A 57671-nucleotide genomic window follows, 5' to 3' on the forward strand; every position below is an offset into this window, starting at 1 on the left:
ACGGAGCCGGTACTGCATCGCCGCAGACGGGAGTTTAAAGCGTTGAACTCTTGATGCCGGGCTCGATGGTGAAAACCTGGGCCCATTGGTCCACCAGAATTTTTGATATTGCATCGGTTGCTGGTAATACTGGGCTTCAGCTGTAATAGCGTGCAGCTTGCAGTGAAATCGGTGCTGGACAAAACCAGTCGACTCATGCGCCCTATAAACTGGGCAACTCCTGCAGCGCGTGTGGCTCCAGCGGTAGTTTGTTCCGTGAAACCGGGGACATAAACAATACCAGTGTCAGCGAGCATTTTTTGTGCTGACCATCCACATTGTACCGGCGATGTAGCCCGCATCAGTCAGGTGAATAAACCCAAAGATTTGGACAATGGCGGTAGCCCGTACTGATGCGGCTGCAGAATGGTCGGTGCTTTTGCCACTTTTGGCAGCCAGCTGTGCACCAATGTTGCCAGTACCCTTGGCAAGTGCTGGCAAGGTGGAAATCCTTCCGATCTCTCCCTCTCCTAAGCTAAAATGATCTACAAAGACCTACGGCATGTCGCTGGCCCTTCCTTTGCTTTTTGTAAATTTGCGAATAGCAGTGGCAAAGTCTGCGATGGGTGGTTTTCTTAGCATGTGTGAGTGTAGATAGATAAATCGGGGAAACTTTGTATTAAATGGCCTGGGGATGAGTGCAAAAACCGGAATAACTGGTGGCGCATTTATGGAGGTCCAAGCCCAATACCTGTTGTATGGATAAGAGGGAGCCGTTTATACCTATTTGCGGCACAAGCACACTGACCTAACATGTGAAGATGATAGGCCATTAGCAAAATGCAATCCAAGTTCATCACTTGGGCATTGCGCTTCCCTGAAGTGCAATGGTTTATGCCAGCGTTTACTTAAATGGAGAGTTTGTTGTGCTGAAAGATGCCAGTTTTGACCATGAAGAAAATCAGGGAAATAGTTTGTTTATATCATTTTTTTTAGGCACTTTTGACATTATAGGGCTGGATGTGTCTGGCATAAGTAATCGACCTGTATTTCATGATGGGTTATTGACTGCATTTTAATTAGGGAATGAAAAGGCAAGAGTGGCACAGTAATGAAAATGGTCATTTGCCTGAGGCGCTTACTACTAGGTTTGATATACCACTCGTATAGGGGGGATTCCTGTGCTTGGGTCAGCTTAGGGTAATTTGTTTCTCTACAGTCAGTGTAAAATGGAGAAAGAACCGAGAAGGCGTCCAATTTATCAAACTGCGTGTGACTTGTTTGTTGATTTGCACTTAAAACTGACCCGGGATTTGCACTTAATATTGACCCATCTCGATTGCCAGATTATGGCGTAGTTTTTTATAGTTTTCTGTTCTTTCTGCCCTCCCGATTGATCGTTGATTGTTTTAATCGATAGCTGTCATTACCCGTCTCCAGGATATGGCAGTGATGGGTTAAGCGATCTAGCAATGCCGTCGTCATTTTTTCGTCGACAAACACCGAGGACCACAGCCTCAACCGTCATCTTTACGAGCTTCTGGGTGAGGGTGTTGAGGTCAGCCTCGGACTTGATGCCCTTGGCCAGTTCGGTGGCATGCGCTTGCAGCTGCTGTTCGAAATCCTGATTATTCATGGTTTTGCTCATGGTATTCTCCGGTTCAGAGTACGGAGGCATGAGCAGTTACACAATTTAATTTACACTCTCCCACAATCGTTGACCGCACCAATGATCACTTTGACATCCTTTCAGCCATAGCTTTCTTGCATTCCCAGTATTTCCTGTCTTCAGGAGTATCAACTATTTTGCCGTGATGTAGAAAAAATAGTGCGGTGTGGTTGTGACCAGTTGCGATAAAGAATTTTGTTAGTCTGGCTTCCTCTTGATCCCTTGATTCATTAAAGGGCGCTTTTTATGTACTTGTGGCGCCTGGGTGGACATTTGTAGTTGTTAAATCCAAAGAGGCACTTTTAACCTGTATAACGATTATATCATTGTCTAGATATGCAAAAAACCTGACCAAATATGCTTTATTTAGAGCTAAGCATTTTTTGCCTATAGATATTGTATTGTCATCTAGGTCATTTTGATGGAAATCACCAGTTACAGGCATGGTCACCTATATTAGTGGATCCTCGATAGTTTTTGATTTTTGTGGTTTGATTTATGTGCCAAAACTATTATGAACAGGTCATGGATAAAATATTCAAAATTCAGTTTTCAGTACTTTGATTGGTGATTGAATTATTGGAATAATCAGGAAGCTATTCGATTTTGTTGAGATGGATGGCGTGTATTGGTATGAAAGCGGATGGTTCTTTAGTAAGGGGGGTATATATCGAAAATATAAATGATTGTATTTAGCATCTTTGGCCCTGGCTATTCATTATTTTAATAATGCCAGTGAAAAATAAGTTTATTGAGTGAAAATTTTTCATTATTTTTTAGTGGCAAGGTCAGATTTCAATTCTAATTAATACAAAAGGAAGTGTTATGAAAAACAAATCTACTCACGTGAAATTTAAGCACTCTTTAGCCGCAGCGGCTGTAAGTGCCTGCTTAATAGCATCGACGGTATCTTTTGCGGCTAGCAATACCTCCGGTTCTATTTTTGGTAGAGCGGAAGCGGGGACTGAAATCACATACTTGAATAAAGGCACAGGGGTGAGCCGTACCATTACAGTACCGGCGGGAGGTAGATTCAACATCAGCAGTGTACCTGCTGGTACCTATGTTGTTATGGATTCTGCGGGCAATGAACAGGAAGTTCAAGTTACTATTGGCAGGGGCAGCAATGTTTCTTTTGACACTATTGAAGTTGTGGAAGTTATCGGGAGTCGTATCAAGGCAATCGACACCTCTTCAGTAGAATCTACCGAAGTGTTTACAGCGGATACCGTTCAGCGTCTACCACTGCCGAGAGACTCGGTGGCTGTTGCACTGTTAACACCAGGGGCAATACAGGGTGGTGCCAATTTTGACCGTAACCTACCGTCTTTTGGCGGCGCATCTATTGGTGAGAATGGTTATTATATCGATGGGATGGATGTAACCAACTTACGTACACTGCTTTCGTTTGCGAACCTTCCACAAGACGCTATTGAGCAGACACAGATTAAATCCGGGGGTTATGGTGTTGAATATGGGCGAGCGCTTGGCGGCATTATCAATGTCGTGACTAAGTCTGGTTCAAATGACTGGGCGTTTGGTGGTTCGCTTTATTCTGTCCATGACGCGCTAAGATCAAGTGAGAAAAACACCATCAATAGAAAACTGGATGGCAGCTCTGAAATCCTGACCTATAACTCTGCCGATACTGAGTCTCGCCTGGAATATAATATATATGCCAGTGGCCCACTGATTGAAAACAAGCTGTTTTTTTTCGTGAACCTGGAGGGCCAGGATGACGACATCGATAATTACTCAAGAAATGACAGTTACAATATCAAAACGGATACACCTAATTACCTGGCCAAATTGGATTGGTATATTACCGACGAACATCTGCTGCGTTTTACCCATATTAACAACCAGACGGAGTATGATCGCACAGAGTATCACAACCTCAATGGAGAAGAGTGGGCTGGAAAGCATGGAGAGCAGACAAATTCATACACTTACCAGGAAGGTGGTGATATGAGTATCCTGAGTTATACCGGCCATCTCTCCGACAACCTTACGCTTAACTTAATGGCGGGGAAACTTAAGCACCAGTACCTCAAGGTGCCCAGCCTGGAAGGTGGTGACTGCGCTTACGCCTGGGATACCACTAACGGCGTTGGCTGGCCTGGTCGTAAAGCGATTGGATGCTGGAATGCGCCAACTCAAGATGAAGTCACGGATGATATCGATGATATTGACAAGAGAGACAGCTATAGAGCGGATATTGACTGGGTGTTAGGGGATCACAGGCTGCGGTTTGGTTATAATGCTGAGAGTTATGATTCAACTTCTCCTGGCAGTAGTTATTCCGGTGGTATCTACTACCGCTACCAAACTGCCCATGAAAATAACGATTGCACGATCAATGGTGTTTTGTTGGATTGCGGTACTGAAACGGTTCGAATTCGAACAAACGAAATTGTGTCGGCTACCTTTTCTGTAGAAAATACCGCTTGGTATATTGAAGATTCCTGGCAGTTAAGTGACAACATACTGGTTTATGGGGGGTTGCGCGGCGAAACTTTTACAAACAACGATGGCCAGGGGCGTACTTTTCTGGAATCTGACCATCTTATTGCTCCGAGATTTGGCTTTTCTTGGGATATTGATGGAGACTCAAGCAAGAAATTTTATGGCACTTTAGGGCGCTATTATATCCCTGTGGCATCCAATACAAATATTCGGGCGACGCGGGAGGAGCACTTTAGGGAAAATCACTATATTGTCACAGGAGGTTGGAATGCTGATGGCAGCCCGGTATCTCTTGGCCAGGAGTTTGGCAGGAGTGTTGTAGATGACCAAATAGCCAATCCGGCTGTGATTGCAGATGCTAATCTTGAACCCATGTATCAGGATGAACTTATCCTGGGCTATGAACAGCGGGTTACAGATGACTGGACCTTGGGTGCGAAATTTATGGGTCGCACTGTAGGCAGCGGCATGGACGATTTCTGTGGAAAAGATGGCTTTGTACGCTGGGCAGATGACAATGGCTATGATAATTTCGATCCCCATTCATTAGCCGGTTGTATTATTATTAATCCAGGCGAAGATATCACCATCGCAATGGATTTAAATAATGATGGAACACTCACCAACGTTACAACACCGGCTTCTTATCATGGTCTTCCGGAATATAAGCGCCATTATCTGGGCCTTCAATTAACCGCTGAAAAAGCACTGTCTGATAACTGGCTACTTAACCTGTCTTATGTACTGTCTCGCACCTTTGGCAATGTCGAAGGCTATGTGAACTCCTCTTTGGCCCAGGAAGATCCAGGGGCAACACAGGATTTCGACCATGCGAATTTCATGCACGGCGCCTATGGAAATTTGCCTACAGACAGAACGCATCAATTTAAGGCCTTTGGTATTTACGATTTCACCGAGGAGCTATCAGTATCGATGAATCTAAGCCTGATTTCAGGTATTCCTCTGAGCTGCCAAGGATTTGTAAGCACAGAAGGGATGCTGGAGGGTGATGGCACAACAGCCTATGACCTGGGTAACTTTAACCGTTATTCAGCCTCCAGCTTTTATTGTAATGACGGCAGTGGTAACCAAGTCTTAACCAAGCGTGGTGACGAAGGCAGGTCAAACTGGTTGTACACTGCCGATCTGGGTATTGCCTACGCCCCGGCATGGTATGAGGGATTGGTTTTAAAAGCCACCGTGTACAACCTGTTTGATTGGCAGCGTCCAGATGCTTATGACCAGGAAAAGGATTTGGATCGTGGGAACCCAGCAGTTAACCACAATTTCCTGAAGGCAACCAGTTTCCAGCCACCCCGCTATGTGCAGTTGACAGCGCGGTATAGTTTCTAAACAACCATTGGATAAAGAGAGATACGGTCTTCTGTCATTCATTTATGACAGGAGGCCGGCATCTTTAACGATATTCTGAAAGCCACAGGTGTTGTTGAGAGGACCGCGGGAGTTCAAAACTCCGATGCCGAGCAAAAGCCGGGTGCAGGATGCGGCGTTCTCAGCAGTCAGTCTCTGCCCGATCTTGCAGTAATCTTGTCTACTTTGCCATCCTTGCAGCTGGGGAAACCTGCAGTCCAATCTGTATCGCGCTATTGCTAATGTGCTGTGTAGCCTGCACTTTTTTGCAGTAACTTTCGGGCACATCAGTTTACCTAATTACCATCGAGCTTAAGCCTGCGCTGCAAGGGTGTACGATTTCACCCCGAAAAATAAGAGTTTTAACGAAGCAGGAGGCTCCACCTCCTTCCGTAGCTCTAGATTTCGCAGATTAGAGAGAATAGCCGACACTTGCCATCTCCTTATATTTAGGGTTATGCAGGGTATGCAGCCACTAACTCATAAAGGTTGCTTAGCTTGGATGGTAATTAGGTCAGTTTATGCGATTGCTTCTGTTGCGCCAGCGAACTTTTATAGTGTGTGAACCCGTATAGTTTGAAAAGTTGTGATTGGTTAACACTTTTCAGCCCAGCCGTATTCATCATGTATTGACCTCAGTATGTTTATTAACCTTTCCACTCCAAATACATGGTGTGAGTGAGAGACGCATGATTATCCGGATTACGATTTCAGAAGTAAGCAGAATTGTAGGGAAATGACCATGGCCGAAACGGAAACTATACTAAAACAGGTTTTTCAGTGAGGTCCGCGGGATGCTGCTGGCGACAATCCGTTTTTATTGTGCCAACTTTGTGCGCTTTTTTTTGCCGCAGCAACGGGAAATTCCAGTCTGCAAGGGCACTGAGAGCCATAACCGTCGCTACACGGTCCAATACCGGCAAAAGCGGGGGCGAGTGAGGAGTCTGTGGATTGCAGTCTCACTGGTGATGCTGTGCTTTCCGCTACTGCCTTTACTGCTGGGTCTCGGGTTCTTTAGCGCATTTCTCTCGTTTGCTATTCTTGACGAAACGGTGTGACCCCCCCTCTGTGCGAGGAGGCAGGGCAGGTTGAGTGACAGTTATTTGAGCGTAAGCTGGTAGCGGACTGTCTGTTCCTTCAGGGGGCTGGGATTTCCCTCTACCCAATCGCGGTGTCCATTGGCGAAAAAAGGGGACAGAGGGTGGGCACTCTGTCCGGTGGCCATATGAAAGATGCCGTCGTGCTCACGCCCGGGTGAGACAACCATGCGCTCTGAGGCGCCGTGATTCGGGGATTGGACACGGGGCATATGGGTATCACCGGGCAGGGGGTCCGCAGGCATGGAGCTAAACCAGCCCAGGGCGGGGATGGCACGGACAAGGGGGTGAACGATAGCGGCTGTATTTTGTGTGCCCCAGGTCTGCTGCTGCAGAGGCTGGCCGTCTATTTCCATTTTCTCCAGCACCCGGTCCAGTGCTGCCAATTTGAGTATCGTCCAGGATTCGAAATCCGGATTGAGCAGGTGCTGCGGCTCCCGTTGTGCCAATGTCCAGACGGGATACTCAAATTGCCGTTTCAGTGGGCCAAAAGTGAAGTGTGGCTGGAACTGGCGCATATAGGTGAGAATCGGCGCAGTGCTCAGCGCCATAAACTGCAGGCGAAAGTTGCGTACAATACGGTATCCAACTGAGTCAGTGCTGGCGCGACCGCCCCAGTTTTGCACCTGACAGTAGACCTCGCTATAGCCCCTGCGGTCTTTCAGAAGCCCGAGCAAGAGCTGCTGCCAGCGCTCCAGAAATACCGCGCGGTTGTCCAGTTGGATCGCCAGCAGTGCCCGCTCGTCAAATTGGGATTGATTGAGGAGCTTGTCGCGAATCTGCTGCTGGCGGGCCCCCAGAGCGTACCCCTGGTCGCCCATTATTTTCAGCCAGTCTCCGCTCACCATGCGGGCATTGGCGCTCCATATGCGATGGGAGGCGGGATTGTAGAGCTGCGGCCGCTCTTTCGCGGAGAGATAGCCGTCCCAATAGGCATCGCCGTTGGCCCAGCTCTGTGTGCGACTCCCATCAAAACCCACTCGCCGGGGCATGGCCCCGGCCACGGTCCAGCCGATATTGCCATCCCTGTCGCCGACCACAAAATTCTGATGGGGGATGCCCAGCTCCGGACCCAGCGCCAGTGCCTGCAAGGCGGTGGCGGCGGATTCAATACGCAGCAGGTTCATATTAGCGCCGGCAATATCGTGTGCCACCCAGCGATAGGCGAGCGGAATCCCCCGGTGGTTTTTACCAATGACTGGGCCCCAGAGTGTTTTGCGAACCTCCACAATTTCGTCCCCGGCGTTTTTCACCAAAATGGTTTCCTGTTCTACTGTGAAGTGGCGCCAACCCTCCGGTGTTTTGTATTTCGTACCCGCTTCATTCAGCTCCAGGGCAACCAGATCGCTCCAGTCCCCGCCGGTGTTGGTGAAGCCCCAGGCCACGGCGCCGTTGCTGCCGACCACCATGGTCGGGCCGCCGGGCAGGGTGGCGCCGCGGATATGCCTATTGGTGCCGGGAATATTCCAGCCGGCACGGTACCAGATGTTGGGTACACTAAGGCCCAGGTGCATGTCATTGGCGAGGATGGCGCCGCCGTGTCCGGTGAGGGCTCCGCCTACTACCCAGTTGTTACTGCCATTCACCCTGTCGTCACTCCCCATCGTCTGGTAGGCAAGGGTGTCCGTATCGGTTAATAGTGTGGAAATGGGTGTCTCTGGAATGGTGACAGTGGCTTTCGCGCCGCCCATCAGGGGTGCATCCCAACTGCCACCGGCGGGAAAGAAGAAAGCGTAGAGGTCCCCAGGTAGCAGTTCAGCCAGGGCGGTATCGCGCCTTTCAAACCGGCCTTCCGTGCTTTGCAGGGTCATATACATACTGAAGACCGTCAGCAGGCTGTCCGCAGCAGACCAGGGCCTGGGTTTCTGGTTGAGCAGGACATACTCCCAGGGTTTCGCTCCCAGCTGTTGCAGCCCGAAATTGACCCCCTGCACATAGCTGTCGAGCAGTTTCCGCTGTGGAGCGGGCATGACGGCAATATTTCGCTCCGCGCGCTTGCGGAACTGGTGTGGGCGCACAGTTTTATCCGCCTTTAATGCGGGCACACCGAATAGCTCGGAGAGCTCACCGGCAGCGTTGCGGCGCAGCAGATCCATCTGGAAAAAGCGCTCCTGGGCATGCAGAAAGCCCAGTGCGAAAGCCGAACTGGCGCGGTCTTTGGAGGAGATCATGGCAATACCCTGGGCATCGCGCTGGATAACCGCCGGTGTGGAAAGAATTCCCGTATCGATTGTGCCTGCCAGTAGAGGTAGGCTCTGGCGCCACCAGAGCCAGCCTGAGACAGCGACCAGCACAAGAATGGTGGCGGTGGTGAGCAGTGATCGCGATATTCGGCTGTTTATTAGATAGAACGGGCGTGCCATAGTATTTCGTATTTCCTGCTGGAGGTTATTGTAATGGGTGTTGCTTGCCTGGTGACTATCCAGCTGGCTGGTAAATAGGTTACCGGAGGCCACATCCTAGTAACTTTTTGTGACAAGGGTTGATACTGAATTTTTAGATTAACCTGACTTAGTGGAAAAAACGCCATAAAACTGACTAGTCACAAGATAAAAGTCATATCGGGGTTTTAAATTCCAAGCCGCGCACGTAAAATGGCGTGGAATAACAAAAATAATATCTCAAGAACATCACGCCGTATAACAAAAAACGCGAGGTCGCGATGATGCACGATGCTGATAGAGCTCGAAACAACCGTCAATTCAATCTGTCTATCCTCTCCGGAGCCATTGCCTTTCTTACTGCCATCAGTGGTCATGTACAAGGGGCGGAAATCGAAGAGGTGGTAGTAACTGCGCAGAAGAGGGCGGAGAACCTCCAGGATGTGCCAATCGCGATTACCGCCTTTACTGGTGACAATATCAAAGAAAGTGGTGTCAAGAATCTGACCGATCTGGGCAAATATACGCCGGGTGTCGAAATGCACAACGACGTAGCGCTCCAGCCCATTTACAGTATTCGCGGAATACAGACAAACGACTGGACTGCGGGCTCAGACCCTGCGGTTGCCGTGTATGTGGACGGGGTTTATACGGGCCGCGGTGCTGGAGCAGAGATACCATTGACCGATATCGAACGGGTCGAGGTTTTAAAAGGTCCCCAGGGTACACTGTTCGGGCGAAACGCCACGGGTGGTGCGATTCATATTATTACGATCAAGCCGCAGGCGGAAAATTCAACAGAGCTGAATTATACTCTGGGGAACTTCGGACGACAGTCGTCCGATCTGGTGTTGAACCGCCAGTTGACTGACGGCCTCTACGGACGCTTCTCTGCCTCTACTAATCGCAGAGATGCCTTTGCAGACAACCTGGCTGGCGGCTTTTCCGTAGGGGATCAGGATACCCAGACATACCGGGCTTCAGTATTGTGGGAGCCGACAACGGATACAGAGTTGTTGTGGCGTGCCGACTACGGGATAATGGACCAGGGCAGTGCCCTGGCTACGACGATAGTGCCCAGCCTCAAAGGCGAAACCGATCTATTCGGTGACTATGCCCTGGATACTCCCACTATTGAGGACCGCGACGCATTCGGTACCTCGCTGACCATTACCAGTGACTTCGATGCCTTTACCCTGACTTCAATCACGGCTTACCGGAAGTTTGATGCTTATCTGCAGGAGGACGAGGACGGTACCGCCAATCCGGACTATTTTTTTGGTTCAATCAACCTCGACAAGCAAGAGCAGTTTTCCCAGGAGTTCAGGCTCAATGGTGCTAGCGGGGATATCAAATGGACTCTCGGCGCCTCTTATTTACAGGAAAAGCTGGAACATACAACCCACGCGAATTTTACCTCCGGCTCACTGGAGTCCTTTGCGGTCTACGAACTGGCAAAGCTGGAAAATCCAGACCTGACCCAGACCGAACAGGAAGACTTGGCGGTCTTGATGCGCCAGAATTTTAAAGAGTTGGGGTTCGAGGGGATTGCCAGTGCCTCCTTTGTGTATGACCTGATGTTGCAAAGTGGCCAGGTGGATCAACTCCTGAGTATCCTCAATCCGGCGGGTGGCGTAACAGGCAATATGCTGTACGCCCCGGCTGTCGCTGCGCAGATGCTGGCGAGCTTCAAGCCCTGGATCGAATCCGATATCCCCTGGAATGAGAGCGTGCATAACACTGGCGACTACCGCTCCAGTGCGATCTATGGGGATATGACCTGGAGTATTACTGACCGGATGGATCTGACGATCGGCGCTCGTTACACCTATGACAGCAAAGATTTTACTATTGAAACCGAGTATAAAAATCATATCCCTCTAAAGCTGTCGGGCGGGGACGTTCCGCTTGTGGATGCAGAGGGCAATATTATTGGCGCAATAACCCTGCCACAAATTGACTTGGGTTCACAATTGTTTGGTATCGCTTTCTACAATAATAGCCAGCCAGCCTTGGATTCCAAACTGAGTGACAGCTGGAGCGATATCTCCGGGCGCATAGTCCTCGATTACCGATGGACCGAGGAGGTGATGACCTATGTTTCCCTTGCTGATGGCTTTAAGGCCGGTGGCTTCAACAGCCTCAACTTTGGCCCCGGTGTAACACCTGCTTTTGACCAGGAGGATGTGGTCAATCTGGAAGCGGGCCTGAAGAGCAACCTGTTTGACAACCGGGTGCGCCTCAATGCCTCTGTGTACACCTATGAGTACAACAACCTGCAGACACTGGATCTGGTGGGTGTCCCGATCCCTAGCTATAATCTGAGAAATGCCGACGCTGAGGGCACAGGGGCTGAAATTGAGGTGCAGTGGGTTGCCACGGACAATTTCTTTATTGCCGGCAACTACTCCTATCTGGATACGGAATTTACGGATTACCAGATTATTGAGGTGATCGGTGAGACGGAAGCGGACTCTCTGGTGGGTGAGCCGAGAGTTTCCACCCCCGAGAATAAACTCAATCTTATGGCCGAATACTCCGTGGATCTGGCTTCCGGGGGCCAACTTCTTCTGCGCGGTGACTACAATCGGACCGATGAACGTATTGGCTCGGTTACCGATAGAGCCCGTATTGTGGAGGATTACCAGTTATTCAACTTGCGCGCGGCCTGGAACAGTGCATCGGAAAACTATTCAGTGGCACTCTGGGTTCAAAACCTGACTGACGAGGAGATTGCCGGAGGGTTTGGGGGATCGGGTGCGGCTATCGGGGCCAGTCCCGGCTGGCGTTTGGTGCCGAGAATGTATGGCGCCGATTTTACTGTGCGATTTTAGTTGGTTATGGCCCGGCAACCCCTAGTTACCGGGTCGCATCTGTTTCCAGAATAATGACTTTGCAGGCCGATTGTACTGGCCTTTTTTTATGCAATTCTGTTTTTTTTAATAAACTGGCGCAAATTCGGTCTTGTAAGTCTGCAATTACATGGGAATAGACCTAAAACTGCGTATGATGATTCCAATACAAATGAATTGTGTCGCGGTTGATGACCGATATGGCAATATTTGCAGATGAAGTCTCTGTGGGAGAAGAGCAGCAACAGTTGCTCGCTGTTTACCGGAAGGTGCGGGGGGAGACAGAACAGCTGGCTGAGCCGTTGTCTGCCGAGGATATGCAGATACAGTCCATGCCCGACGCCAGCCCCACCAAGTGGCATCTGGCCCACACCAGCTGGTTTTTCGAAACGTTTATTCTGAATGCGTATTTGCCCGACTATCAATTATTTGATCCGCATTTTAATCACCTTTTTAATTCCTACTACAACAGTCTTGGGACACCATTTTTAAGGTCTCGGCGGGGACTGGTGTCCCGGCCGGATATCGGTCGGGTGTACGCCTACCGAAAGGCCGTGGACGAAGGCATTGAGAGGCTGTTGAGTGAATTTCCCGGTGCATCCAGTCTGAATGCCCTGATTGTCTTGGGCTTGAATCACGAGCAGCAGCATCAGGAACTCTTGCTGACCGACATAAAACATGCTTTGTCGATCAACCCGATGGCGCCTGCCTATTGCGATGTGATGCCAGAGGAGGAAACGGCGGTCGTTGAACCGCTGCGCTGGCTGCAGATTCCGGGGGGATGTTACGGCATTGGCAGTGAGGGTGAGGATTTCTATTTCGATAATGAGGGACCTGCGCACCAACAGCTGTTGCAGGGGTTTTGCATCGGCTCCCGATTGGTTACCAACGGAGAATACCTGGCATTTATCGAAGATGGTGGTTATCAACAGCACAGGTTGTGGTTGTCGGATGGCTGGGCACTGGTACAGCAGAGGGAGCAGCATCAGCCCATGTACTGGCGCGAGACGGCAAAAGGGTGGCAACAATTTGGCCTACATGGATTGCAGCCGTTGAATGCGGCCGAACCTGTACATCACTTGTCTTTTTATGAAGCGGACGCTTTCGCCACCTGGTCGGGAAAGCGCCTCCCCACCGAGTTCGAATGGGAGGCGGCCGCTTGTTATCTGCGCCAGCTGGATCAACTGGCCACTGCCAATCTGCTGGAAAGACAGGCTTTTAAGCCCCTGGCTGCCGAGCGGGGGCGTACCCAGTTTCTCGGTGATTTATGGGAATGGACTTCCAGCGCCTATTTACCATACCAGGGTTTCAAGGCGCGTGAAGATGCCGTAGGCGAGTACAACGGCAAGTTCATGTGCAATCAGAAAGTGCTGCGCGGTGGTTCGTTTGCAACGCCGTCAGGCCATATCCGAATCGGTTATCGAAATTTCTTTTATCCGCATCAGGCGTGGCAATTTACTGGTGTTCGTTTGGCAGGAGATTAAATGTGAGAGCAGCCTTATCGTTTGCTCCCGGCAAGCAGCAACAGGAAAGCGAGTTTCTCAGGGATGTGTTGGAGGGGTTGGGAGGTAAAACAAAGACACTGCCATGTAAGTATTTATATGACGAAGTGGGGTCCCGTCTTTTTGAGGAGATCTGTGCGGTCGAGGATTATTACCTGACCCGCACGGAAACCGATCTGTTCACGGATAATCTCGGGGACATTGCTCGGGAGATCGGCTCGGGGGCCCTTCTAATAGAGCCAGGGGCAGGCAACTGTGAAAAGATTGAGATGCTGATCGCTGAGCTCGATGCTCCCAGAGGATATTACCCGATGGATATATCCCCTGAAATTTTGCAAGCGGCGGAGGCTAGAATCAAGTGCCATTTACCCGGTATCCAGGTGTGGAGTGAGGTGGGTGATTTTACCCAACCAGCAGTTTGGGATAAGTTAAGTACTATTCCCTCCCGCAAAAGGGTTGTATTTTTCCCCGGGTCAACCATCGGGAATTTTGAGCCACAAAAATCGGTACAGCTACTCGAACTGTTCGCCGCAAACCTGGGTGCCGGTGATGGTCTGCTGATCTGCACGGATCTGGTGAAGGATTCGGTGGTGTTAGAGCGAGCTTATCACGACAGCGCGCATGTCACCGAGAGATTCAACAAGAATCTCCTTTGCCGAATCAATCGCGAGCTGGACGCAAACTTTGACCTCTCCCTGTTTGCCCACCGCGCCTTCTACCATCCGCTGCGCCAACGGGTGGAGATGCATTTGGTCAGTCTGCGGCGCCACGATGTCTCTATTGCCGGAATCAGGGTGGAATTTGCAGAAGGCGAGGCCATTCACACGGAAAGCTGCCATAAGTACACCATTAACGGGTTTAATGCACTGTTGTCCAAGGGAGGGTTTAAACCCATACGACACTGGAAGGATGCTTCTGAATCTTATGCTATCCACTACGCTCAGGCTATCTAGCACTATAAACTGCATCGCCCTGTTTTTTGCAATGATCGGTTTTTTCACAGTGGCTGTCGCCAACGAAGCCCGTGACAGTGCCAGCGGCCTCACCGTGTATAAACGCCCGTTGTGTTTCTGCTGTAAAAGGTGGGTCAGCCATCTCGAAGACAGCGGCCTTCAGGTGTCTTCTGTTGTGAAGTTGGATATGAAAAAGCTCAAGCGGCAGTGGGGTATCCCAAAGGGGATGGAGGCGTGTCATACGGCAGTATGGCAAGAGCGCTATATTTTTGAAGGGCACGTACCGGCAGTATACATTCACAAGTTTCTCGCCTCCCCCCCGGAAGGCAGCACCGGACTCTTGGTGCCGGGAATGCCAGTTGGCAGCCCAGGAATGGAAGCACAGGGAGCGTTCGCGCCTTATAATATCTATCTTTTGCTCAATAATGGCGATTACCGGCTTTATGCTCGCGTCGAAAATCCCGATGCTGTCTAAGCCGGACTATATTTGAGCCGTTTGATCTATCGAGATTGTTGCAGATGGCGCAAAGCCGATAAAAGCGGCTGTATCATTCAGCGTAGGATCAGGCTGCTGAATTCCAACGTGTGTCTGGCCATAGCCTGTAATTGGTTTGGTCTCTGCCAGGGTTGGTGTCGATCTGAGCAAACTGATACTGCCTCTTGATCTTATTCATATATTGGTTATGGCTCGGGTAACTGATCTGTGGCATGGGGTGTGCCTGAAACCAAAGAGCGCTGGCTCCAGATCCGATTGAATTTTACAAATCGGCAGCCCAGGGTCTTAATTCGCTCAATCAAGCTGGGACAGAAAAGATACCAAATGGAAACATAATTGCCAGGGTTACCGTTCTTTTGAAAGCGGTTCTGGGCTTGATGGAACAGCTAAAGATAGCAGTGGAAAACCCGCAGTTTGTGAAACGCATCATCAGGCTTCATATGACAAAGCACGGCTCGGTGGGCCGTGATAAAACAGGGGCGCGAAGAGCATCCTGTCCCTGGCAGTCATCAACCCGTTTGCGATACAGTCCTTACCTGCCGCAGAGAGTGCTGGCAGGTGGTTGAAAAAGGTCTTAAGCGGTCTTTCTCAACCCGGGATTGCGGCCCATGCCCACAATCCCTCCGCAACAAATCAGGCCCTTACAGGCTCGATTTGCGGCCCGAACCTCCCTGTTCGGGTCAGCAGTCTGCTGAAAATAGACATCCTCAACAGGCTACAAGAAACCGCAGGCGCACTGGAGCAGTTAAATAACGAAGATAAACAAGTGGGAGAATGCCAAATGCGAACTGAAAGAAAAGTGGTATTTTCGATGTTTTTTTTGAGAATCACCGTGTTGCTGGTGATGTTAATATGGACCATCGATAAGTTTGTCAATCCCGGCCATGCCGCCAGAATTTTTGAAAAATTTTATGCCATAGCCGGGGTGGGTAACACAGTGGTCTATATCCTGGCTCTGATAGAACTGATCATTTTGGTGCTTTTTTTCTTTGGTATCAAAAAGAAATACACTTATGGACTGGTATTTGTTTTTCACGGTGCCTCTACCCTGGCTTCATTCCCCCAGTATCTATCCCCTTTTGAGGGTACCAACCTGTTATTTTTTGCCGCCTGGCCCATGCTCGCGGCTTGCTCGATGCTGTTCTTTTGCCGCGAGGATGACACCCTGCTTCAGGTCGATACCAAATTTTCCTGATACCGGCTGGACCTAAACACATGCCGATCGGCTGGAGAGGGGGCAGGTTAGCGGTTTTGGCCGATGTGTTCGCGGCTTAATACTCACTGGGGCACCCTCCCGAGAGCATCCGGGCTGCAGAATACGCTCCCTGTGGGAGGGAAAGGGCAAATCCGGCCCTGGTGAATCAGACTGTTTGCTCCTGCCCATCTGGTTCGTGGTGAAAACCGTCTGGTAGGGCAGTCATCGACATTGTTTAAAGCCGGGGCAGCTGTGGTTCTCCTCACGCCGGATGACAGGTTTTGCCTCGTCAGTTGGCCCCCTATGGGTTACAGGGCAGAAGCTCCCACTTTCAGTACCGGGATGCTATCTCCCACACACGGAATGCCCCCATTGGGAGACTTTGTGGCCACTATCCGAGTGGTGTTTAGATACAGTTCCGTGACCGGGTTGTGCCGGTATCCAATGGTGAACGGGTTTTTGTTGCCTCTGCGGTACCGGGTGTAGTAACTTCCACCCCTCGAATCTTCCTGCCCCTTCCCCGGCCTATGACCAATCCGGAGAGGTGCCGGGCCGAAGTTTCTGTAAGGAAGGCCGCGAGCGCGCTCGCCCCGGAATCCGTGCCGCACTGCGTGATTGTTGTCGGTGTTCCTGCTCCGAAGCGGGTATTCCCTTGCACTGCCAGGCCCTGCCCGGTATGGGCAGGTTGTTTGCCAATTGGGTTTGAATAGGTTTACAGCTTTCTGGTAAGCTATGCTAACTCTTTGATTAATAGTGGTTTTTCCTGATTTTGCCCACTTTGGATGGCAGATCGGGTTTTCATGCGGTCTTTGGTGTGGATCGCCACTGAGAGATAAGGACAAACAATGCCCGTTGTTACCCTCCCCGACGGCTCCCGTCGAGTATTCTCCTCTCCGGTTTCTGTATATGACGTAGCCGAAGATATTGGTCCGGGCCTGGCCAAGGCCGCGCTTGCAGGTGTGGTTGATGGCAAAGAGGTTGATATCAGCTATATCATCGATCGCGATGTCACACTGGCCATTATCACTGATCGTCAGCCTGAGGGTTTGGCGGTGATTCGCCACTCCACCGCGCACCTGTTGGCCCAGGCGGTCAAGCAACTGTACCCCACGGCTCAGGTGACGATCGGTCCTGTGATCGAGGATGGCTTCTATTACGATTTTGCTTACGATCGGCAGTTTACTCCGGAGGATCTGGAAAAGATCGAGCAACGTATGGAGGTGCTGGCCAGAGAGGATATTCCTGTCAGTCGCCGCTTGATGCCACGCAATAAGGCGGTTGAGTACTTCCGTGACATGGGGGAGGTATACAAGGCGGAAATCATTGCCAGTATTCCCAGCAATGAGGATATCTCCCTCTACCGTCAAGGGGACTTTGAGGATTTGTGTCGCGGCCCCCATGTGCCGTCCACGGGGCGGCTGAAAGCCTTCAAGCTGACCAAAGTGGCCGGCGCATACTGGCGCGGTGACGCCAGCAATGAGATGCTGACCCGGATATATGGCACCGCCTGGGCCAGCAAGCGGGAATTGAAGGCTTACCTGCATCGCATTGAAGAAGCGGAGAAACGGGATCACCGCAAGCTGGCCAAGAAATTTGACCTTTTCCACATTCAGGAAGAGGCGCCCGGCATGGTGTTCTGGCATCCCAATGGCTGGTCTATTTACAGCACGGTGGAGCAGTATATGCGCCGCCGTCAGCGAGAATACGGCTATAAGGAGATCAAGACCCCCCAACTGGTGGATTTCAGCTTGTGGCGCAAGTCCGGCCACGCGGATAAATTCGGCGATGATATGTTTACCCTCACCAGTGAAGAGCGCCAGTTTGCCATCAAACCCATGAACTGTCCCTGCCATGTGCAGGTCTTCAACCAGGGCTTGCGCAGTTACCGGGATCTCCCCTTGCGCCTGGCGGAGTTCGGTTCCTGCCACCGCAGTGAACCGTCCGGCTCTCTGCACGGTCTGATGCGCGTGCGTGGATTTGTGCAGGACGATGGCCATATCTTCTGTACAGAAAACCAGATCCAGTCTGAAGTGTCGGACTTTATGCACCTTCTGCACTTCGTGTACAGGGACTTTGGGTTCGAGGAGCTGATCTATCGTCTGTCCACCCGCCCGGAAAAGCGCGTGGGTTCCGATGAGAGCTGGGACAAGGCGGAGAAGGCGCTGGCGGATGCTCTGGATGCCGCCGAGCTGCCCTGGGAGGAGTTGCCGGGGGAGGGGGCTTTCTATGGCCCCAAGATTGAATTCTCCCTGAAGGACTGCCTGGGGCGCGTTTGGCAATGTGGCACAATCCAGGTGGACTTCTCAATGCCGGGCCGACTGGATGCCCAGTATGTGGCTGAAGATGGCTCGCGCCAGGTCCCGGTGATGTTACACCGGGCAGCCCTGGGCTCTTTCGAGCGCTTTATTGGTATCCTGATCGAACATTACGAAGGGGCTTTCCCTGCCTGGCTGGCACCCCAGCAGGTAGTGATCATGAATATTACCGATCGCCAGGCCGATTACTGCCGCAAACTCAAAGCTCGCCTGGAGACACAGCATTATCGCGCCGAGGCTGACTTGAGAAACGAGAAGATCGGCTTTAAAATCCGCGAGCACACGCTCCAGCGTGTCCCTTATCTATTGGTAATTGGAGATAAGGAAGTTGAGAGCCAGGCTGTCACCGTGCGCACCCGCAGCGGAGAAGACCTGGGCAGTATGACTTATGAGTCGTTTTTACAGATCCTTGCGCGGGATGTGAACCGCCGTGGCCGTATACCTGAAGAAAAGACTTGATATCTGAGCAAATTGGAGACCATAACTATTAAACGAGACAGTAAGGGACGGTCCAAAAAGGCCCGTATAAACGATCAGATTGAGGCATCGGAAATCCGCCTGATAGGCGCAGATGGTGAACAGGTGGGCATTGTCTCACTGAATGAGGCGCTGGAGGTTGCGCAACAGGCCAGCCTGGATCTCGTTGAAATTGCCTCGGACTCCACGCCGATTGTCTGCAAGATCATGGACTACGGCAAGCACGTATTCGAGGCCAAGAAGGCCAAGAATGCCGCCAAGAAGAAGCAGAAGCAGCAACAGATCAAGGAAATGAAATTTCGCCCGGGCACCGATATCGGCGACTACCAGATCAAGCTGCGCAGCCTGACCCGTTTTCTTGAAGCGGGTGACAAGGCCAAAGTGTCCCTGCGCTTCCGCGGCCGCGAAATGGCCCACCAGGAACTGGGTATGGAAATGATGCAGCGTATTGAAAAGGATCTGGAGGAGCTGGGTACCGTTGAACAGCGACCAAAACTGGAAGGCCGCCAGATGATTATGGTGATTGCACCGGTTAAAAAGAAAAAGTGAGGTTTTGGGGGATGACTTCCCCGGCCTCCTTTATGAGAAGTGATTGGGCGACGGCTGCCTCCTCACTCTCGCAGTGCCAGGGGTTTCCCGCTGGTAGTTACTAAGGGGCCTGTTTACAGGCAATGATTCACTTTGGAGTACAAAATGCCGAAAGCAAAAACACACAGTGGCGCTGCCAAGCGCTTCAAGAAGACGGCTGCGGGCTACAAGCACAAGCACGCCAACAAGAGCCATATCCTCACCAAGATGACCACCAAGCGCAAACGCCAGCTGCGCGGCACCCAGACCATGAACAAGTCTGATGCCGGTCTGGTCGATCGCATGTTGCGCGCCAAGTAATTGGTCCAAAATCGCAAAGGTTTAAGAGGAGAGCATTATGGCCCGTGTTAAACGTGGTGTAGAGGCGCGTCGTCGCCACAAGAAGATACTGAAACAGGCTAAAGGGTACTACGGTGCGCGCTCCCGCGTATTCCGTGTTGCCAAGCAGGCAGTGATTAAAGCTGGCCAGTACGCCTATCGAGACCGTCGTGTTAAGAAGCGTAACTTCCGCGCGTTGTGGGTTACCCGTATTAATGCCCAGTCCCGTGTTGAAGGTTTGAGCTACAGCCGCCTGATAGCCGGTTTGAAGAAAGCGGATATTGCTCTGGATCGCCGTGTTTTGGCTGATCTGGCGGTATACGACAAAGCTGCTTTTGCCGCTGTAGTCGAAAAGGCCAAAGTGGCCCTGGCAGCATAACCGGATTTTTGGCTGCAAGGCAGTATGCAGGAAACGGGGGAGGCTGTAACGGGTCTTCCCTGTTTTTTGGTTTTACTGTGAGCGGCCTACAACGTATCTCCATCCGGCCCATAAGGCAGGTCATCAATTCCAGCAGATCCGACGAGCCCCAAAAACTCTTGTAACGCCCGTGTGGTACCTGGACCCTGTTTGGCGAGCATGTAAGCCAATCGAATCGAAGTCGATATTATGCGTGAGGTCAAAAGCTGCCCCGCATAATCTACCGTTTTTGGCAAGCCCTATCTCAACACAGCCCTATGGCGGCAAACTCTTGCAGAGATATCACACCACCGCTGATTCTATCGGAAGCATACCGCCTACTGGCTTTGGGCACATGAGAACCAATAACCCAGCTCAGGCATCGGAGATTCCCATCCAATCAGTCCATGGCTGTTCTATGTGGTAGCTACCGCAAGATTCATATCACCGCTCACCTGGTTCCGATACAAACAACTGAATCAATAAGCTGCGTGATGATGTTGCGCTATTGCCTCTGCATCATGTTGATACCTTAAAGGACATTGCCCGGAGATTGTGACGGGCTTTAATCGTTAGGCAGACTGGCCTACTGTATACCAAGCATTCAGCACCACTTCTGGTACTCCCCATGAAAGATGTCGCCGTTGTTAGCTATTGCCGCACTGCTGATCCACCCCCCTTGAAGTGGTCCACCCGTATAATTAGGAGACGGAGGACTAAACATGGGAATCAAACATCATAAGCCGGAAGAAACCTACCCCGAGACACGCCAGCAGCGCTGCTGGGTACACATGACGGCCAATGTACTCAACAAGCTGCCCAAGTCGTGCCAGCCGAAAGCCAAGCGCTTTCTACACGACATCTGGCAGTCTGAGGCAAGGGTTGGCGCGGAGAAGGCATTCGACACGTTTATCGAGACGTACGAAGCCAAATACCCGAAAGTTTCCGAGTGCCTGCTAAAGGACCACGAAGAACTGATGAGCTTCTACGATTTCCCGGCAAAACACTGGCAGAGCATCCGGACAACGAACCCGATCGAGTCGACGTTCGGGACAATACGACACTGGACCAAGCGCTCGAAAGGCTGTCTGTCGAGAGAAGGAATGCTACACATGGTGTTCAAGCTGGGAATGTGTGCAGAAGAAAAGTGGAGAAAGCTCCGGGGCTTTGACTACCTTGCCAAGGTCATCACCGGAGTGAAGTTCAAGGATGGAGAGGAGGTGACAACAGCCGGTCAGAGCGCTGCTTAATCAGGCTTGTTGAACACCAGAATTGGCAATAACTCTATTGAATAATTCCATGATTAAAAAGCTACACCATACTGTGAATGATTTGGGCACACATAGTCTAGATATAAGTGTGAACAGCCATAGAGCGATTGCCGCAAGTGCAACTCTCAATAAGACGATGGTTAAAGTTGGCAACTCAGAAACAGCCAACTCAATAAAGAAAAATGATCCGCACCATAAAACTGAAAGGGTTATCAGCATAAGCCACTCTCTGAGACCCATTGATGTTGGAATGAATGAATTTATTAGAAATCAATCATACTTTTTACAAGCCTAATGACCGGCTTAGGGCCGGTTATCACCGCTACCTGCGAAGCCTGACAAAGCCCGCATCAGGGGCGCGGAGCTGCAAATTCGGCGCCCTCCAGAGTTAGCAGGTGTGCCTTCAGTGGCAGGCCGCCGGCATAGCCTGTGAGAGTGCCATTGGCGCCGATTACCCGGTGGCAGGGAATCACCACCGCCACGGGGTTGGCGCCATTAGCGCGGGCAACCGCGCGGATGGCCCGCGGTTGCCCCAGCTGCTGTGCCTGCTGGGTATAGTTGCGGGTTTCACCGTAGGGAATCGCCAGCAGTGCCTCCCACACCCGGCGCTGGAATGTGGTGCCGCGAGGTGCCAGGGGCAGGTGGAAGTGCCGCCGCTTTGCCGCCAGGTACTCCCGTAGCTGTTGCGCGGCCCGGTCGGTCAGCGCTGTGGCACCGGGCTGCCAGTCCGCTGCCAAGGGCAGGGGGCGTGTTTTGTGGTGGAATTGCAGTGCGACAACACCGTCTTTGCCGGCGGCGATGTCTACTTCTCCCAGGTCGGTAGTGTAACGCTTGTAATGGATCATCTTCGCTCTCCCGATTTCAATGACTGCCACAGCAACAGGGCGCCGTAGGCGCGCCAGGGTCGCCAGTGCTCGGCCCTTGCCAGAGCCGCTTTGGGTGTTGCTTTTTCATCGGTACTGCCCAGCGCCTGCAAGATACCCAGATCCGAAGCGGGAAAGGCGTCGGGCATGGACAGGCTGCGCATGGCAATATACTGCGCCGTCCAGTCGCCGATGCCCGGCAGTGCAGTGACCTGCTTACACCAGGCGTCGAGGGAGGGCTGGGTAAAATCGATGCGCCCCTCGCGTGTCGCCGCCACAAACCCGCGCAGTGTTTTTGCGCGGCTGCGGGTCAGTCCTAGGCCGGCAAAGTCCGCCTGCGCCAATTGCTCTGGAGTGGGAAACAAACTGCGCTCGGTGCCAGTCTCATCCACAAAAGCGGTCCCATAGCGGGCTACAAGGCGCCCGGCGATGGTGGTGGCTGCGGCCACGCTGATTTGCTGCCCCAAAATCGCTCGCAGGGCAGTCTCAAAGGGGTCCCAGGCGCCGGGCAGGCGCAGCCCCGGCGCCATTTCCAACTGGCGGGCCATGAGGGAATCGCGGCTTAAGACCGCTGCTATTGCACCGCTGTCCGCATCCAGGTCAAACAGGCGGCGCAGGCGCTGGTTGAGCAGGTAGAGACTGGTGGCGCCCCCCTGGCTGCTGGTCTCCACCAGCAGGCGGTGCTGTTTCGGCTCATGGGTCACGCGCAGAACACCGCGGAAGCGGTCCAGTTCAAAACTGCGCTGGTAAACCCCGTCTTCCACCTGCTCCACTCCGGCCAGGGCGCGGGTGCCGAGAAAGGCCAGCATCTGTGGCCAGTGCAGTGGCGGGCGATACTCGAGAGACAGCTGCACTTGTGCGGGTGTGCCCTTTGCCACCCCATCGACACTGCCTACTCTGCGTACCTCCGAGGGGGTGCGCTGGTAGAGCTGCTTAAAGACCCCATTAAAACGCCGCAGGCTGTTAAAGCCCGACGCATAGGCGATCTCGGCGATTGTCAGAGAGGTGTCGCGCAATAAGCGGAAGGCAAACAGCGCGCGCTCTGTTTGCCATACCGCCAGAGGGCGCATCCCCAGGTGTTCGGCGAATAAACGGCGCAGATAGCGGCTGCTGATACCGAGGCGTTCCGCGAGCCTTTCCACAGACTGGGGTTCGCGCTCACTGCGCATTAGCCTCAGCGCCCGCTGCACAGTGGTGGAAACCAGCCCCCAGGCCGGGCTGCCCGGCGCACAATCCGGCCGGCAGCGCAGGCAGGGCCTGAAGCCGGCATCTGCCGCTTCCGCTGCGGTGGCAAAATAGGTGACGTTGCGTTCCAGCGGGGCACGCGCCGGGCAGATGGGACGGCAGAAAATCCCGGTGGTTTTTACCGCAGTGAAAAAGCGCCCATCGAAGCGCCGGTCTCGTGCCTGGCGTGCTCTGGCGCAAATTGCTGTATCGAGTGTCATCGACCCCTCCCGTTTCCGCCTCCCAGTGTATGGCGATGGCAGGGTGGGGACTAGTCAAAAACGGCACTGACGGTAGTATCAATGCCCGCACAGGGGGTTGGGGGTTATGGAGTTGGACTGGTCAACAGCCGGCAGGCTGATGGGCCAGTGCTGTCCCTAGAGGTCGTACAGGACACTTTTGGCCACGCCAATGATTTTGCCGCTGCGGTTCATTTGAATGGGTACATAGGCGGGATTGAGGGATTTCAAATATTGATTGGGCCCGTCTATGACCAGCTTTTTAAGGGTGACTTTTTTGTCACCGGGCAGCCTGGCAGCCACAATGGAGCCGTTCTCGTAGTCGCAGTCCGGGTCCACAACCACGATATATCCCTCCGGGATGGAGAGGCCGTTGGGCGCGGTCATGGCATCTCCTTCCACTTTGAGGGCGAAGGCGCGCGGGCCGACGCGGGTGGTGGTGGGGATCTGCTCTCCGTCTGCCTGGGCACTGCCGTTTTCAAAAGTCTCTGCCCAGGTAACGGCTTTCACCGGCGAAATCAGTGGTACCTGGCGGTAGACTGCACGCGCTGCGGCATCACTGGTGTAGGTGAGTGGGGTTTCCTGAATAAGGTTGCCCGGCGCTGGTTTGCCGCTGTCGGTGAAATACGCTACGGATTTTCCCAGGGCTTTGGCGAGTGCTTGCAGGGTTTCCGCGCGGGCATCCACTTCAGCCCGCAGTATGCGACCGATGGTGGTCTGGCCAACGCCACTGCGTTTTCCCAAAGCCGCCTGGGTAGAGAGGCTGGGGCTGTTTCTCATGGCCAGGTTGAGCCTTGCGGCGATGCGTTTTCTGAGCTGGTGTTTCATACCGCTATATTGCCATATATGGCTAACCGTGTATGGCTTGACATTTGAGCCCAATATGGCTAATTTAGCCTTAAATGGGGGACTCCGATGGATACAGGTGGTGACTTGCTTGAAAAAGTCAGGGCGCAACTGCGGGAGCGCCGGGGCCAGTGGAAAGAAATTTCCGAGCGCTCTGGCGTGCCTTACTTCACCCTGATCAAAATCGCCAACGGTGCCACCGAGAACCCCCGTTGGAGAACCCTGGCGCGACTATCGGAACAACTGTCCCGAGAGCCGGCCACGCCACAGTGAGAAACCGCGCCGCAGGTGTGGATTGGCTGATTCAGTGACCGGGCGTTGGCACTCTGTCTGAGGGGGCCAGGCAGGCGCGAAATGCTTATGGGCATGTCCTCTATACAGGGCGGCAAACGGTTTTTACGTGGTTGTCGTCCGGGTTCGGTTGAGGTGACGGGATGGGGAGACACCTGCCCAGTGGTGTGACAGCCGGGAGAGACCGGCATTGAGTAAGTGCAGCCTCCCGTAGTGCGGGGCAGAGTAACCCTGCGGGGGGTATCCAATGGCACGACACGACCGCGCACACTCTGCCTGATTCGCGGGGAAACGGTGCCAAGGGCGATTGCCCCGAGCCGGTGGAAGGCCGGCACCTCGCAGCATTTGATTAAAATGTAAGCGATCAAGTCCCCCCCCACCTGGAGGACCAATCGGATTTATTTACTCTCCTGATTTTTAATGGTCAGGGGATTCAAATGGCTACTCAGGGAGAATCCGGTTTCTGGTCGCAGCACATCCGTGCCTGGAACAACGGCGATCTGTCCCCGGTAATGCACTGCAGCGACATGGCACCCGGCAACCTGGGTGGTTGCCGAACTCAAGCGGCCGGATTATTCCCGTTCCGGAGTGACGCCCAGCAGAAGCAGGTCGCTGTCCGTGTCGAAATGAACGCGCCCCTGGACCACCGGGCTCTCAGTGCCGGAGTAGTAGTCCTTGAGCAGGGTGCCATCGGCAAACAGGCCGTACACCGGTAGGGATTTTTTGCCGGTTTCAACGCCGAGGGCGACCAGTACCGGGGGTTCCCCCTCCAGAGTGCGTGAGAAGGTGTAGGGTTGATCCGCCAGTTTGCTGTGTTCGCCGGCCCCCAGTGCCAGATTGGCGCGACGGAACTGTCCCAGTTTGCGCCAGTGGTCGAGCAGTGCCTGGGTAGTTTTGCGCTCCAGGTCTTGCCAGTTCATCAAACTGCGCATAGAGGCATCGCCGCCGGCATTTTTCACAATCATCGGCCGGGCAATTTCATCGCCGTAATAGATCTGCGCAGCGCCCGGCGCCAGCATCAATTTGAGGGCCGCCGCCCTGGGTTGTTTGCGCTCGCGGTCGAAAGAGTGGTGATCGTCGTGCGAGCCCAGGTAGTTGAGTACGCCCAGTCCATCCAGGGCGCCTCCGTGCAGGGCGGAAGAGTAGCGTGAAAATATAGCTTGCGGGGATTGTGCAGCGTGCTGCGCAAAGCCCATATTGATCAGGCTGTCGAATCCATAGGCAAAGAAATCCACTTGCCGGTCGCCAAAATCGTACACTCTGCCTTTGGTGGGCCCGAAATCATCGACGCCGAAATGGTAGACCTCCCCCAGCATAAAGAAGCTGCGGTCGTCGAGCTTCTTATCCGGATTGTCTGCTTTCCACTGTGCCAGTGCCAGGCTGGCCTCTCTCTTCAGTACTGCCCAGATTTCCGGTTCCACATGCTTGGCCGTGTCCACACGGAAGCCGTTCACTCCGTATTCCCGCACCCAGTCTGTGAGCCACTTGACGATGTAATACTTGGGCGCGCGCGGGTAACCGGTGCGCGCAAAGAATGCGTCCAATTCGCGCTGTTCCCGCTGCAGGCGCCCCTCTCTGCGCCATTTGGCCAACAGGTGCGGGGGCAGATCCACCGGCTGCTCGCTGCCTGTGCGGATATCCGGCAGATTGCTGGTGAGGGCACAGTGAACATTACCGGCAAAGTTGTTCCAGTCGCATACCGGTGTGGTGCGCACCCAGGCCGCGGGCCACAGGGGGTCCCGCTTGGTGACCGGGCCCGTATGGTTCAAAACTACTGGGGACATCCACAGGGCGGTTACACCCAGGTCGCGAAAATAACCAGTTTCCAGCTTGTCGAGCAGACCCCGGAGATCGCCACCGGCAAAACCCCGCAGCAGCTCGGCATCGTCTTTGCGCCCGTAAGCGCGGTCGTTGCCCGGATCGCCGTTGGCAAAGCGATCCGGCAACAGGAAATAGATGCTCGCATTGCGCCAGAAAGGATCCACCTGCGCCCCAGCCATCGCTTTTTCCGTGGCAGTCGCCCCTGCACCACCCAACCCTGTCAGACAGAGTGCGGCAGCCATGCTGACCAGCTTTTTCATTATTCTATTCTCTCAAATTGCCTCTCATCGCTGTTCCACTCTAACGCGGGAACCTGTCGACGCCTCCCCCCGGGGGGAGGCGTAGAACGAATTTCACTGCGAGAAAGACCTTTTCGTGACAGGGAAAAAGACCCATCAGGCCCGTTTGAGGCTTTTTTATGGACTTCACGGATATTCCATGAAATTTAAAACTGGTATGGATTATTGCTATCCGCTCAATAGGTATCGTAATTCTCTGTGATATTGAAGTTGGCCGCAAAGTGGGAATTGTGCACTTTTTGAGTTTCACTCTAAGTTGCAGTTCATTATTAAGCGGCCTGAACTGGTCACCTCTCTCTTCGTGTCTCACCCATGCTTTAAATTTAAGGCCACTTAAATTCGGGTTATGTGCTTTGGCCGCATACGGCTTTTAAAGCGTGAATCAAAGGAAAAACCGCAGTTTCAAAACCGGCTGCCTTTTCAAGCAGGCACTGCCCACAGTAAAAACTCCCGGTTGCCATCGCCGCCCTGAATCGGGCTCTCGATATATTCCCTGATTTCGAGTCCCAGCGAAAGAATCAAACGGGTTATTCGTTCACGCACTGGGCGGTAGAGTTTGGCATCGCGCACCAGACCACGTTTTCCGATGCCCGCGGGGCCCACTTCGAACTGGGGTTTAACCAGACTTATCAGTTGTCCGGAGGGTTTCAACAATGGGGGTAGCTGCGGCAGGATCAGCAATTGGGAAATAAAGGAAACATCTACCACGATGGCGTCGAAGCCGTTGTCTGCGTAAGGTGTTATTTGGGAAGCTGCCAGTTGGCGGGCGTTAACCCCCTCGAATAAATGCATGCGTGGATCGTCGAGCAGTTTCTGCGCCAACTGGCCCTGTCCCACATCCACCCCTACCACCGAGGCGGCACCACGCTGCAACAGGCAGTCACTGAAACCACCGGTGGAGCAGCCCACATCCAGCGCCTCCCAGCCTTTGGGATTCAGCCCGGTGTGGTCGAGAATCGCGGCCAGTTTCAAACCGGCGCGGGACACGAACCGGTCCTCTGGCAGGGGGCTGACTTCCAGCGTGCAGAGCGCACTGACGGATTGCCCCGCTTTGCGGGCGGGTGTTAGGGAGCCACCCTCCGAAATCAGAACCCTGCCCGCATCCACCAGCTTTTTGGCGTGGGTGCGGGAATTGGCGAGGTTGCGCTGTACAAGGAGTTGGTCCAGGCGGGTCATGGGTGGTTGTGAAATCCTGACAGGATGGTTAAGGATAAAGAGGGCATGCTAACCTCTGGCACCGGTAGGTAGAAGAGCAGCCCTGGTTTTTGTGGGGCCAAACCTGGCAAAAGAGGATGTCAGCCAATGGCAAAAAGCATTTTGGATAAGTTCAAGATTCGCAAGGGAAAAGTCTTTGAGGCGCCCCTGGAAGGGGCCTTTGGGCGCCTGGTGACCCCCTTTGAGGAATTTATCCATCGCCAAAGCAGCAGTGGCATTTTACTGATGCTTTCTGCGCTGGCGGCACTGATTATCGCCAACTCCCCTCTGCAGGAGGGCTACAAGCACCTGCTGTATATGCCGATCAGCCTCAATGCCGGGGACTGGGTGTTCTCCCTTTCCCTGCACCACTGGATCAACGATGGTCTGATGGCGATCTTTTTCTTCCTCGTGGGCCTGGAGTTAAAGCGTGAATTCATGGTGGGCGAGCTGTCCGATCTGCGCCAGGCGGTCCTGCCGGTAATGGCGGCGATTGGGGGTATGCTGGTGCCGGCCATGATTTACGGCGCCTTTAATGTCGGCGGCGCGGGAGAGCGCGGTTGGGGCATCCCCATGGCCACGGATATCGCTTTTGCTGTGGGCTGTATTGCGCTGCTGGGCAATCGTGTGCCCCGTGCAGTGGTGACCTTTCTGGTGGCTCTCGCGATTGTGGATGACCTGGGCGCAATTCTGGTGATTGCGATCTGGTATACCGAACAGGTGAATATTGCGGCGCTGATTGCAGCGGGCAGCCTTATCGTGATTATGTGGCTGTTGAAAGCGGCGGGCGTACGCCGCTCTCCGGCTTATGTATTTGTGGGGATATTACTCTGGTATGAGTTTCACCTGGCCGGAGTGCATGCCACCATTGCCGGTGTGATTACCGCCATGGCGTTACCGGCCAAGCCGAAGTATGATCCGGTGGCCTTCAGTACCTTTGTGAAAGATATTATCCGCAGTTTCGACCGCTGCTTTCGCCCCGGTGACAAAATCATTGCCAATGACGCCTTGCGCGCACGTGTGATGGCCCTTGGCAACGGGGTAAACCTGGCCCAGTCGCCCCTGCAGCGCATGGAAACCCGCCTGCATATTCCGGTGGGCTTTCTGGTGATTCCCATTTTTGCCCTGGCCAATGCGGGTATTCCCTTCGACAGCTTTACCAGCTCCACTGCAGTCGTCAACCCAGTGACATTGGGGGTTATTGCGGGGTTGGTTTTGGGCAAACTGGTGGGCATTGTGGGGGCCACCTGGATCGGTTGGAAACTGGGTTGGGGTCGGCTGCCCAAGTCGGCGAACTTCCAGCATATTGTCGGGGTGGCGCTGCTCGGTGGGATCGGTTTCACCATGTCTATTTTTATTGCCGAGTTGGCCTTCAGCAGCCAGTACGACCTGCTGATCCAGGCCAAGGCGGGCATTCTGCTGGCTTCGGTAATCGCCGGCATTGCCGGTTTTTTGGTACTGCGCAATGCGCCGGTGAGTGGGGAATTTGAGCCGGGGATGGAAGAGGATCAGCGCGAGACGGAGGACGGAATGGTGTCAAAACAAGAACGAAACAATTCTGGAGAGCGATAATCATGAAGCGAGTGGTAAATGGGTTGCGCTTGTGGCTTTTGCTGATAGCGGTACTCTTCCTGAGCGCCTGCGAAGGCAAACGCAGCGGGGAAACGGGGGTGGACACCGAGCAGGCCGCAGTGGGGCAGGTGGCAGATGGGGAAAATGCAGGCACGGCCATGGACAACATCGCCACGGAGTACGTACAGTTGGTATTGGCACTGGGCAACCACGACAAGCACTACGTGGATGCCTACTACGGCCCGGCGGCATGGCGGGAGCAGGCGGCCCTCAACGGGATGAGCCCGACACAGATTGCCGAGCGTGGCCGGGAGCTGCAGCAGCAGTTACCGGCACAGGCAGAAATACAGGGGTCTAGTAATGACCTGCGCCGGCACTATTTGAAAACCCAATTGCGTGCCCTGGTGGCTCACGCGCGCAGCCTCGCCGGGTTGGATGCGCGCAGTTTTGCCAATGAGGCACGCCTACTCTACGATACCGAGCCCCCCAAACAGGAGCTTGCCAGTTTCGAACCCCTACTGCGGGAACTGGACAGGCTGCTGCCGGGAGACCAGTCCCTGACTACGCGGGTGCAGGCGTTCCGGCGGGGATTTGAAATACCCACAGACAAACTGCAGGCGGTGTTCGAGGCGGCCATTGAGGAGTGCCGGCGGCGCACCAAAGCGCATATTTCCCTGCCGCGCAACGAACACTTTGTGCTGGAATATGTCAGCGACAAACCCTGGAGTGGCTACAACTGGTACCAGGGCGGCGCCCGGAGCCTGATTCAGCTCAATCGGGGCCTGCCGATCACCATTGATCGCGCCATCGACCTGGGTTGCCACGAAGGCTATCCCGGTCACCACACCTACAATGCGCTGCTGGAGCAGTCGCTGGTGAAGGCGCGCGGCTGGGTGGAATACAGTGTCTATCCACTATTCAGCCCACAGTCGCTGATTGCAGAAGGGAGTGCCAATTATGGCATCGACCTGGCCTTCCCCGACGGGGAGAAGACCCGCTTTGAAAGGGAAGTGCTCTTTCCTCTGGCGGGCCTGGACCCGGACAGTGCTGGGAAATACGACCAGGTGATGGTGCTGGTGGAGAAACTCGGTTTTGCCGGCAATGAAATTGCGCGCCAGTATATCGATGGTGAGATCGAAGGCGACCAAGTGGCACCGTTGTTTGAGCAGTACACCCTGATGAGTCCGGCCAAGGCAAAGCAGCGCAAAGACTTTCTCGACGCCTATGGCGCTTATGTGATCAACTATAACTGGGGCAAGAAACTGGTGGCGGATTATGTGGAAAATGGCGCAATGGATGCCGATGAGCGCTGGCAGCGATTTGCCAGGCTGCTGTCCTCGCCGCGTCTGCCCTCCTCCCTGAACTGGTAGAAAATATGATACAGAGAGCGGTATTGCGGGATTACCTGCTTTCCCGCCCCGAGGCTACGGAGGACTTTCCCTTTGGCCCGGCGGTGTCGGTGTTTAAAATCCGGGGTAGGATGTTTGCCACGCTCGATGACTATCGCGGGGTGGATGCCACCAATTTAAAGTGCGATCCGGGTGAGGCCCAGGCCCTGCGGGATATCTTTTCCGGTGTACTGCCTGGGTACCATATGAACAAGAAACACTGGAATACCGTATTGCTGGATGGCAGTGTGCCGGACTTTGAAATCGAGCGGATGGCGGACCGATCCTACGGGCTGGTGGTGACGGGCCTGCGCAAGGCGGAGCGGCAATCCCTGGAACTGGCTTACGGCGAGGAGCATCTGTACCGCTAGTGGCGCTGCTGGCAAATCCGTCGCGGACACTGGTGCTGACTATTACACTCCAGGCAGCTCCATGCACTTGCCCTGCCATGCAAGGATGGCGATCGAAGAGATTCTTTAAAACCGGCTTAATCGCCGGGCAGATATTCAACAGATTCCCTGTAAAATGAAACCTGGACAAACCCAACTCAGGAGCGGTTGTGAACGAATTTATTGTCGATGTAACAGCGGAGAGCGCCCAGCAAATACTGATTGAGGAATCCATGCAGCGCCCGGTGGTGGTGGATTTCTGGGCTGACTGGTGTGAGCCCTGCAAGCAATTGATGCCGGTGCTGGAAAAACTGGCGAATGAGTACGCCGGCCAGTTCCTGCTGGCCAAGGTGAATGCGGACAGCGAGCAGATGCTCGCGGGGCAATTGGGCGTGCGCAGCCTGCCCACCGTGATGTTACTCAAAGACGGCCAGCCGGTGGATGGCTTCGCCGGTGTGCAGCCGGAATCACAAATTCGCGAAATGCTCGACAAGTACCTGCCCAAACCCTGGGATATCAAACTGCAGCAGGCCCAGGCATTGATCGCCGAGGGGAAACAGGGTGCGGCCCTGCCGCTATTGCGTGAGGCGTACAGGGAATCCAGCGAGCGTGAGGATATTGCCAAGCAGCTGGCGGCGCTATTACTCGAGCAGAACCGCACTCAGGAGGCTGACACGGTATTGGGGAAAATCCTGCTCGCCGATCAGGATGCCGAATACCAGCAACTGATGGCGCAACTGGAATTAAAGCAGCAGGCGGCGGATACACCGGAAATCCAGGCCCTGCAGAAAACACTACGGGACAATCCCCAAAACGGCGACGCCGCCTACCAACTGGCGGTGCAGTACAGCCAGGCTGACCGCCATCAGGAGGCCCTGGAGCTGCTGCTGGATATTCTGCGCCGGGATATGCACTTTGCAGACGGCGCTGCCAAGCAGACATTTCTGGATATCGTGAAAAGCCTGGGCGCTGGAGATCCTGTTGCCACCCAGTACCAGCGCAAACTGATGACCATGATGTTCTAAATGTACCTATAAACAGCGTTTGGCCGGGAGAAGCAGGGTCTGAACTGCCCCGGTTTTTTACTGGCACACCGCGATGCAGTGCGCTGTTTCCAACGTGGTATTATTCAATGTACAAGCTTTGTCTCTATATTCCCGAAACGCACTTGGCCGTGGTTAAACAAGCGCTGTTTACAGCGGGTGCCGGGCGTATGGGAGATTATGATCACTGTTGCTGGCAGGTACTGGGCAGCGGCCAGTTCCGCCCACAGCCAGGCAGCCGGCCGTTTTTGGGTGAATCCGGGCAGGTGGAGGAGGTGGCGGAGTACCGGGTGGAAATGGTGTGTGCTGAAACCTGTGTGGATGCGGTGCTGGCGGCCCTGTATGAAGCGCATCCCTACGAGGAGCCGGCCTTTGACCTGTGGCCGCTGGATGCGCGCTGTGGCCCGCGCCGCTGACAGCCGGCGCCCGGTTCTGGTGCTTTTGTCAGTCAGGGCACCAAGCGTCGGGTGTTATTTCACACAAACTTCCCGGGGGCACATGGTGGCCCTATCACAGAGAGGATCATTTACAGCTTTCGCGAGATGACGCCCCGGTGCAGCGGGTAATGCCCCAGTTGGCTGTCCTCGAAATAATGCTCGAGCGTTTTGTGCATGATGGGGAAGGCGATCTCCGGCCAGGGAATCTCCCCTTTGCGAAACAGTGCCACCTCCAAGGATTCCGGTCCCGGTCCAAAATTGGTGTCTGTCAATTCACCGCGGTACATCAGGTAGACCTGATTGATATGGGGAATATCGTAGACCGAGTAGAGGTCGTCCATACGGATGTTGGCACGTGCTTCTTCCCATGATTCCCGTAGTGCCCCCTCTTCACTGGTTTCGCCGTTTTCCATGAAACCGGCAGGCAGGGTCCAGCGCCCGCGGCGGGGTTCAATAGCGCGTCGGCACAGCATGACCCGGTCTCCGAGATAAGGCAGTACACCCACAATCACCCGAGGGTTGATGTAGTGTATGGCGCCGCAGTTGCTGCACAGGTGGCGGGGGCGGTCGTCGCCTTTGGGGATAGAAAATGTGACGGCATCGCTGCCGCAGCGGCTACAAAATTTCATGACGTCAGTATACCCATGCGGGATTCCAACGCCAGCCTGCCGACTTTTTGACGCCTATAGTTGTTAGAAACCCTGGTGTACAAAGGCGGTCCCCAGTCTGCCATGGCGCGTATTGTATTTTTTGGGCTTGTGTTAGTTGTCTTGTGCGCCTGCGGTGACAGAGATAAGCAACAAAAGCCGCCCCCGCCGCCTCCGGTGGAGGTACTGGTGGTGCGTGAGCAGCCGGTCATTCCACGCTTTGAATTTGTCGGCCGGGTAGAAGCCACCGACGAATATAAAGTGCGCCCAAGGGTACAGGGTTACATTCAGAGCCGGCACTTTCAGGAGGGAGATACCGTTGTAAAGGGCCAGTTGCTGTTCGAGATAGACCCTCGCCCCTTTATCGCGGAACTGGACAACCAGAGCGCCAATCTGGAGCGGTCCAGGGCCGCACTGCGGGTCGCCGAGCGCAATTTCCGCCGCGGTCGCACACTGATTGCCACCGGTGCCATCAGCCAGGTACAGATGGATGAGTTGATGGGCACGTATGAAGAGACAAAATCTCAGGTCGATGCAGATCGGGCCAAGGTGGAAAGTGCCCGGCTGGACCTCTCCTACACCAAGATCTACGCCCCCCTGACCGGGCGCATCGGGCGCACCGAATTTACCGAAGGTTCCCTGGTGGGCCCCGAATCGGATCCGCTGACCACCATTGTCAAGATGAATCCCATTTATGTGCTGTTCGAGGTGCCGGAGGACCAACTTTACGCCGTGCAGGTGGATACGCAAAGGCGGCGCCGGGCAGGGCTTTTGCCGATAGGGCTGGATGTCCGTATTGAGCTGCCGGATGGCAACTTTTACCCCTACCGGGGCGAGATCGTATTTATCGACAACCAGATTGACCAGACTACCGGCTCTGTTGCGGTGCGCGCACTCTTCCCCAATCCGGGCCAATTGCTGGTGCAGGGGCAGTTTGCACGGGTGTCCATCCGGGTATTTACCGGCAGCGAGGCTCTTAAACCCCTGGTGCCACAAGCGGCGGTACAGGAGGACATGCAGGGTCGCTACGTATTTGTGTTGGGCGAGAAGAATATTGCACTCAAGCGCTATTTGGTTCTGGGGCAGCGGGAGGGGGAACTTTGGGCCGTGAACCAGGGGCTGGTTGCCGGAGAGTCGGTGATCGTCAACGGATTGCAGCGGGTAGTGGCGGATAAACCGGTGACACCGCAGAATACTCCGCGCGATCCTTACGATGCCCGGGCGCAGCCCGCAGCACCCGCCAGAAACGGGGAGTTTCCGGCTGACCCCGGTGCCGGCAGCCAGGAGGTGATTGAAATGCTGCCGGGCATCCGCATTGATAGCGAGTATCCCCAGCCTGAAGGAGCGGTCGATGATTACAAGTAGCCCGATATGGCCGCGGGCCGCTTAGCTGTTGTATGATCAGTGCGTTTTGCATCCGGCGGCCCCGTTTTGCCTTTGTGATTTCGATTCTGATTGCCCTGGCAGGAATATTGTCTCTGCCCCTGTTGCCTGTAGCGCAGTTTCCAGAAATTACCCCCGCCACCATCAATGTCGCCACTACCTATGCGGGCGCCAGTGCCGAGGTGATGCGCGACAGTGTCGCTGTGCCTATCGAATCCCAGGTGAATGGGGTAGAGGGCATGGAGTATATGTCCTCCACAAGTGGGAATGATGGCACCTACAGCCTGACCGTCACATTTAAATCCGGCTACGACGATGATATCGCCCAGGTGAATGTGCAAAACCGGGTAGAGCAGGCCATGCCGCAATTGCCCGAGGATGTAAAGCGGGATGGCGTTGTCGTCTCCAAACAGAGCACCACGCTGCTGCTGGTGGTAAATCTCTTTTCCCCGGAACAAAAATTTGATGAATTGTTTTTGGCCAATTATGCCGAGATTTATTTAAAGGATGAGCTGGCCCGCGTGCTGGGGGTGAGCAGCGTTGTGATTTTTGGCTCGCGCAACTACGCCATGCGCTTGTGGCTCAATCCGAACCGCATGGCCTCACTGGATGTCACCGTGCAGGATGTCGTTGATGCGGTACAGGCGCAGAATATTCAGGTGGCCGCAGGACAGATCGGCTCGCCGCCGATCCGCACAGACCAGCAGTTTCAGTATAATATTCTCGTACAGGGGCGCCTGGTCGATCCCAAGCAGTTTGAGGAAATCACCATCCGCGCCAAGCCTGATGGTGCCATGGTGAAAGTGAAGGATGTGGCCAGGGTGGAGCTGGGCAGTGAATCCTATGCCTCTTACGGCCAGTTGGACAATCAGCCCTCTGCGGTTATCGGTGTGTACCAGTTGCCCGATGCCAATGCCCTGGAGGTGGCCGAAGGCATCAAAGAGAAGGTGGCACAGCTTTCCCAGCGTTTCCCGAAGGGACTGACCGCCGAAGTGCTCTACGATACCACGCTGTTTGTGGAGGCTTCTGTCAAAGAGGTTGTGGAGACGCTCTTTATTGCCCTGATCCTGGTTATCCTGGTGGTGTTTCTGTTTTTACAGGACTGGCGCTCCACCCTGATCCCTGCGATTGCAATACCCGTTTCCCTGGTGGGCACCTTTGCCCTGATGCTTGCCCTTGGTTTGACCATCAATACCATCACGCTTTTTGCTCTGATTCTCGCCATCGGCATAGTGGTGGATGATGCGATTATCGTAGTGGAAAACACCCAGCGCCTGATGGGAGAAGGGTTGGCACCGAAAGAGGCTGCGCTGGAATCCATGCGTGAGGTAACCGGCCCGGTGATTGCCACCACCCTGGTGCTGTTTGCGGTGTTTGTGCCGGTGATGCTGATGCCGGGAATTACCGGAAAAATGTACCAGCAGTTTGCCATCACCATTTCCATGGCGGTGGCGATTTCCTCCATCAACGCGCTTACCTTGAGCCCCGCACTGTGTGCCAGCATCCTGAAGGCGGGAGCAAAAGACGAGATGGCGGGGATCAGGGAAACCGGGCTGTTTGGCTTTTTTAACAAGTTCCTGCACCGCGCTACCAATTTTTATGCAGGTCTGGTAAAGGCCTGTGTCGGGCTGCCACTGGTGGGGATCGCCTCAATCCTGGGGATTTTCCTCCTCACTTACTGGCTGTTCGCCCATGTTCCCACCGGCTTTATCCCCGATGAGGATCAGGGTACCTTTACTCTGCACGTGCAGTTGCCGGACGGTTCCTCCCTGGAGAGAACAGGCCCGGTGGTCAACCAGGTCACGGATATTTTGCTGGAGGAACCTGCCATGGCCCATGTGGTGGCTGTGCCGGGATACAACCAACTGACCAGCAGTGCCTCTTCCAATACCGCGATGATGTTTGCTGTACTCAAACCCTGGGAAGAGCGCACCAGCAGCGAGGACCACCAGTTTGCCATTATGGAGCGCCTGCAAAAAAAGCTGGAGGCCATTCCCAATGCGCAGATTATGCCCTTCGCCATTCCACCACTGCCCGGTATTGGTACGGTGGGCGGTTTCGAGTTTGTGTTGGAAGATCTGCAGGGGCGCAGTATTCTGGAGTTGTCCCAGGTACTGTTCGATCTGCTCGGCAATGCCAACCAGAGACCGGAAATTGCCCAGGCATTTACCAGTTATCAGGCCAGTACCCCGCAGCTGGAACTCACTCTGGATAAGGAAAAAGCCCATGTGCTCGGCGTGCCCCTGCCACAAGTCTATTTCACCTTGCAGACACTGCTCGGGGGCTATTACATCAATGACTTTAACCTCTACGGCAAAGTGTTTCGGGTGATTGCCCAGGCAGATGCACAATTTCGCGACGAAGAGGAAAACCTGGCAGGCTTTTATGTGCGCGCCAACAGCGGTGGCCTGGTGCCGGTGACCTCCGTGGCCACCATCACACCCGTTGTGGCGCCCCAGACCATCACGCGCTACAACCTGTACAACAGTATCACCATTAACGGCGCCCCGACCCCCGGCTTTTCCAGCGGCCAGGCCATGGACGCTATGGAAGCGCTGGCGCAGAACCTGCCGGAAGGCTACGGCTACGAGTGGACTGGTATCAGTTTTCAGGAGGTTACCGCGGGTAACCTGGTGCCGATACTCTTCAGCCTGGCCATTGTATTTGTGTACCTGTTTCTGGTGGCCCAGTACGAGAGCTGGAGCATTCCTTGCGCCGTTTTGTTATGTGTGCCCATCGCCATCAGCGGTGCCATGCTGATGGTCTGGCTCGCGGGTTCCATCAACAACCTCTACACCCAGATTGGCCTGGTACTGTTGATCGGTATGGCGGCAAAGAGCGCCATTTTGATTGTCGAGTTTGCCTGTGTGGAAAGGGATAAGGGCAAGTCTATAGCCGAGGCAGCGCTTTCTGCTACCCGACTGCGTTTTCGCGCGGTGTTAATGACGGCCATATCATTTATTCTCGGAGTGGTGCCTTTGCTGGTAGCCACCGGGGCCGGTGCCGTCAGCCGCGTTTCTCTGGGCTTGGTGGTTTTTGGCGGCATGTTGGCTGCCAGTTTGTTTGCCACGTTGCTGGTGCCGGTCTACTACGCAATGGTGCAGGGGGTGCGCGAAAAACTGAAGGGGGGTTACCAGCCCCAGAACCTGCAAAATCCCGCAGCAGGTGAATGATGCCACCAGGTGTTTGTTACTGTGCTGAGAAGTAGAGCGGATTGGCCCCTTTGTGTCGACATGACTGGCCGGTTGTCAGCCAGATTTGGGGCATTGGTTTGAATACCTGGCTAATAGTCATAAACGAATAGTTTGACATAGGGCTCGGTCTTGCTTGCAAAAAACCGTATGATAAGTGCCAGGGAATATGCACCTTGTGCGGGTGGAGAAAATTGCTATGTTAAACAAGATTGAAGCATCTATTTCCCATCAACTGGCTGAACTTGAGGCGGGCGTCCCCAAGGGCAGTGTACTACACGGGCATGCAGCGGTGCTGATCGCACTGACTGATGAGCCGGACCCCCATATTATTCTCACCAAACGCTCCGCCAATCTGTCCACCCACTCAGGCGAAGTCTCTCTGCCGGGTGGTCGCTGGGATGTTACTGACCCTTCACTGCAATACACAGCCCTGCGTGAAGCGGAGGAGGAGATCGCTCTACCTATGGATGCTGTGCGTATGCTCGGCCCCCTGTGGCCGCGCACCACCCGCTGGAAAGTGTCTGTTACGCCCTGGGTGGCGGTGATTGCCAAGGATATTGCATTGACCCCAAATCCGGGCGAACTGGATGCCGTATTCCGTGTGCCCCTGTCTTTTTTTCTTGCCGATCCGCGTATCCGCACTGACCATATCATTATGGATGACTGCACCATCCACCTGCCAGCATACCGGTATGCTGGCTATGAAATCTGGGGCTTTACCGCCGGTTTGCTCGCCGAGTTTATGGTAAAAATACTGGGTGCGTCTCAAGCGCATAACAAATGTGTTGAAACTGCATGATTTGTCGGTGATTGCGTATAAATCAGGCGCTTGGTTATCCAGCGCCTCTTGGTTCAGTAGCGCAATGAATTCGCAAGATTTTCACTGGCCCAATGTGATACGTATGTGCCTTGCAACACGACAGGGGGTTATATCCAGGTTTTTTAAACCGCGGCCCATATTTTTTCCCGTAAACCACAGGGGAAAGAAACTGCGCTGATTGACACTGGTTGGTTGTGCAATGGGACCGGTGTAGGGAAGGACAGGCGTATCCACAGAATGAAAGCCTGGGAAAAGTTCGCTCAGGGATGCTGCCGTTGGGTTGCAATAAACAGATGCGCCGTGGCTTATCCAGGGTGCCAGATGACCTATTGCGGCTGCCAGAGGGCGCAGTTTCTCCACTAAACAATGGAGCATTCAGGAACTGTAGTACGTCTCACGAGTTCTCAAGGGTTGGCCAGTTCGCTCTGCTTTGTAATCATTCCTGTGCCTAACACAATGCAAATAATACTGTATTGACCTCTCTCGGGCCCATCGTATACTTGAATGCGGCAAATCTCAGGGGGGGCCAAGAAAGGGATTGCGTGGACAGTTTTTTCTCTATCACTTCGCATCAATAGTAGATCTGTAACAAATTGCCTACCAGAATAACAAGCGTAAACTGCAACCGGGAATAGAACAATGAAGCATTTTATCACGATACTTGCACTTTCCTTATCATTGAACGGGTGGGGGCAGATGATAGAGGAAGTCATCGTCACTGCTGCCAGGGTAGATGAGCCGTTGCCGGGAGTGGTACTGAAGAAAACAGGAGATTTTTTACTGCTTGAGGTCGAAATTTGGAATGACAGCAGGGATGAAAAACGCAGAAAAGAAGAGATCTATCAGACACTTAAAAATGCTCTTTCAACAGCCTCAAGAAACCGAAACGTCGAGCTCAGTATCGTTGAGTCAGGGTTTGTAATGCCCTTAACGCTGGATAATCATCGTATAGAGCTCAAAAGAGGATCCAGGCCAGACACCACTATGGCTAAAATCCGTGTGAAAACAGCGATTCCTTCCGATATGAATAAGGCGACGAAGCTGGTTGATGAAATGACAGGATTTGTTGATGAAGTTAACCGTGTTGGAAGAACTGAATTCAATTCATTGGGGTCGGTTGATGTTAGTGTTGTCAACCCCAATCAGTACAGAAGTGAAATAATCGCGCTATTTTCAGCAGACGCAAAAGCAGTGGCAACCAGTTTGGGAGAAGATTATAAGGTTATTGTAGAAGGTATAGACAGGCCTGTGCAATGGGTTCGCGTGGGACCATTGCAGCTTGCCTTGTATGTCCCTTATTCTTATAACGTAATACCGAATAATATAAACTCAATTATTATGGCGCCAGATTACTAGTCATGGATAATCAGTGTAGGTGATTGTATCTTTAGCTTGGCTGCATACAGGAAATACTGTCCGACAACAAGTGCTAATTTGATCTGTTTGTAATGTTAGAGGAAATGTCTTGGAAAAAATCCGCTTAATACCCCTGGTTCTTTTGTTGATTTTGGTTGGATTAAATACCGCTGCATTTGCTTCAGAAAAGCCCATTGGGTACATCGGCTTCCACAGCGGACTGCCCTGGGCAATCCGATTTAATGATTGTACAGAATACAATTTTGAGGGTGCGGAAAAATACCTGTGGTTTGACAGAACACTGGATTCCATAAGTTGTTACCAATTTGGAGGCAAGGATGACTCCGACCTTAGAGGCGGGGTTATTTCAATTTATGAGGCCCCCGGGCTTGATGCCGATAAATTTACGCTCAATCGCTTTTCGGAATTTATTGTTTCAAAAAGTGGATGGGGCACATTCCCCAATGTATACTCAATCTCTGGAGATTGCTGGTTCAGGGTTAAAGAAGGCTGGATATACCTGAATTCGGTCGATAAGAAATTCGTGCAATATTATCCAGGAGAGCAAGACAAGGTGGCGAAGGCTGCACATGAAACCTATTTCCGTACACATTAAACCCTAGCCCAAAAACTCAGTAGTGCTATTTTTTATATCCGGGTTTCTGTGCGCTATGCTTTGATTAAAGTTTCAAACGACTTGGGCTGATTGAGATAACAAAATAACCATGGATATTCTGATTGATTTGGAGAGGGCATTGCATCAATGTGAGGTTCGCCAGAATAAAGCGAAGGCCGCAAGCCTGATTCATACAAGCTTCAAGGAGATTGGCGCATCCGGCAGAAGTTACGATTTCGATAGCATTGTGGAAATGATGAGCGCAGAGCTGTCGTCAAATGGTTATATCCACTCCCAAGATTTTGAAAGCATCCAGCTGGAAGCATCGGTGTATTTACTTTTGTATAAGTCTGCCTGGGTGGATAATAACGGTATTAAAAGTAATTTTGCAAAGCGTTCCTCTATTTGGATATTTTCTGGTGAAAAATGGCAGTTGAAGTATCATCAGGGTACCCCTTGCCTGGAGTTTGAGTTGGGGATATGAAGGGTCCCTGACCTGTGACTTTATCTGGAAAATATTGGTCAGGGTAAGAATAACATAGTAGTTATCAAGCGGGTGAAATTCATTACATGAAATATACAATCCGTACAGCCTTGGCTTCTGACATTCCAAAAATTCAAGCATTGATAGAGGAGTCAGTTCGGGGCTTGTCAATTAATGATTATACACAAGAACAAATTGAAGGGGCACTATTATCTGCTTGGGGTCTAGATACACAATTAATTAATGATAAAACTTATTTTGTAGTGGAAAATAACTATCTTTTGATTGGTTGTGGTGGATGGAGTTACCGAGCAACACTCTTTGGAAATGATAGTGAAAAAGATAGAAATCCTGATGTTTTGAATCCAGAGATCAATTCAGCAAAAATCCGGGCATTTTTTGTAAAACCCTGTTACGCACGCAAAGGCATTGGATCGTTGATAATGCAGCATTGTGAGGAAGCGGCAAGCGCAATGGGCTTCCGCAGTTTAGAGTTGATGGCAACCCTGCCGGGCCTTAGGCTTTACGAGCGTCACGGATTTATTGCCAGCAACGCTATTGAATACCCCATAAATGACGATTTATCTATAACGTTTATACCTATGAAGAAACCGCTGGATATTAAGTTCGGTTAATCGGATAAAATATGATTTTGGTCTGTGCTTGATGTTCAAAAACACCTCCATAATTATTATTACTTGCTCTGCTATCTCCAGGTGTGGCACGCCAAGCATGGTGGTATTGGTATTTTGATAATGATCTAAATCAAGAAATTGGAACAGGCAATAGAGATTGTGCACTGAAGATATCGAGATCGCCAATTGAATCCTCCCGGGTTTCTCGGAGGCTAACTTTCTTGAGAGAATTAGCCAAGAAGACAATTTAAAAATGCTTCTCAATGGCACGTAAGTATAATCTTATCCGTCAATCTCTGCGTCTATAGATATCCATATAGAATTTTATCAGGTATATCCTGCCACAGGGCCAGAAGCTCCGAAGTATTAAATGTTCGTGCGGTTGGATGGTTGCCAAAACGTTTACTGTGTTTCCCTGAAAAGATGGGCCAGCCTTCTCCCGGGCAGCCGGTCTCTGCAAAACTCAGCCAGGCTTCCTGCATGGAGGCACTCAAGAGATGCGCGCCTGTTTCTGCGCCGTAAAGTGCATGCAGGGATTGTTCACCATGGGTGCCAAACACATAACCCAGCTCCACAGCATGACAGGCTCCGAGCAGGGGTTGGGCTGCCAGAGGCTGGGTAAAATGGTAGTGAAACCCTTCACCCTGGTGGTTTGTCAGATGTCTCAAGCCGGGTAAGGTAAATACCATATCGGTTAACAACAAGTTCCAGGCTTGACTCCATTGGGGCCAGGGACTGTCCTGAATGGATAAGGCCAATTGGTAGTAATGGCCGAGTAATGGCTTTATTTTTTTTTCCGGGAGTAACCAGCCGAGATGATTACAGATTTTGTGATAATCCAGTGTATAAATTTCTGAATTGGTGACACTGAATAGGTTCCATTCCTCTAAATTATTTCCAAGAAGCAGAGGTTTTACAGCGGGGGTGCTTTCCGTGTGCCCCGTCACAGAAGTCTCTTTTAAAAGCTCATGGTCAATAACGGGTTTGAATGGAAGTTGTCCCCAGCATTGCGTCATGCGGCAGTCTGTCAGAATTTTAGTCTGGGTTTGAAGCAGCATTTTGGGTGTGCAGTCCCGGGGTGGCTTCCCGTTACCAATGCTATCCAGATGTTTGACAAATGTTTCTGCCAGGTGATTGGCACGGGAAATGGAGTGAACGGCCTTGGGATGCCCGCTTTGTACTATGGCGCGGCGAAAAAGTGCCTGGCATTCGGGAATCTTCTGAAGCAGTGCAATACTCATGGCACCGGCGGACTCGCCAAACAAGGTGATATTCTGTGGATCGCCGCCAAATGCAGAGATATTTCTGTTCACCCATTTGAGAGCTGCAATCTGGTCCATAAGCCCTTCATTGCCACTGGATGGGATATCACAAATGTCTTTCAGGCGCAAAAAACCGAATGCTCCCAGCCGGTAATTGAAGGTTACAATGATGGCCCTGCCACTGGCTGCCAGGTAGCGCCCATTATAGACTTCCTGACAACCAGACCCCATATAAAAAGCACCGCCATGAATCCAGAACATGACTGGCAGCCGATTGTTGCTCGAAGTTGGCGGTGAAAATATATTGAGATAAAGGCATTCTTCTCGCTCGGGCGGCGCACCGTTTCTCCCCCTTACTTCCATCAGTATTGATGGGTTCTGGGCTGCAGGCATGCCGAATGCACTGGCATGCAGTGGTGTTTCCCAGGCGGGTAGGGGCTGGGGAGAAAGCCAGCGTAATTTCCCCACTGGTGGGTGCGCATAGGGGACGCCCAGGAATTGATAGGTCCCGGTTTCCTGGTCAATGGTACCGATCATCGGACCGGCAGGTGTTTCCACTATCGGTGTAGGATTTTCATGGGTTTTTCTTTCTAAGCATGGGTTTCTGGCCATGTTTTACCTCTTGGCTGACATCTCCGTCCCAGGCGAGTAGGGGTTTTGCTTCTTGTTCCAATGGGGATAGTGTGTGCTGCTGTTGCGGGGTTGGCAGGGTGCCTTCAGGTGGTCCTCTGCGTGGCTGTGAAGGTATTTATGGTAAGCGACAAGGGCACACAAATAGTGCCCTACATCATCGATAAGAATCCTGAAGGCGTGATGCCGGGTAAAGAAGCTGCCGAGAATCTTTGTCGGATTCTTAAAAAACAGGGCGAACTCAGGCCAGAAATACCCATTGAGCAGATGGGTGGTGTGTCTGTGTAGAGCCTGGTAAAAATGGGTCAGATCCACCTGATCCAGCAAATATTGGAACTGTCCCTCCTGCCGCAGCCGCGTAATCATCGTATCTGCCGCCATCATTGATTGTAACAGGATGGGCGAGGGGATGATGCGTTGTTCCATTACACCGAGGTGTCCGGCAAAATTTCTAATGCCAAACTGATAGTACTGTTCATCGGGCCGATAGGCGGTCAGTTCGTTTACGCAGTAGCTCAGCCAAACATTGTGTGCCCGCCAATGCCCTGCGGTCAGTAAATAATTGAATGCTTTGTCTGCCACTACCCACCAACGTGAGTGCTTACTAAAGCCATACAGGCGCAGGAGCCCCAACACTGCCTGACCGTCGTGATCAATTACCCTATAGCAGTCTTTGACAGTCAGTGCGGGGTATTCCACAGCATGAAAAAATCGGCCGCTGGTGGGAGCCTGCATCAATTCAATGCCTCTGGCGAGCCGCGTCATCCATTCGGCATATTGGCGTGTCTGCCGGGCCTGGGAATAATTCACCAGTGCGAGAAGACATACCGCATTGCTGCCCAATCTGATTTCGCCATCCGGCTCCACCACAAATGCGCCGGTTTCACCGGATTCCAATACAGCGACCCGGAGTAATTTTTTTGTCATGTAGTCGAGTGAGTGTTGAATGGCTGATAATTGGGAGGCGCATTTGGTTATTTTCCAGGTTTCAATCATCGTATAGACAGCACTGGCGTGCTCCAAGGCAGTACAGCGCGACATTGCCCTGTCAAAGCAGGCGTACCATCCTTTGTAGAAACTGCCATTGGGTTTAAGCTGGCTGATTAAATAGCGGCTGCCATCCTCAATGAGCTGGGTGACATCTTCACAATTCAGGGTGTTGATTATGCGCCGGCCGGCATCAGGTCCCGGCCCATAAAGGTAGACCGGTTCCCTGTGGTGTTCACAAAACAGCCCTTTTGTGGAAAGCAGGACAATGGTTCTCTCTTCGGAAAAATCCAAATCTACCTGGGGACCAAAGCGTCTTTTTGTGTAGGAGCGGAATTCTTTCTCATTGAGAATGGCATGGTCCATTCGACCACCCTCGTCGAGCATGGCATTGCCATTGAGCTCCTGTTCCAGAAAGGCAATGTTGCAATCGATATCCAGGGCAATACCGTAGCGAAAGTGGCATCTTTTTGTATCCTCAAGCAGTGTATGAAGGCCGCACAGGGTTGTTATGCTCTTCTGGATAACCCAATCAACCCGCAACCAGCAGGGCTCCATTGCGTTTTGTGCTGCCACGATTTGAATGGCGTCTGCAAGATTCTTCCAGGCCTGGGAAAAGCTTTGGGCGTTGATATGTTTTACTTGCGCACGCTGTGTGGCATCGCTGATCGAAAAAAAAAGTGTGTAGGGTGGCTTTAGTTCGCGAAGTGCCTGTTCTACCTTGTTGCGGGCTCGTGTGAGCAGGCTGGATAGGGGGGTATCGCTGTTGTTCACTCTGACTCTCAGAACTGGCAGTAATGATTCCTGTGATTACGGCCGAACGACTTTCTTGCAGGAGTATAGACCCGTGTACCGTTACTGTTTGCTCTGGTTGGTGGATGACGTTTGGGTGAATTTTTGGTGAAAACTTTTGATTTATCCAACAACAGGATAGATGTCTGCACTTTTGCGTTGGTGGCTGACATCACTGGGTTGAAGGCTGGCGCGTGACCCTAAAATCAGCCCGCGCCAGCTTATTGAGCCGGTTTTTTTGACAATGCCAACGCAATCGGTTGTGGGGCGGATACATCACATTAAGCGGGATCGTGATATGGCCTGACTATTATCCTGCCAACGTGAGAAATGCATTTGGTTTACCTGGGGCTGATTGTTGGCACCGCGAGGTGTTTTATGACCAACCGCTGGCCTTTCGATAGGCTGACCGGTTATACCCGCAGGGCAGAAGTGGGTGCAGGGGTTGAGCTGAAGCGCGAAAATGCTTGAAGCCTGAGACAACAGCTTGAGGGGAACAACAAATGAAACGGGAATCCTCCAGCCTGTGTAAGAAGGGGAATCCCGTGTGGGAAAATGCCAGGAACGTCTGTGCTAAATTACATGCCGGTGATTGCTTTAGATCTCAGCAGCAAGTCGCGCGCCCTGGTCAATCGCGCGTTTGGCATCCAGTTCTGCGGCTTCGTCGGCACCGCCAATCAGGTGGGCTTTGATACCACGCTCAAGCAGTGCTTGGTATAACTCACGGGCGGGCTCCTGGCCAGCACAGACGATGATGTTGTCTACCTCTATTAGCTGCCGCTCGCCACCAATGCGGATATGTAAGCCCTGGTTGTCGATTTTTTCATAGGTGGCACCGGGGATCATTTGCACCTGGCGATGTTGCAGGCTCTTGCGGTGAATCCAGCCGGTGGTCTTGCCGAGATCAGCGCCCACTTTGGATGTTTTGCGTTGCAGCAGAAAAACCTGCCGCGGGGAATTCACCGCTTTGCGGGGCTTCAGGCCGGAGCGGTTTTCCAGTTCGATATCCACTCCCCATTCGTCGAAAAATGCTGCTTTGGTACTGGTGGCCGGTGATTCTTCGCCGGAGTAATCATCACTGTGTGTGAGGTATTCCGCTACGTCGAAGCCAATACCACCAGCACCGATAATGGCAACCTTTTCGCCCACAGTAACCTTGTCCCTGAGTACATCCAGGTAGCCGAGTACTTTTGGGTTTTCGATTCCAGGAATTACCGGCTTGCGCGGCGCAATACCGTTGGCGAGGATCACTTCGTCAAAGGACTGCAAATCCCCTGGGGTCGCAACGGTCCGCACTTTCACCTTGACACCGGTGACCTCGAGGCGGCGTTTGAAATAGCGCAGGGTCTCTTGAAATTCGGCCTTGCCGGGAATCTGTTTGGCGATATTGAACTGGCCGCCGATTGTGCCACTGCTTTCAAACAGGGTAACCCTGTGTCCCCGCTCCGCGGCTACAGTAGCGGATGAGAGACCGGCGGGACCGGCGCCGACCACCGCCACTTTTTTCGGTGTTTCAGTGGGCAGATAATTTAATTTTGTTTCGTGGCAGGCACGGGGGTTGACCAGGCAGGAAGTGAGCTTTAACTGAAAGGTGTGGTCCAGACAGGCCTGGTTACAGCCAATACAGGTATTGATTTCATCGTCTCGGCCGGCAGCGGCCTTGGCAACGAAATCCGCATCTGCGAGAAAGGGACGCGCCATGGAAATCATGTCTGCTTGTCCGGAAGCGAGCACCGCCTCGGCGACCTCCGGCATGTTGATCCGATTGCTGGCCACCACTGGCACGGTGAGGTGCTTTTTTACTTTTGCGGTGATGTCGGTGAACGCAGCGCGGGGTACATTGGTGGCGATAGTGGGCACACGGGATTCGTGCCAGCCGATACCGGTATTGATAATAGTGGCACCAGCTTTTTCGATAGCCTGGCCGAGAGCAATAACCTCTTCAAAGTCACTGCCATCCTCAACCAGATCAAGCATGGACAAGCGGTAGATAATAATAAATTCAATGCCCAGGGCCTCGCGCACACGGCGCACGATTTCGATTGGCAAGCGAATACGGTTTTCGAAGCTGCCACCCCATTCATCGTTGCGTTTGTTGGTGCGTTTTGTGATGAACTGGTTAATAAAGTAACCCTCGGAGCCCATAATCTCCACACCGTCGTAACCAGCTTCACGGGCCAGTGTGGCACAGCGCACATAGTCATCAATCTGATGTTCAATTTCCTCAACAGTCAACTCGCGGGGTGTGAACGGATTGATTGGCGCCTGAATGGCAGAAGGAGCGATCAGGTTTTCATTGTAGGCATAGCGGCCAGTATGCAGGATCTGCATGCAGATTTTCCCCCCCTCAGCGTGGACAGCTTCAGTCACTTCCCGATGCTGTTGCGCCTCTTGCGGGGTATTCATTTTGGCGGCCCCCTTGAACACTGCGCTTTCCTCGTTGGGAGCAATACCGCCGGTTACAATCAGGCCAACCCCGCCCCGGGCGCGCTCAGCGTAGAATGCCGCGAGCCGGGCAAAGCCCCCGGCGTGTTCTTCCAGATTAGTGTGCATGGAACCCATCAGTACCCGGTTGCGGAGGGTGGTAAAACCCAGGTCCAGAGGGGACAGCATGTTAGGGAAGGCATGGGACATGGCAAAACTCTCTTTTGGTCGCCTGTTGTTGAATATGCAAAGAGTTGCATATTGGTGCCTATCAGCATACCAAGGAGGGCTGGTGAGAAACAGTGACCTATCCAGTCTAAATCGGTGATTATTTACCGGTGTGGTCCTGTTTTTTCTTTCCCCGCAGAGACTCAGCCGGCCATCGAACAGGTTTTCATGGTCTGCTGGATGGCCATAGTGGAAATACCGGCTGCTGGTGAACATGTGCCGGATTGCCTTTTCCCGTGCGATTGCCCAGTACCAGCTTTCGGTACTGGGCTATTGGGCCGGTTTTGCCCAGGCTATTGCCAGCGTTTTATTCTGTCAATACCTCCAGAAGTTGCTGACGGAACCAGCGGTTGGCGGGATCATCGTGCAGGCTTTTATGCCATAGTAGGTGCCAGTCCATCTGGGGTATCTGGAAAGGCAGTTCAAAGAGTCGTGCAGAGTACTGGCTCGCCAGACTGGCTGGCACCGTCAGGGCCAGGTCGGTGCGCAGTACCACCAGGGGTGCCACCCGGTAGTGCTGCACGCGCAATTTGATAGTCCGCCGCCGTCCCAGTTTGTTCAGGGCAATATCTGCCAGGCCGGGCCCGGTGCGGCGGCTGGATACGTGGATATGCTCAAGCTGCAGATACTGCTCCAAAGTCAGGCTGGCCTCGTTTGCCAGGGGGTGCTCGTTGCGCAACATGCACAGGTAGCGGTTTTGCATCAGGCGCTGCTGTATCAATTGGCCCGCTGTGGCCAGGGGGGGATATCGAGGGCAAAATCCAGGGTATTGGCAGCCAGCTCCTTGGCCAGCTGGTCTCGGGGAACATAGAAAGACTCCACAGTCACTCCGGGCGCCTGGTGCTCCAGTGTTTCCAGCAGGCGTGGCAGCAGTACCGTTTCCACCATGTCATTCATAGACAGTCGCAGGGTTTTGTGGGCCTGAGCCGGATTGAAGTGGCGGTGCTCGTTCAGGCTGTTGGCGAGCAGTGACAGCGCCTGCTGCACCCGCGGCATAATGCTCTCTGTGAGGGGGGTTGGGGTCATGCCGGAAGGGCTGCGAATAAACAGGGGATCATCCAGAGAACGACGCAGGCGCGCGAGGGCATTACTGACTGCCGGCTGGGTAATATGCAACTGTTCGGCGGCCCGTGTAAGGTTGCGTGTACTGTAAATAGCCTCCAGTACCATAAACAGATTGGTATCCATTTTTTGCAGTTGCATAACCCCTCTCCAATCATAAACAATGTGAATAATAATATATTCTCATAATAAACTTTAATGATTCAATTGAGACCGTTAGGGTAGGGGCATGGATTTAGAGAGGCATACCCAAGTTGGCAGAGTGTATTGTGGTGCGTCACGGACAGGCGTCCTTTGGCAGCGAGGACTATGACAAGCTTTCAGAGAATGGCTGGCAGCAGTCCCGCTGGCTGGGGGACTATTGGCGGCAAACCGGTCTCCAGTTTGACCGGATTCTCTGTGGCAGCCTGCACCGACATCGACAGACCACCGAAGGTATTTGTGAAGGCCTGCAAGTGGTGGGGCGGGGCAGTTATGAAATTGTTTCGCAGCTGGATGAATTCGATTTTCTCGATGTGGTGCGTCTCTACGAAGCACATAACCCTAGTTGTGCACCCGGCCCCAATGCCAGCCGTGCTGATTTCTTTCGTTTCCTGAAACAGGGGATGCTGGCCTGGGCGGCAGGGGAGATCACGCCGGCGGAGAGCTGGTGCAGTTTCGAGCGTCGTATCCGTGAAGTGTTGGGTCTGATTTGTGACAGTGCCAAAGGCAGCAGGACCCTGGTGGTCAGTTCTGGCGGAACTATTGCAATGATGATCCGACAGATTCTGGGCAGTCCCCCCGAATCCGTGGCCAATCTGAATATGCAGATTCAAAACACCGCAACCAGTCGATTTTTTTTTAGTGCGCAGGGCATCAGCCTGCACAGTTTTAATCATGTGCCGCATCTGGATAGAGACGGGCGCCGTAAACTTATTACATACAGCTGAACCACAGGTGGGAAACCATGCAGTTTGAATATTCGGAAAAAGTACAGGACCTGCTGGAGCGGCTTAAAGGTTTTATGCGGGAATATGTCTACCCCGCAGAAGCTACTTATATGCAGCAATTGCAACAGGATCGCTGGGGTGAACCACCGGTTATGGCGGAGCTGAAAAGCAAAGCCCGCGAAGCACAATTGTGGAATTTGTTTTTACCAGACTCCCGTTACGGTGCTGGCCTGAGTAACCTGGAGTATGCCCCTCTGGCGGAAGAGATGGGCAAGGTGCTGTTCGCTTCGGAAGTATTCAACTGCAGTGCACCGGATACCGGTAATATGGAAGTGCTGGCACAATACGGTTCTGAATCCCAGCGCAAAACCTGGTTGGAGCCACTACTCAACGGCAGTATACGTTCGGCATTTGCCATGACTGAGCCGCAGGTGGCCTCCTCCGATGCCACGAATATTGAAACATCTATCATGCCTGATGGAGACGAGTATGTAATCAACGGTCACAAGTTTTATATCAGTGGCCTGATGAATACGCGCTGCAAGGTGATGATTGTGATGGGCAAGACGGACCCGCACAATCCAGACCGCCATCAGCAACAATCGCAAATTCTGGTGCCCACCGATACGCCGGGCGTTAAAATACTTCGCCCCATGCAGGTGTTTGGTTATGATGATGCCCCTGAGGGACACGCAGAAGTGATTCTTGACAATGTGCGTGTGCCTGTTTCAAATCTGATTCTCGGCCAGGGGCGAGGGTTTGAAATTGCCCAGGGCCGTCTCGGTCCTGGACGGATTCACCACTGCATGCGCCTGATTGGCCAGGCGCAACGGGCCTTGGAAATGATGGCACTCCGGTCGGAGCAGCGCGTTGCATTTGGCCGCCCCTTGAGTAAGCAGGGCTCGGTGCGTGAAGATATTGCCAAGTCTGCCTGTGAAATTGAGCAGGCCCGCCTGTTGACGCTGAAAGCGGCAGCACATATGGATCGCCTGGGTAATAAAGCGGCCAAGGACCTGATTGCTATGATCAAAATCGTTGCACCACGAATGGCCTGCAATGTCATAGACCGTGCAATCCAGATTCATGGTGCAGTGGGTTTAAGTCAGGACAACAGTCTTGCACACTATTACGCTTACGCACGGTCTATTCGTTTAGCAGATGGGCCTGATCAGGTGCATATGATGCAGTTGGGGCGCAATCTCGCTGCCCGCTATGCAGCGGAGCATCCCCATGAACATGCCTGAAACCGCAAAGGCGCTGCGCAGTGCGGTACAGGACCTGCCGCTGGAAAAGCTGCAGGACTACCTGGGTGCAAATATTGACGGTTATGCCGGCCCGCTGGAGGTGTGTAAATTCCCCGGTGGGCAATCCAACCCCACTTTTAAGCTGAAAACACCCTCGACCACCTATGTGTTGCGCCGTCAACCGCCGGGTAAATTGCTCAAGTCTGCACATGCAGTGGATCGTGAATATCGCGTAATGTCTGTACTGGCCAATACTGATGTGCCGGTCCCCAAAGTTTTACACCTATGCGAGGATCGGGCACTGATAGGTTCCATGTTTTACGTAATGGAGTATTGCGAGGGCAGGATATTCTGGGAAGCGGCAATACCGACAGTGGAAACCGCACAGCGCACAGCCATTTATGATGAGATGAATCGGGTACTGACCACTTTGCACAGCCTTGATCCCGTGGCTCTCGGGTTATCCGACTACGCCCAAGCGGGCAACTATTTTGAGCGGCAGTTAAAGCGCTGGAGCAACCAATACCGTGCATCTGAGACGCGTCATATAATTGCGATGGAGCGGTTGATCGAGTGGCTGGGCCACGCACTTCCCCCGGACGATGGTCGGGTGGCGCTAGTACACGGTGATTATCGTTTGGACAATATGATATTTCACCCCGAGGCGCCCAGGATTATTGCCCTGCTGGATTGGGAATTGTCTACGCTTGGCCATCCTTTTGCCGACCTTGCCTATCAGTGTATGCAAATGCGCATGCCTGCCGGCGGAGACATGATGTCCGGCTTGCTGGGCCTGGATATCGAAACCTTGGGTATCCCCACCGAGGCAGATTATGTGGCGAAATATTGTGTGCGTATGGGTATTGACCGGATTGAAAACTGGCCCTTTTACCTGGCCTTCAGCTTTTTTCGTTTAGCGGCCATTATACAGGGGGTGGCTAAACGTGCCCTTGAGGGTAATGCTTCCAACAGGGATGCGGCAAAGCTTGGTCGCTTGGTGGAACCTCTGGCCCAAACTGCCATGGATATCACCAGTCAAGCTGGGTATTCCAGTGTCATTAGTTGGTCCGGGAAGCAATAGCCCGCTCAGGATATATTATCCGAGACAAGATACGTGATGGAGAATGCAGTGAGTGTAGAGGAACAATAAGGATAGACAATGTCAAATAACCTTTTTGATCTCACAGGAAAAATCGCCTTGGTAACCGGGGCAAGCCGCGGGATCGGTGCAGCTATCGCCAAGCTTCTGGCACAACAGGGCGCGCATGTGCTGGTTTCCAGCCGCAAAATCGAGGGCTGCCGGGCGAAGGCTGATCACATTGTTCAGGCCGGTGGTCGCGCAGACCCTGTTCCCTGTCATATAGGCAATCTGGATGAGATTCAGCACGTGTTTGCTGGTATCCGCGAGCGCTTCGGCCGCCTGGATATTCTGGTAAATAATGCCGCAACCAATCCCTATTTCGGTCATATTCTGGATACAGACCCGAGTGCCGTTGATAAAACAATCGAAGTGAATATTCGCGGTTACTTTTTTATGTCGGTGGAAGCAGGCAGGCTGATGCGACAACAGGGCGGTGGTGCCATTGTCAATATTGCTTCCATTAATGCGTTGCAACCGGGGGTGGGGCAGGGTATCTATTCCATTACCAAGGCTGCGGTGGTCAATATGACCAAAGCCTTTGCCAAAGAGTGTGCACAGTTCAATATCCGGGTGAATGCCCTGCTGCCGGGCCTGACAAAAACCAAATTTGCTGGTGCACTTTTTTCCCACGAAGAGGTTTATAAGGCGGCCATTGACCATATCCCGATGCATCGACACGCAGAGCCTGAAGAAATGGCAGGTACTGTCCTCTACCTGGTGTCCGAAGCTTCCAGTTATACTACCGGCGAGTGCGTGGTAGTGGATGGGGGGTTGACCTCCTGCGGAGGAATTTAAGTTAATAATCGCCAGTATTCACCATGAGCGTCAGCCAGATTTAACTTTTGGATTCAAAAGTCATATAGCCTGTTTTGGCAACAGTGATTGTCAGCCATATGAAGCTGGTAGCAGAATAGTGCTTGAGGTGAGAGGCTGTGGCTGGAATCTTATGACAATCGGGGAGTAGATTCGTCACCGAGAGAAGGAATGTTGGCGAATAAGGAGCTGGATTTAGTAAGAAGGCATAGGCAGCTTACTGGGGGTTTATGGAATGATAGTATCGTAAAGATAGTTCTGAGTGTCTCAAAATTAAAGTTGCCGAGTTTTCCAAGGAAGTTAAAATGAAGTCCCTAGCGAATATTTATTTCCAACCCCTACGATGATCAAGTTAATCAGCGCGTCGAATGGCGGGCGCTTTTGTGCTTGGGCAGTAGGTACCAGAGAACTCCTGCTATTAAATACTGTACAGGGATATTACCGATCAAGTTTGCATGCTCGGCTCGATCAGCTAACACCATCAACAACATCATGATTGCATATATCATATTCAGCCAGATAGTGAACAAAATCAGATTGATGTTGGCAGAGAGATTTTTAGCGGCAAGGATCAGAAATACCCCCAGAGTTGCAAAAACCCCCACAATAATCTGTTCGTATTCTGGCTGTGGGGGCATCCATCCCCAACCTGAAGGCCATATCCAAACCATCAAGGGATACATGGCAAAGATATATAGCAAGCCTATAGCAACCAGGGCGATGGCAAGATACTTGGCGCGAGTGGTTTCATTCATGTTTTTCTCACGAGTTGCAGGCCGTGTCTGCTTTTATTCGCAACCCAAAATATAGACGACTTAGGTGCTTTCCCTATGTGGTTTCTTTACAAGCTCTGAAAGTACGCCACTTTGTCGCTCACAGAACTGCCCAATGCAGTGTTTTTATTTGGGATGGTTTAATGCCTGATGGCGACTACTTTTCTAAAGCAGAGTGGTTTTCTCATGCTGCGAAGAAGCTGTTTCCAGAATGGTTTGCTGGACGTTGAAATTAACTTATGTTTTCTGGCTATGCGGTTGCATAATAAATGACAGTGCATTTGCGAGGTTGGTCAAGAGCACTCATTATGAGGAATTTGATGACGATATACGGTAGCAGATCGATTGGCATAAGTGTGCCAAGTATTCGCGCACTATTTGAATAGCCATGATAAAAATACTAAAGGTGGTTGTTTGTATGATGCAGTTCAATATGAATAAAAGGAGCATTACCCTGGGTAACGGTCTGGAGTTTGCGGAGCACGAGAAAATCGCCACCGGCTTTGGTACAGATGTCTACTTCGCTCACCCGTATTCTTCTTGGGAGCGGGGTATCAACGAAAACATCAACGGTCTTATTCGACAGTATTTCCCCAAAAGCACCGACTTCAGTGAAGTCACGGATGAAGAGGTACAAGCAGTGATGGATCGACATAACAACCGTCCGAGAAAGACGAGGGGCTGTCGATCACCAAACGAACTGTTTATGGGACAGCGAGCAGATTTGCTTGCCGCGTAATGAAATTGCAGTTATTACTTGAAACCGCGGATGATTATAGAAAGGGTATTGACAGTATACGATTTTATGGTGAAGAATTTTAGTCACGTTTTTTACTCAATCAATCACAATCAGGATATTGGTGGTTGGTATGGTTGCGTTGTGGCTCTGACTGGTTTTTTTGCAAAATGCCAAACTTCCCTGTGAAAATCTAATTGGGTGCAATAAACTTAAATGGTGCAGATGACTTAAAAGCTGATGCCACATCTCCCCGTAGATTCTCTGGTATATCTAATTTCATGGTCATGACTTTAGCGCCAGAATTCAGATCTAGTTTGTCCAGATCCACCCAGACAATCGAAGGGTTAATGACTGATTCGAAATAATAGCGCTTGGTGTCTTGTTCAATAACTGATCGCCACAGTGTTGAAGCAATGTTTGGTTTACTGGGATTGCTCATTCCCAGGGGCACACTGATGGCGCGTATCTGGGAGAATACTGAAGCGATTGCATCGCGGCGTTCTTTGAATTTTGGTGAAGACTTGAGAGCATAGCTGGCGCGAACAAAACGATCAGCTGCGCTAATGGTTCCTGGTAAGAAGTTGTTACCTCCTATAAGGCTCCAGTATGTGTTGAGGGCTAGTTGCTGTCCATAAACAGGTGAGTTTGTCATCACCGTGTATTCTTTGCCATGATGAATTCTGAGGTCACCATCAATATACTCAAAGATGGCAGAATCGCCCGTGGGGTCAGAAATTGCAATATGCGCATCAGCCGGCTTGCCGTTTGGCAGATTGGTAGAAATGACCGTGATAGGGTCTGCTTTCATCACCTGAACAGCCTCAGCAACAGTTGCATAATTATCAAGAAAATATTGTAGCCAAGCTCCAACTGAGATTGTAGGCTTCCCTCGAGTAGCAGCATCCCCGTAATTGGTTTCTGCAAGATAGAGAAGGTTTCCTACCAAGCCAGCTTCATTTATCCCATCCGAGGTCGCTGCGTCATAAATACTGATAATGACAGATCCATACTTGGAGTCCCAGGTGATTGAACCTTTACCAACGCCACCGTTACGCTGCATGCCCCGAGGAAATATCCAGAAATCCATTGCAGCTGCAGTATCACTCCAATCCATGGATCGCCCAGTGATATAGGTTCCCACCCCGGTTTCATAGAGAATCCGGGTGCATGCTTCGGCAGAGATTGCGGCGAGGTTTACAACGACAGTCAAGCTTGATAGTACCAGACAGCTAATATTCTTCTTTATATCATTTAATATACTAAACTTTCTCATCGTACTTTTCCCATCCTCTATTCACTATTCTAGGATCTAAATACAGAATTAGTAAATTCAATTCAATAATATGATCGATGTGATAAGAGGATAGCCCGAAGGTATTTTCCCGAAAGGTAATCTACGTCAAAATCGGTGTAGAAAATTGAAGTTCTTGGATAGTCAAACTATCACAATGCTTAGGCAGCCATAAACCGACATCTAGAGCCCAAGCTGTGTTTAGAATGCGGTATAGGTTCTGTTGCCTGTTGCCTGTTGCAAGTGGTGCCCCAAATATGGCGATATATATGCCATCCACGATGACCTGTTAAATGGCACTGGAGAGCAAAAATCATCACTTTAAGGAGATATACGCCGAGTAGTGTATCCAGAGTGAGAGTGCAAGCTGGTTGGGTCAGGCTGAATCACAATATCCTCTAGGACGATCACAGGTAGCATCAGAAGGTGATTAACGATTTCAATCGAGAGGAATTGGTTACCAGAGTGGATTTTGCTTACCTGGTGAGCGGGTATTCGAGATTTTACGCTAACTAACCAAATGCCGCGAAAAGCCAAAACAGATTGCCTGCAACAACCCAAATTGCATTGACAGTTTATTGGTAACAATCTTTGATCGATTTAAATTGAAAAAATACCAGACACCCAATACAGGTTTTTCATTCCTGATTGTCTGAACTGATACATGTTAGAAATGTTATTAACGGCATCTTTTTTCAAATTGAATTAACGTGTCGATCTATTCTTTTTTGACAATAATTGCAATTTTTTAACCGTTACTGGATCAGCACTAAGCCATATTTGTAAAGGGTAGGATTCAAGAATAACCACGTCTTTTACCTGCCCTAATTGTTCAAGGCGTTGTACTTCGAGCAAAACAGGGTCAGGAGTCATCAAACTACCTCTTACCATGATGCGCTGCCATTCTGACTCTTCACTTGCCATTATTCCACATGCACTAAGAAAACTGATCAAAAGTAGTAGTTTTTTCATATCAGAATTTAAAAAGGCGCCGAAAGGCGCCTTTGCCAGTACCTGAAGCCAGTTAACTGCTTTATGGATAAGTTGTAATCCAGTCTTGTAAAGTAATATACACTGTGCTGGTTAAGCGGGTTCCACAGTTCTGTGTGGGTGATCCTGTAGTATGGATGCCACGGACAGCGTTACCAGTGTCTTTAATTCCGCTGCCACTTTGGCCACCTGCTGTGTCTAGTGTATAACACACCCTGAAGGTGGTTGAGGATGTATTGCCTGAGTCTGTCCACATTGTACCAAATGGCTTATCTCCTGGGTATCCGGTAACGCTATG

General features: G+C 52.3%; 46 protein-coding genes and 3 pseudogenes (2 of these 49 cut by a window edge). 33 read left to right on the forward strand and 16 right to left on the reverse strand.

Going from position 1 to position 57671, the window contains the following annotated elements:
* Positions 1 to 54: the end of a malate synthase G gene (locus Q5Y71_RS00905; protein ID WP_306039305.1), read on the forward strand. The gene continues 2121 nt to the left of window position 1, outside the view; the window shows 54 of its 2175 coding nt (coding positions 2122–2175); its start codon lies beyond the left edge, outside the window; its stop codon occupies positions 52 to 54.
* Between the two features lie 851 nt (positions 55 to 905).
* Positions 906 to 1058, forward strand: coding sequence for a hypothetical protein (locus Q5Y71_RS00910; protein WP_306039306.1), 153 nt, complete (start codon positions 906 to 908; stop codon positions 1056 to 1058).
* A 283-nt stretch (positions 1059 to 1341) separates the two neighbouring features.
* Here the strand turns inward: Q5Y71_RS00910 and Q5Y71_RS17460 are convergent.
* Positions 1342 to 1491 (reverse strand): annotated as a pseudogene (locus Q5Y71_RS17460) (ATP-binding protein); the annotation flags it as partial.
* Between the two features lie 982 nt (positions 1492 to 2473).
* Between Q5Y71_RS17460 and Q5Y71_RS00920 the strand changes: the two are divergent.
* Both Q5Y71_RS00920 and Q5Y71_RS00925 read left to right on the forward strand, forming a co-directional pair.
* Positions 2474 to 5467, forward strand: a complete 2994-nt coding sequence (locus Q5Y71_RS00920; RefSeq protein WP_306039310.1) for a TonB-dependent receptor — start codon at positions 2474 to 2476, stop codon at positions 5465 to 5467.
* 812 nt (positions 5468 to 6279) lie between these two features.
* A complete protein-coding gene (locus tag Q5Y71_RS00925) occupies positions 6280 to 6543 on the forward strand; it encodes a hypothetical protein (RefSeq protein ID WP_306039311.1) in 264 nt (87 codons plus the stop codon).
* Between the two features lie 41 nt (positions 6544 to 6584).
* Here Q5Y71_RS00925 and Q5Y71_RS00930 read toward each other — a convergent pair whose 3' ends face one another.
* Positions 6585 to 8945 (reverse strand): penicillin acylase family protein, encoded by a 2361-nt coding sequence (locus Q5Y71_RS00930; protein WP_306039312.1) that lies wholly within the window; start codon positions 8943 to 8945, stop codon positions 6585 to 6587.
* A gap of 299 nt (positions 8946 to 9244) precedes the next feature.
* Between Q5Y71_RS00930 and Q5Y71_RS00935 the strand changes: the two genes are divergently transcribed.
* From Q5Y71_RS00935 to Q5Y71_RS00985, 11 genes and pseudogenes are all read left to right on the forward strand, one after another.
* Positions 9245 to 11797 carry a TonB-dependent receptor gene (locus tag Q5Y71_RS00935; RefSeq protein WP_306039314.1) on the forward strand — a complete coding sequence of 851 codons (2553 nt, stop codon included), beginning with the start codon at positions 9245 to 9247 and terminating at the stop codon, positions 11795 to 11797.
* Positions 11798 to 12015: 218 nt separating this feature from the next.
* Positions 12016 to 13299, forward strand: a complete 1284-nt coding sequence (gene egtB / locus Q5Y71_RS00940) for an ergothioneine biosynthesis protein EgtB (RefSeq protein ID WP_306039316.1) — start codon at positions 12016 to 12018, stop codon at positions 13297 to 13299.
* A gap of 2 nt (positions 13300 to 13301) precedes the next feature.
* Positions 13302 to 14270 (forward strand): L-histidine N(alpha)-methyltransferase, encoded by a 969-nt coding sequence (gene egtD, locus Q5Y71_RS00945; protein ID WP_306039317.1) that lies wholly within the window; start codon positions 13302 to 13304, stop codon positions 14268 to 14270.
* A gap of 31 nt (positions 14271 to 14301) precedes the next feature.
* The gene (locus Q5Y71_RS00950) at positions 14302 to 14745 is read left to right on the forward strand and encodes a DUF411 domain-containing protein (protein ID WP_306039319.1); all 444 of its coding nucleotides are present in this window, start codon (positions 14302 to 14304) and stop codon (positions 14743 to 14745) included.
* 802 nt (positions 14746 to 15547) lie between these two features.
* A complete protein-coding gene (locus Q5Y71_RS00955) occupies positions 15548 to 15961 on the forward strand; it encodes a hypothetical protein (RefSeq protein ID WP_306039320.1) in 414 nt (137 codons plus the stop codon).
* Positions 15962 to 16806: 845 nt separating this feature from the next.
* On the forward strand, positions 16807 to 18735 hold the full coding sequence (gene thrS / locus Q5Y71_RS00960; protein WP_306039322.1) for a threonine--tRNA ligase: 1929 nt from the start codon (positions 16807 to 16809) through the stop codon (positions 18733 to 18735).
* Positions 18736 to 18756: 21 nt separating this feature from the next.
* Entirely contained in the window at positions 18757 to 19302 is a 546-nt protein-coding gene (infC, locus tag Q5Y71_RS00965) for a translation initiation factor IF-3 (protein WP_306039435.1), read from the forward strand.
* Positions 19303 to 19446: 144 nt separating this feature from the next.
* Positions 19447 to 19641: a 50S ribosomal protein L35 gene (gene rpmI, locus Q5Y71_RS00970; protein WP_020413351.1), complete on the forward strand. Its 195-nt coding sequence runs from the start codon at positions 19447 to 19449 to the stop codon at positions 19639 to 19641.
* Positions 19642 to 19678: 37 nt separating this feature from the next.
* Positions 19679 to 20038 carry a 50S ribosomal protein L20 gene (gene rplT, locus Q5Y71_RS00975; protein ID WP_306039329.1) on the forward strand — a complete coding sequence of 120 codons (360 nt, stop codon included), beginning with the start codon at positions 19679 to 19681 and terminating at the stop codon, positions 20036 to 20038.
* A 719-nt stretch (positions 20039 to 20757) separates the two neighbouring features.
* Positions 20758 to 21306, forward strand: a pseudogene (locus Q5Y71_RS00980) (transposase); the annotation flags it as partial.
* Between the two features lie 49 nt (positions 21307 to 21355).
* Positions 21356 to 21622 carry a hypothetical protein gene (locus Q5Y71_RS00985; RefSeq protein ID WP_306039330.1) on the forward strand — a complete coding sequence of 89 codons (267 nt, stop codon included), beginning with the start codon at positions 21356 to 21358 and terminating at the stop codon, positions 21620 to 21622.
* 55 nt (positions 21623 to 21677) lie between these two features.
* On the opposite strand, the gene Q5Y71_RS00990 is transcribed toward Q5Y71_RS00985, so the two are convergent.
* The 3 genes from Q5Y71_RS00990 to Q5Y71_RS01000 form a co-directional block, all read right to left on the reverse strand.
* Positions 21678 to 22172, reverse strand: coding sequence for a methylated-DNA--[protein]-cysteine S-methyltransferase (locus Q5Y71_RS00990; protein WP_306039332.1), 495 nt, complete (start codon positions 22170 to 22172; stop codon positions 21678 to 21680).
* Positions 22169 to 23635, reverse strand: coding sequence for a DNA-3-methyladenine glycosylase 2 family protein (locus Q5Y71_RS00995; protein WP_306039334.1), 1467 nt, complete (start codon positions 23633 to 23635; stop codon positions 22169 to 22171). Before Q5Y71_RS00995 ends, Q5Y71_RS00990 begins: the two co-directional genes overlap by 4 nt.
* Before the next feature lie 156 nt (positions 23636 to 23791).
* A complete protein-coding gene (locus Q5Y71_RS01000) occupies positions 23792 to 24481 on the reverse strand; it encodes a LexA family transcriptional regulator (protein ID WP_306039336.1) in 690 nt (229 codons plus the stop codon).
* An 87-nt stretch (positions 24482 to 24568) separates the two neighbouring features.
* Here Q5Y71_RS01000 and Q5Y71_RS01005 point away from each other — a divergent pair, with 87 nt between their 5' ends.
* Complete coding sequence (locus Q5Y71_RS01005; RefSeq protein ID WP_301414201.1) at positions 24569 to 24772, forward strand: hypothetical protein; 204 nt, start codon at positions 24569 to 24571, stop codon at positions 24770 to 24772.
* Between the two features lie 590 nt (positions 24773 to 25362).
* On the opposite strand, the gene Q5Y71_RS01010 is transcribed toward Q5Y71_RS01005, so the two are convergent.
* Both Q5Y71_RS01010 and Q5Y71_RS01015 read right to left on the reverse strand, forming a co-directional pair.
* Positions 25363 to 26871: an alpha-amylase family glycosyl hydrolase gene (locus Q5Y71_RS01010; protein WP_306039338.1), complete on the reverse strand. Its 1509-nt coding sequence runs from the start codon at positions 26869 to 26871 to the stop codon at positions 25363 to 25365.
* 459 nt (positions 26872 to 27330) lie between these two features.
* Positions 27331 to 28086, reverse strand: coding sequence for a TlyA family RNA methyltransferase (locus Q5Y71_RS01015; protein ID WP_306039339.1), 756 nt, complete (start codon positions 28084 to 28086; stop codon positions 27331 to 27333).
* Positions 28087 to 28212: 126 nt separating this feature from the next.
* On the opposite strand from Q5Y71_RS01015, the gene nhaA reads away from it, so the two are divergent.
* From nhaA to Q5Y71_RS01040, 5 genes are all read left to right on the forward strand, one after another.
* A complete protein-coding gene (gene nhaA, locus Q5Y71_RS01020) occupies positions 28213 to 29676 on the forward strand; it encodes a Na+/H+ antiporter NhaA (RefSeq protein ID WP_306039341.1) in 1464 nt (487 codons plus the stop codon).
* A gap of 2 nt (positions 29677 to 29678) precedes the next feature.
* The gene (locus Q5Y71_RS01025) at positions 29679 to 31046 is read left to right on the forward strand and encodes a hypothetical protein (protein WP_306039343.1); all 1368 of its coding nucleotides are present in this window, start codon (positions 29679 to 29681) and stop codon (positions 31044 to 31046) included.
* Positions 31047 to 31054: 8 nt separating this feature from the next.
* On the forward strand, positions 31055 to 31435 hold the full coding sequence (locus tag Q5Y71_RS01030) for an MmcQ/YjbR family DNA-binding protein (protein ID WP_371876974.1): 381 nt from the start codon (positions 31055 to 31057) through the stop codon (positions 31433 to 31435).
* Positions 31436 to 31623: 188 nt separating this feature from the next.
* Entirely contained in the window at positions 31624 to 32478 is an 855-nt protein-coding gene (gene trxA / locus Q5Y71_RS01035) for a thioredoxin (RefSeq protein WP_306039346.1), read from the forward strand.
* 107 nt (positions 32479 to 32585) lie between these two features.
* Positions 32586 to 32912 carry a YqfO family protein gene (locus Q5Y71_RS01040; RefSeq protein ID WP_306039347.1) on the forward strand — a complete coding sequence of 109 codons (327 nt, stop codon included), beginning with the start codon at positions 32586 to 32588 and terminating at the stop codon, positions 32910 to 32912.
* A gap of 110 nt (positions 32913 to 33022) precedes the next feature.
* On the opposite strand, the gene Q5Y71_RS01045 is transcribed toward Q5Y71_RS01040, so the two are convergent.
* Positions 33023 to 33562, reverse strand: a complete 540-nt coding sequence (locus tag Q5Y71_RS01045; RefSeq protein WP_301414192.1) for an NUDIX hydrolase — start codon at positions 33560 to 33562, stop codon at positions 33023 to 33025.
* Positions 33563 to 33637: 75 nt separating this feature from the next.
* On the opposite strand from Q5Y71_RS01045, the gene Q5Y71_RS01050 reads away from it, so the two are divergent.
* The 7 genes from Q5Y71_RS01050 (at position 33638) to Q5Y71_RS01080 (ending at position 42068) form a co-directional block, all read left to right on the forward strand.
* Positions 33638 to 34945 (forward strand): efflux RND transporter periplasmic adaptor subunit, encoded by a 1308-nt coding sequence (locus Q5Y71_RS01050; RefSeq protein WP_306039349.1) that lies wholly within the window; start codon positions 33638 to 33640, stop codon positions 34943 to 34945.
* Between the two features lie 32 nt (positions 34946 to 34977).
* A complete protein-coding gene (locus Q5Y71_RS01055; protein WP_306039350.1) occupies positions 34978 to 38136 on the forward strand; it encodes an efflux RND transporter permease subunit in 3159 nt (1052 codons plus the stop codon).
* A gap of 217 nt (positions 38137 to 38353) precedes the next feature.
* Complete coding sequence (locus tag Q5Y71_RS01060) at positions 38354 to 38956, forward strand: CoA pyrophosphatase (RefSeq protein WP_306039352.1); 603 nt, start codon at positions 38354 to 38356, stop codon at positions 38954 to 38956.
* 660 nt (positions 38957 to 39616) lie between these two features.
* Positions 39617 to 40333, forward strand: coding sequence for a hypothetical protein (locus Q5Y71_RS01065; protein ID WP_306039354.1), 717 nt, complete (start codon positions 39617 to 39619; stop codon positions 40331 to 40333).
* Positions 40334 to 40442: 109 nt separating this feature from the next.
* Positions 40443 to 40949 carry a hypothetical protein gene (locus tag Q5Y71_RS01070; protein WP_306039355.1) on the forward strand — a complete coding sequence of 169 codons (507 nt, stop codon included), beginning with the start codon at positions 40443 to 40445 and terminating at the stop codon, positions 40947 to 40949.
* Between the two features lie 109 nt (positions 40950 to 41058).
* A complete protein-coding gene (locus Q5Y71_RS01075; protein WP_301414186.1) occupies positions 41059 to 41433 on the forward strand; it encodes a DUF4440 domain-containing protein in 375 nt (124 codons plus the stop codon).
* A gap of 86 nt (positions 41434 to 41519) precedes the next feature.
* Complete coding sequence (locus Q5Y71_RS01080; RefSeq protein WP_306039359.1) at positions 41520 to 42068, forward strand: GNAT family N-acetyltransferase; 549 nt, start codon at positions 41520 to 41522, stop codon at positions 42066 to 42068.
* A gap of 302 nt (positions 42069 to 42370) precedes the next feature.
* On the opposite strand, the gene Q5Y71_RS01085 is transcribed toward Q5Y71_RS01080, so the two are convergent.
* The 4 genes and pseudogenes from Q5Y71_RS01085 to Q5Y71_RS17465 all read right to left on the reverse strand — a co-directional run bounded on the left by Q5Y71_RS01085 (position 42371) and on the right by Q5Y71_RS17465 (position 49594).
* On the reverse strand, positions 42371 to 43942 hold the full coding sequence (locus Q5Y71_RS01085) for a carboxylesterase/lipase family protein (protein ID WP_306039361.1): 1572 nt from the start codon (positions 43940 to 43942) through the stop codon (positions 42371 to 42373).
* A gap of 3 nt (positions 43943 to 43945) precedes the next feature.
* Positions 43946 to 45721: a hypothetical protein gene (locus Q5Y71_RS01090; RefSeq protein ID WP_306039363.1), complete on the reverse strand. Its 1776-nt coding sequence runs from the start codon at positions 45719 to 45721 to the stop codon at positions 43946 to 43948.
* 615 nt (positions 45722 to 46336) lie between these two features.
* Positions 46337 to 48373: an NADPH-dependent 2,4-dienoyl-CoA reductase gene (locus tag Q5Y71_RS01095; RefSeq protein WP_306039365.1), complete on the reverse strand. Its 2037-nt coding sequence runs from the start codon at positions 48371 to 48373 to the stop codon at positions 46337 to 46339.
* Positions 48374 to 48698: 325 nt separating this feature from the next.
* Positions 48699 to 49594 (reverse strand): annotated as a pseudogene (locus Q5Y71_RS17465) (LysR family transcriptional regulator).
* 113 nt (positions 49595 to 49707) lie between these two features.
* Between Q5Y71_RS17465 and Q5Y71_RS01110 the strand changes: the two are divergent.
* The 4 genes from Q5Y71_RS01110 (at position 49708) to Q5Y71_RS01125 (ending at position 53562) form a co-directional block, all read left to right on the forward strand.
* Entirely contained in the window at positions 49708 to 50382 is a 675-nt protein-coding gene (locus tag Q5Y71_RS01110) for a histidine phosphatase family protein (protein ID WP_306039369.1), read from the forward strand.
* A 17-nt stretch (positions 50383 to 50399) separates the two neighbouring features.
* Positions 50400 to 51626 carry an acyl-CoA dehydrogenase family protein gene (locus tag Q5Y71_RS01115; RefSeq protein ID WP_306039371.1) on the forward strand — a complete coding sequence of 409 codons (1227 nt, stop codon included), beginning with the start codon at positions 50400 to 50402 and terminating at the stop codon, positions 51624 to 51626.
* Entirely contained in the window at positions 51619 to 52707 is a 1089-nt protein-coding gene (locus Q5Y71_RS01120) for a phosphotransferase family protein (protein ID WP_306039438.1), read from the forward strand. The genes Q5Y71_RS01115 and Q5Y71_RS01120 overlap by 8 nt, the downstream gene beginning before the upstream one ends.
* A gap of 78 nt (positions 52708 to 52785) precedes the next feature.
* On the forward strand, positions 52786 to 53562 hold the full coding sequence (locus Q5Y71_RS01125) for an SDR family oxidoreductase (RefSeq protein ID WP_306039373.1): 777 nt from the start codon (positions 52786 to 52788) through the stop codon (positions 53560 to 53562).
* Between the two features lie 374 nt (positions 53563 to 53936).
* On the opposite strand, the gene Q5Y71_RS01130 is transcribed toward Q5Y71_RS01125, so the two are convergent.
* Positions 53937 to 54335 (reverse strand): DUF6632 domain-containing protein, encoded by a 399-nt coding sequence (locus Q5Y71_RS01130; RefSeq protein ID WP_306039374.1) that lies wholly within the window; start codon positions 54333 to 54335, stop codon positions 53937 to 53939.
* A 424-nt stretch (positions 54336 to 54759) separates the two neighbouring features.
* Between Q5Y71_RS01130 and Q5Y71_RS01135 the strand changes: the two genes are divergently transcribed.
* On the forward strand, positions 54760 to 55092 hold the full coding sequence (locus Q5Y71_RS01135) for an IS30 family transposase (RefSeq protein WP_306039440.1): 333 nt from the start codon (positions 54760 to 54762) through the stop codon (positions 55090 to 55092).
* A 190-nt stretch (positions 55093 to 55282) separates the two neighbouring features.
* On the opposite strand, the gene Q5Y71_RS01140 is transcribed toward Q5Y71_RS01135, so the two are convergent.
* The 3 genes from Q5Y71_RS01140 to Q5Y71_RS01150 form a co-directional block, all read right to left on the reverse strand.
* A complete protein-coding gene (locus tag Q5Y71_RS01140; RefSeq protein ID WP_306039376.1) occupies positions 55283 to 56365 on the reverse strand; it encodes a linear amide C-N hydrolase in 1083 nt (360 codons plus the stop codon).
* A gap of 723 nt (positions 56366 to 57088) precedes the next feature.
* Entirely contained in the window at positions 57089 to 57307 is a 219-nt protein-coding gene (locus Q5Y71_RS01145) for a hypothetical protein (RefSeq protein WP_306039377.1), read from the reverse strand.
* 109 nt (positions 57308 to 57416) lie between these two features.
* Positions 57417 to 57671, reverse strand: partial view of a serine protease gene (locus Q5Y71_RS01150; RefSeq protein ID WP_306039379.1) — the end only. Its footprint extends 723 nt past the window's final position; 255 of the gene's 978 nt are visible here — the last part of the coding sequence; its start codon lies beyond the right edge, outside the window; its stop codon occupies positions 57417 to 57419.

This window comes from Microbulbifer sp. 2205BS26-8, assembly GCF_030731025.1.
GTDB classification, from domain to species: domain Bacteria; phylum Pseudomonadota; class Gammaproteobacteria; order Pseudomonadales; family Cellvibrionaceae; genus Microbulbifer; species Microbulbifer spongiae.

Excerpts from the sequence above, each read along its gene's own strand:
- Q5Y71_RS01045 (WP_301414192.1), bottom strand. The coding sequence starts at position 33,562 with ATGAAATTTTGTAGCCGCTGCGGCAGCGATGCCGTCACATTTTCTATC.
- thrS (WP_306039322.1), top strand. The coding sequence starts at position 16,807 with ATGCCCGTTGTTACCCTCCCCGACGGCTCCCGTCGAGTATTCTCCTCT.
- Q5Y71_RS01125 (WP_306039373.1), top strand. The coding sequence starts at position 52,786 with ATGTCAAATAACCTTTTTGATCTCACAGGAAAAATCGCCTTGGTAACC.
- Q5Y71_RS01075 (WP_301414186.1), top strand. The coding sequence starts at position 41,059 with ATGGATATTCTGATTGATTTGGAGAGGGCATTGCATCAATGTGAGGTT.
- Q5Y71_RS00985 (WP_306039330.1), top strand. The coding sequence starts at position 21,356 with ATGATTAAAAAGCTACACCATACTGTGAATGATTTGGGCACACATAGT.
- Q5Y71_RS00920 (WP_306039310.1), top strand. The coding sequence starts at position 2,474 with ATGAAAAACAAATCTACTCACGTGAAATTTAAGCACTCTTTAGCCGCA.
- Q5Y71_RS01140 (WP_306039376.1), bottom strand. The coding sequence starts at position 56,365 with ATGAGAAAGTTTAGTATATTAAATGATATAAAGAAGAATATTAGCTGT.
- nhaA (WP_306039341.1), top strand. The coding sequence starts at position 28,213 with ATGGCAAAAAGCATTTTGGATAAGTTCAAGATTCGCAAGGGAAAAGTC.
- Q5Y71_RS01025 (WP_306039343.1), top strand. The coding sequence starts at position 29,679 with ATGAAGCGAGTGGTAAATGGGTTGCGCTTGTGGCTTTTGCTGATAGCG.
- Q5Y71_RS01015 (WP_306039339.1), bottom strand. The coding sequence starts at position 28,086 with ATGACCCGCCTGGACCAACTCCTTGTACAGCGCAACCTCGCCAATTCC.
- Q5Y71_RS00935 (WP_306039314.1), top strand. The coding sequence starts at position 9,245 with ATGATGCACGATGCTGATAGAGCTCGAAACAACCGTCAATTCAATCTG.
- Q5Y71_RS00990 (WP_306039332.1), bottom strand. The coding sequence starts at position 22,172 with ATGATCCATTACAAGCGTTACACTACCGACCTGGGAGAAGTAGACATC.
- Q5Y71_RS00955 (WP_306039320.1), top strand. The coding sequence starts at position 15,548 with ATGCGAACTGAAAGAAAAGTGGTATTTTCGATGTTTTTTTTGAGAATC.
- Q5Y71_RS01040 (WP_306039347.1), top strand. The coding sequence starts at position 32,586 with ATGTACAAGCTTTGTCTCTATATTCCCGAAACGCACTTGGCCGTGGTT.
- Q5Y71_RS01085 (WP_306039361.1), bottom strand. The coding sequence starts at position 43,942 with ATGGCCAGAAACCCATGCTTAGAAAGAAAAACCCATGAAAATCCTACA.
- Q5Y71_RS01115 (WP_306039371.1), top strand. The coding sequence starts at position 50,400 with ATGCAGTTTGAATATTCGGAAAAAGTACAGGACCTGCTGGAGCGGCTT.
- Q5Y71_RS01120 (WP_306039438.1), top strand. The coding sequence starts at position 51,619 with ATGCCTGAAACCGCAAAGGCGCTGCGCAGTGCGGTACAGGACCTGCCG.
- Q5Y71_RS01065 (WP_306039354.1), top strand. The coding sequence starts at position 39,617 with ATGAAGCATTTTATCACGATACTTGCACTTTCCTTATCATTGAACGGG.
- Q5Y71_RS01005 (WP_301414201.1), top strand. The coding sequence starts at position 24,569 with ATGGATACAGGTGGTGACTTGCTTGAAAAAGTCAGGGCGCAACTGCGG.
- Q5Y71_RS01000 (WP_306039336.1), bottom strand. The coding sequence starts at position 24,481 with ATGAAACACCAGCTCAGAAAACGCATCGCCGCAAGGCTCAACCTGGCC.
- Q5Y71_RS01080 (WP_306039359.1), top strand. The coding sequence starts at position 41,520 with ATGAAATATACAATCCGTACAGCCTTGGCTTCTGACATTCCAAAAATT.
- rplT (WP_306039329.1), top strand. The coding sequence starts at position 19,679 with ATGGCCCGTGTTAAACGTGGTGTAGAGGCGCGTCGTCGCCACAAGAAG.
- Q5Y71_RS01095 (WP_306039365.1), bottom strand. The coding sequence starts at position 48,373 with ATGTCCCATGCCTTCCCTAACATGCTGTCCCCTCTGGACCTGGGTTTT.
- Q5Y71_RS01060 (WP_306039352.1), top strand. The coding sequence starts at position 38,354 with ATGTTAAACAAGATTGAAGCATCTATTTCCCATCAACTGGCTGAACTT.
- Q5Y71_RS00995 (WP_306039334.1), bottom strand. The coding sequence starts at position 23,635 with ATGACACTCGATACAGCAATTTGCGCCAGAGCACGCCAGGCACGAGAC.
- rpmI (WP_020413351.1), top strand. The coding sequence starts at position 19,447 with ATGCCGAAAGCAAAAACACACAGTGGCGCTGCCAAGCGCTTCAAGAAG.
- Q5Y71_RS01130 (WP_306039374.1), bottom strand. The coding sequence starts at position 54,335 with ATGAATGAAACCACTCGCGCCAAGTATCTTGCCATCGCCCTGGTTGCT.
- Q5Y71_RS01010 (WP_306039338.1), bottom strand. The coding sequence starts at position 26,871 with ATGAAAAAGCTGGTCAGCATGGCTGCCGCACTCTGTCTGACAGGGTTG.
- egtB (WP_306039316.1), top strand. The coding sequence starts at position 12,016 with ATGGCAATATTTGCAGATGAAGTCTCTGTGGGAGAAGAGCAGCAACAG.
- Q5Y71_RS00930 (WP_306039312.1), bottom strand. The coding sequence starts at position 8,945 with ATGGCACGCCCGTTCTATCTAATAAACAGCCGAATATCGCGATCACTG.
- Q5Y71_RS01145 (WP_306039377.1), bottom strand. The coding sequence starts at position 57,307 with ATGGCAAGTGAAGAGTCAGAATGGCAGCGCATCATGGTAAGAGGTAGT.
- Q5Y71_RS00925 (WP_306039311.1), top strand. The coding sequence starts at position 6,280 with ATGCTGCTGGCGACAATCCGTTTTTATTGTGCCAACTTTGTGCGCTTT.
- Q5Y71_RS01055 (WP_306039350.1), top strand. The coding sequence starts at position 34,978 with ATGATCAGTGCGTTTTGCATCCGGCGGCCCCGTTTTGCCTTTGTGATT.
- Q5Y71_RS00950 (WP_306039319.1), top strand. The coding sequence starts at position 14,302 with ATGATCGGTTTTTTCACAGTGGCTGTCGCCAACGAAGCCCGTGACAGT.